At 71.4% G+C, this 57,671-nt stretch carries 49 protein-coding genes (1 of these 49 running past the window's edge); 18 read left to right on the top strand and 31 right to left on the bottom strand.

Features of this window, described 5'->3' with window-relative positions; all coding sequences use genetic code 11:
* From ACIG5F_RS30635 to ACIG5F_RS30605, 7 genes are all read right to left on the bottom strand, one after another.
* Positions 1-1,607, bottom strand: partial view of an ABC transporter permease gene (locus tag ACIG5F_RS30635; protein WP_396523374.1) — the 5' portion only. 922 nt of this gene lie to the left of the window's left edge; 1,607 of the gene's 2,529 nt are visible here — the first part of the coding sequence; the start codon lies at positions 1,605-1,607; its stop codon lies off the left edge, out of view.
* Positions 1,607-2,359, bottom strand: coding sequence for an ABC transporter ATP-binding protein (locus ACIG5F_RS30630; RefSeq protein WP_396523373.1), 753 nt, complete (start codon positions 2,357-2,359; stop codon positions 1,607-1,609). Before ACIG5F_RS30630 ends, ACIG5F_RS30635 begins: the two co-directional genes overlap by 1 nt.
* Positions 2,360-2,513: 154 nt before the next feature.
* Positions 2,514-5,441 (bottom strand): helix-turn-helix transcriptional regulator, encoded by a 2,928-nt coding sequence (locus ACIG5F_RS30625; protein ID WP_396523372.1) that lies wholly within the window; start codon positions 5,439-5,441, stop codon positions 2,514-2,516.
* Positions 5,442-5,452: 11 nt separating this feature from the next.
* Entirely contained in the window at positions 5,453-5,632 is a 180-nt protein-coding gene (locus tag ACIG5F_RS30620; RefSeq protein WP_396523371.1) for a hypothetical protein, read from the bottom strand.
* Positions 5,633-5,810: 178 nt separating this feature from the next.
* Complete coding sequence (locus ACIG5F_RS30615; protein ID WP_396523370.1) at positions 5,811-8,675, bottom strand: BTAD domain-containing putative transcriptional regulator; 2,865 nt, start codon at positions 8,673-8,675, stop codon at positions 5,811-5,813.
* A gap of 311 nt (positions 8,676-8,986) precedes the next feature.
* Entirely contained in the window at positions 8,987-9,193 is a 207-nt protein-coding gene (locus ACIG5F_RS30610; RefSeq protein ID WP_396523369.1) for a DUF397 domain-containing protein, read from the bottom strand.
* 58 nt (positions 9,194-9,251) lie between these two features.
* Positions 9,252-10,100: a helix-turn-helix domain-containing protein gene (locus ACIG5F_RS30605; RefSeq protein WP_396523368.1), complete on the bottom strand. Its 849-nt coding sequence runs from the start codon at positions 10,098-10,100 to the stop codon at positions 9,252-9,254.
* 181 nt (positions 10,101-10,281) lie between these two features.
* On the opposite strand from ACIG5F_RS30605, the gene ACIG5F_RS30600 reads away from it, so the two are divergent.
* From ACIG5F_RS30600 to ACIG5F_RS30585, 4 genes are all read left to right on the top strand, one after another.
* The gene (locus tag ACIG5F_RS30600; protein WP_211766016.1) at positions 10,282-10,500 is read left to right on the top strand and encodes a hypothetical protein; all 219 of its coding nucleotides are present in this window, start codon (positions 10,282-10,284) and stop codon (positions 10,498-10,500) included.
* Positions 10,501-10,509: 9 nt separating this feature from the next.
* Positions 10,510-10,866: a hypothetical protein gene (locus ACIG5F_RS30595; RefSeq protein ID WP_396523367.1), complete on the top strand. Its 357-nt coding sequence runs from the start codon at positions 10,510-10,512 to the stop codon at positions 10,864-10,866.
* 634 nt (positions 10,867-11,500) lie between these two features.
* On the top strand, positions 11,501-11,641 hold the full coding sequence (locus ACIG5F_RS30590) for a hypothetical protein (RefSeq protein WP_396523366.1): 141 nt from the start codon (positions 11,501-11,503) through the stop codon (positions 11,639-11,641).
* A gap of 192 nt (positions 11,642-11,833) precedes the next feature.
* Entirely contained in the window at positions 11,834-14,077 is a 2,244-nt protein-coding gene (locus ACIG5F_RS30585; protein ID WP_396523365.1) for a SulP family inorganic anion transporter, read from the top strand.
* 215 nt (positions 14,078-14,292) lie between these two features.
* Here ACIG5F_RS30585 and ACIG5F_RS30580 read toward each other — a convergent pair whose 3' ends face one another.
* Positions 14,293-14,919 carry a response regulator transcription factor gene (locus ACIG5F_RS30580; protein ID WP_211772193.1) on the bottom strand — a complete coding sequence of 209 codons (627 nt, stop codon included), beginning with the start codon at positions 14,917-14,919 and terminating at the stop codon, positions 14,293-14,295.
* 222 nt (positions 14,920-15,141) lie between these two features.
* Here ACIG5F_RS30580 and ACIG5F_RS30575 point away from each other — a divergent pair, with 222 nt between their 5' ends.
* Positions 15,142-15,801, top strand: a complete 660-nt coding sequence (locus ACIG5F_RS30575) for a FadR/GntR family transcriptional regulator (RefSeq protein ID WP_396523364.1) — start codon at positions 15,142-15,144, stop codon at positions 15,799-15,801.
* 1 nt (position 15,802) lies between these two features.
* On the opposite strand, the gene dacB is transcribed toward ACIG5F_RS30575, so the two are convergent.
* The 3 genes from dacB to ACIG5F_RS30560 all read right to left on the bottom strand — a co-directional run bounded on the left by dacB (position 15,803) and on the right by ACIG5F_RS30560 (position 19,495).
* Complete coding sequence (dacB, locus tag ACIG5F_RS30570; RefSeq protein ID WP_396523363.1) at positions 15,803-17,371, bottom strand: D-alanyl-D-alanine carboxypeptidase/D-alanyl-D-alanine-endopeptidase; 1,569 nt, start codon at positions 17,369-17,371, stop codon at positions 15,803-15,805.
* A 189-nt stretch (positions 17,372-17,560) separates the two neighbouring features.
* Positions 17,561-19,006, bottom strand: a complete 1,446-nt coding sequence (gene gndA, locus ACIG5F_RS30565) for an NADP-dependent phosphogluconate dehydrogenase (protein WP_396523362.1) — start codon at positions 19,004-19,006, stop codon at positions 17,561-17,563.
* Positions 19,007-19,051: 45 nt separating this feature from the next.
* On the bottom strand, positions 19,052-19,495 hold the full coding sequence (locus ACIG5F_RS30560) for a MarR family winged helix-turn-helix transcriptional regulator (RefSeq protein ID WP_396523361.1): 444 nt from the start codon (positions 19,493-19,495) through the stop codon (positions 19,052-19,054).
* A 47-nt stretch (positions 19,496-19,542) separates the two neighbouring features.
* On the opposite strand from ACIG5F_RS30560, the gene ACIG5F_RS30555 reads away from it, so the two are divergent.
* The 3 genes from ACIG5F_RS30555 to ACIG5F_RS30545 all read left to right on the top strand — a co-directional run bounded on the left by ACIG5F_RS30555 (position 19,543) and on the right by ACIG5F_RS30545 (position 21,780).
* Positions 19,543-19,851: a DUF2218 domain-containing protein gene (locus ACIG5F_RS30555; RefSeq protein ID WP_396523360.1), complete on the top strand. Its 309-nt coding sequence runs from the start codon at positions 19,543-19,545 to the stop codon at positions 19,849-19,851.
* Between the two features lie 17 nt (positions 19,852-19,868).
* Entirely contained in the window at positions 19,869-20,678 is an 810-nt protein-coding gene (locus ACIG5F_RS30550) for an SAM-dependent methyltransferase (protein WP_396523359.1), read from the top strand.
* A 112-nt stretch (positions 20,679-20,790) separates the two neighbouring features.
* Positions 20,791-21,780 carry an undecaprenyl-diphosphate phosphatase gene (locus ACIG5F_RS30545; RefSeq protein ID WP_396523358.1) on the top strand — a complete coding sequence of 330 codons (990 nt, stop codon included), beginning with the start codon at positions 20,791-20,793 and terminating at the stop codon, positions 21,778-21,780.
* A 77-nt stretch (positions 21,781-21,857) separates the two neighbouring features.
* On the opposite strand, the gene tesB is transcribed toward ACIG5F_RS30545, so the two are convergent.
* The 3 genes from tesB to ACIG5F_RS30530 all read right to left on the bottom strand — a co-directional run bounded on the left by tesB (position 21,858) and on the right by ACIG5F_RS30530 (position 24,958).
* Positions 21,858-22,805, bottom strand: coding sequence for an acyl-CoA thioesterase II (gene tesB, locus ACIG5F_RS30540; protein ID WP_396523357.1), 948 nt, complete (start codon positions 22,803-22,805; stop codon positions 21,858-21,860).
* 9 nt (positions 22,806-22,814) lie between these two features.
* A complete protein-coding gene (gene pyk / locus ACIG5F_RS30535; protein WP_396523356.1) occupies positions 22,815-24,239 on the bottom strand; it encodes a pyruvate kinase in 1,425 nt (474 codons plus the stop codon).
* A gap of 119 nt (positions 24,240-24,358) precedes the next feature.
* Positions 24,359-24,958 carry a hypothetical protein gene (locus ACIG5F_RS30530; RefSeq protein WP_396523355.1) on the bottom strand — a complete coding sequence of 200 codons (600 nt, stop codon included), beginning with the start codon at positions 24,956-24,958 and terminating at the stop codon, positions 24,359-24,361.
* Between the two features lie 155 nt (positions 24,959-25,113).
* Between ACIG5F_RS30530 and ACIG5F_RS30525 the strand changes: the two genes are divergently transcribed.
* Positions 25,114-25,890 carry an alpha/beta fold hydrolase gene (locus tag ACIG5F_RS30525; protein ID WP_396523354.1) on the top strand — a complete coding sequence of 259 codons (777 nt, stop codon included), beginning with the start codon at positions 25,114-25,116 and terminating at the stop codon, positions 25,888-25,890.
* Between the two features lie 9 nt (positions 25,891-25,899).
* Here ACIG5F_RS30525 and ACIG5F_RS30520 read toward each other — a convergent pair whose 3' ends face one another.
* Together ACIG5F_RS30520 and ACIG5F_RS30515 are read right to left on the bottom strand one after the other, a co-directional pair.
* Complete coding sequence (locus ACIG5F_RS30520; RefSeq protein ID WP_396523353.1) at positions 25,900-26,562, bottom strand: DUF2461 domain-containing protein; 663 nt, start codon at positions 26,560-26,562, stop codon at positions 25,900-25,902.
* A gap of 70 nt (positions 26,563-26,632) precedes the next feature.
* Positions 26,633-27,829 (bottom strand): Fic family protein, encoded by a 1,197-nt coding sequence (locus ACIG5F_RS30515; protein ID WP_396523352.1) that lies wholly within the window; start codon positions 27,827-27,829, stop codon positions 26,633-26,635.
* 177 nt (positions 27,830-28,006) lie between these two features.
* On the opposite strand from ACIG5F_RS30515, the gene ACIG5F_RS30510 reads away from it, so the two are divergent.
* Positions 28,007-28,900 (top strand): TIGR03619 family F420-dependent LLM class oxidoreductase, encoded by an 894-nt coding sequence (locus ACIG5F_RS30510; protein WP_396523351.1) that lies wholly within the window; start codon positions 28,007-28,009, stop codon positions 28,898-28,900.
* Here the strand turns inward: ACIG5F_RS30510 and ACIG5F_RS30505 are convergent.
* Positions 28,893-29,657, bottom strand: coding sequence for a hypothetical protein (locus tag ACIG5F_RS30505; protein ID WP_396523350.1), 765 nt, complete (start codon positions 29,655-29,657; stop codon positions 28,893-28,895). The two genes, ACIG5F_RS30510 and ACIG5F_RS30505, sit on opposite strands and share 8 nt — an antisense overlap.
* 182 nt (positions 29,658-29,839) lie before the next feature.
* Here ACIG5F_RS30505 and ACIG5F_RS30500 point away from each other — a divergent pair, with 182 nt between their 5' ends.
* Positions 29,840-30,871 carry a DUF6923 family protein gene (locus ACIG5F_RS30500; protein WP_396523349.1) on the top strand — a complete coding sequence of 344 codons (1,032 nt, stop codon included), beginning with the start codon at positions 29,840-29,842 and terminating at the stop codon, positions 30,869-30,871.
* A 113-nt stretch (positions 30,872-30,984) separates the two neighbouring features.
* On the opposite strand, the gene ACIG5F_RS30495 is transcribed toward ACIG5F_RS30500, so the two are convergent.
* From ACIG5F_RS30495 to gltB, 4 genes are all read right to left on the bottom strand, one after another.
* Entirely contained in the window at positions 30,985-31,428 is a 444-nt protein-coding gene (locus ACIG5F_RS30495) for a hypothetical protein (protein WP_396523348.1), read from the bottom strand.
* 2 nt (positions 31,429-31,430) lie between these two features.
* On the bottom strand, positions 31,431-31,925 hold the full coding sequence (locus tag ACIG5F_RS30490; RefSeq protein ID WP_396523347.1) for a MarR family winged helix-turn-helix transcriptional regulator: 495 nt from the start codon (positions 31,923-31,925) through the stop codon (positions 31,431-31,433).
* Positions 31,926-31,989: 64 nt separating this feature from the next.
* The gene (locus tag ACIG5F_RS30485; protein WP_396523346.1) at positions 31,990-33,495 is read right to left on the bottom strand and encodes a glutamate synthase subunit beta; all 1,506 of its coding nucleotides are present in this window, start codon (positions 33,493-33,495) and stop codon (positions 31,990-31,992) included.
* Entirely contained in the window at positions 33,488-38,047 is a 4,560-nt protein-coding gene (gene gltB / locus ACIG5F_RS30480; protein ID WP_396523345.1) for a glutamate synthase large subunit, read from the bottom strand. Before gltB ends, ACIG5F_RS30485 begins: the two co-directional genes overlap by 8 nt.
* Positions 38,048-38,335: 288 nt before the next feature.
* On the opposite strand from gltB, the gene ACIG5F_RS30475 reads away from it, so the two are divergent.
* From ACIG5F_RS30475 to ACIG5F_RS30465, 3 genes are read left to right on the top strand one after another with little or no spacing between them, the layout of a single operon-like run.
* On the top strand, positions 38,336-39,250 hold the full coding sequence (locus ACIG5F_RS30475; protein ID WP_396523344.1) for an ABC transporter substrate-binding protein: 915 nt from the start codon (positions 38,336-38,338) through the stop codon (positions 39,248-39,250).
* 5 nt (positions 39,251-39,255) lie between these two features.
* Complete coding sequence (locus tag ACIG5F_RS30470) at positions 39,256-40,263, top strand: FecCD family ABC transporter permease (RefSeq protein ID WP_396523343.1); 1,008 nt, start codon at positions 39,256-39,258, stop codon at positions 40,261-40,263.
* The gene (locus tag ACIG5F_RS30465; RefSeq protein ID WP_396523341.1) at positions 40,260-41,033 is read left to right on the top strand and encodes an ABC transporter ATP-binding protein; all 774 of its coding nucleotides are present in this window, start codon (positions 40,260-40,262) and stop codon (positions 41,031-41,033) included. The genes ACIG5F_RS30470 and ACIG5F_RS30465 overlap by 4 nt, the downstream gene beginning before the upstream one ends.
* Here the strand turns inward: ACIG5F_RS30465 and ACIG5F_RS30460 are convergent.
* On the bottom strand, positions 40,964-42,265 hold the full coding sequence (locus tag ACIG5F_RS30460) for a cation:dicarboxylate symporter family transporter (RefSeq protein ID WP_396523339.1): 1,302 nt from the start codon (positions 42,263-42,265) through the stop codon (positions 40,964-40,966). The genes ACIG5F_RS30465 and ACIG5F_RS30460 overlap by 70 nt on opposite strands.
* Before the next feature lie 465 nt (positions 42,266-42,730).
* A complete protein-coding gene (dctA, locus tag ACIG5F_RS30455) occupies positions 42,731-44,050 on the bottom strand; it encodes a C4-dicarboxylate transporter DctA (protein WP_396523337.1) in 1,320 nt (439 codons plus the stop codon).
* Between the two features lie 123 nt (positions 44,051-44,173).
* Here dctA and ACIG5F_RS30450 point away from each other — a divergent pair, with 123 nt between their 5' ends.
* Genes ACIG5F_RS30450 through ACIG5F_RS30440 form a run of 3 tightly spaced genes read left to right on the top strand, consistent with a single transcriptional unit; the run spans position 44,174 to position 48,761 of the window.
* Complete coding sequence (locus ACIG5F_RS30450) at positions 44,174-45,103, top strand: TAXI family TRAP transporter solute-binding subunit (RefSeq protein WP_396523335.1); 930 nt, start codon at positions 44,174-44,176, stop codon at positions 45,101-45,103.
* Position 45,104: 1 nt separating this feature from the next.
* Positions 45,105-45,611 carry an AAA family ATPase gene (locus ACIG5F_RS30445; RefSeq protein WP_396523333.1) on the top strand — a complete coding sequence of 169 codons (507 nt, stop codon included), beginning with the start codon at positions 45,105-45,107 and terminating at the stop codon, positions 45,609-45,611.
* Positions 45,612-45,653: 42 nt separating this feature from the next.
* Positions 45,654-48,761 (top strand): NACHT domain-containing protein, encoded by a 3,108-nt coding sequence (locus tag ACIG5F_RS30440; protein ID WP_396523331.1) that lies wholly within the window; start codon positions 45,654-45,656, stop codon positions 48,759-48,761.
* An 18-nt stretch (positions 48,762-48,779) separates the two neighbouring features.
* Here ACIG5F_RS30440 and ACIG5F_RS30435 read toward each other — a convergent pair whose 3' ends face one another.
* The 8 genes from ACIG5F_RS30435 to ACIG5F_RS30400 form a co-directional block, all read right to left on the bottom strand.
* A complete protein-coding gene (locus ACIG5F_RS30435; RefSeq protein WP_396523329.1) occupies positions 48,780-50,117 on the bottom strand; it encodes an ATP-binding protein in 1,338 nt (445 codons plus the stop codon).
* Positions 50,117-50,776, bottom strand: a complete 660-nt coding sequence (locus ACIG5F_RS30430) for a response regulator transcription factor (RefSeq protein WP_396523327.1) — start codon at positions 50,774-50,776, stop codon at positions 50,117-50,119. Before ACIG5F_RS30430 ends, ACIG5F_RS30435 begins: the two co-directional genes overlap by 1 nt.
* A gap of 21 nt (positions 50,777-50,797) precedes the next feature.
* Positions 50,798-51,844: a prolipoprotein diacylglyceryl transferase gene (gene lgt / locus ACIG5F_RS30425; protein WP_396523325.1), complete on the bottom strand. Its 1,047-nt coding sequence runs from the start codon at positions 51,842-51,844 to the stop codon at positions 50,798-50,800.
* A gap of 57 nt (positions 51,845-51,901) precedes the next feature.
* Positions 51,902-52,672: a tryptophan synthase subunit alpha gene (gene trpA / locus ACIG5F_RS30420; RefSeq protein WP_396523323.1), complete on the bottom strand. Its 771-nt coding sequence runs from the start codon at positions 52,670-52,672 to the stop codon at positions 51,902-51,904.
* On the bottom strand, positions 52,672-53,883 hold the full coding sequence (gene trpB / locus ACIG5F_RS30415) for a tryptophan synthase subunit beta (protein ID WP_396523321.1): 1,212 nt from the start codon (positions 53,881-53,883) through the stop codon (positions 52,672-52,674). The genes trpA and trpB overlap by 1 nt, the downstream gene beginning before the upstream one ends.
* Positions 53,884-53,901: 18 nt before the next feature.
* Complete coding sequence (gene trpC, locus ACIG5F_RS30410) at positions 53,902-54,711, bottom strand: indole-3-glycerol phosphate synthase TrpC (RefSeq protein ID WP_396523319.1); 810 nt, start codon at positions 54,709-54,711, stop codon at positions 53,902-53,904.
* Positions 54,712-54,838: 127 nt separating this feature from the next.
* The gene (locus ACIG5F_RS30405; protein WP_396523317.1) at positions 54,839-55,381 is read right to left on the bottom strand and encodes a Trp biosynthesis-associated membrane protein; all 543 of its coding nucleotides are present in this window, start codon (positions 55,379-55,381) and stop codon (positions 54,839-54,841) included.
* Positions 55,374-56,903, bottom strand: coding sequence for an anthranilate synthase component I (locus tag ACIG5F_RS30400; RefSeq protein WP_396523315.1), 1,530 nt, complete (start codon positions 56,901-56,903; stop codon positions 55,374-55,376). Before ACIG5F_RS30400 ends, ACIG5F_RS30405 begins: the two co-directional genes overlap by 8 nt.
* 81 nt (positions 56,904-56,984) lie before the next feature.
* Between ACIG5F_RS30400 and ACIG5F_RS30395 the strand changes: the two genes are divergently transcribed.
* A complete protein-coding gene (locus tag ACIG5F_RS30395) occupies positions 56,985-57,581 on the top strand; it encodes a TetR/AcrR family transcriptional regulator (protein WP_396523313.1) in 597 nt (198 codons plus the stop codon).
* The last annotated feature ends 90 nt before the right edge of the window (positions 57,582-57,671 follow it).

Here is a 57,671-nt window from a genome sequence, read left to right as displayed (position 1 = left end):
TACACCGAGGACGTCACGACGAAGTCGGCCGGGAAGCGCTGGTCGACCTCGGCGCTGGCTGCCTGCTTGCCGCTGGTGGCGACCACGGTCACCATCGTCACGATGGTCACGCCGATGACCAGCGCGGCCGTGGTGGCGGCGGTGCGCCGCGGGTTGCGGCCGGCGTTGACCGTGGCCAGCTTGGCCGGCACGCCGAACAGCAGCGCCGGGATGGCGCCGAGCACCTTGTTGACGGGGCCCACGATCAGCGGGCCCAGCACGATCACGCCCAGCAGCGTCACCATCGTGCCGCCGCCGACGACCAGCATCGCCGACATCTGGCTCAGGCCCATGCCCAGCACGATAAGGCCGATTCCACCGAGGACCAGCACCGCGGCGCTGACGGTGCGCAGCACGCCGGTGCGGCGGACCTCGTCGTGGCTGTCCGGCTGGCTGCGCAGGGCGGCCAGCGGGGCCACCTTGGTCGCCCGCAGCGCCGGCAGGGCCGCCGACGCCACCGTGACCACGATGCCGATGGCGAACGCGGCGATCACCACCGTGGCCGACAGCGGGAGGCTGACCGGAGCGGTCAGACCGCCGCTGGCCAGGCTGACCCCCTTCTCCAGCAGGGCGGCCAGGCCGATGCCGGCGCCGAGGCCGACCACCGAGGCCACGAGGCCCATCACCAGGGCCTCCAGCAGCACGCTGCCGAACACCTGCTTGCGGTCCGCGCCGAGGCAGCGCAGCAGCGCCAGCTCCCGGGTGCGCTGGGCGATCAGGATGGTGAACGTGTTGTAGATGACCATCGCCGCGACCACCAGCGAGATCAGGGCGAAGATCAGCATGATCTGGGTCAGGCCGCCCGAGCCCCGGGCCGCGTGGGTGAGCGTCTCCTGGGTGAAGTCGTCGCCGGTGCGCGCCGAGTAGGACTTGCCCAGCTGGGCCGTGATCCGGTCGACCAGCTGCTGCTGGCTCACGCCCGGGGCCGCGGCCACCACGATCTGGTAGATGCCGGAATCCTTGCTCAGCGCCTGCATACCGGTCGTCGTGAGCAGCACCTGGTAGTCGGTCAGCGAGAGCGTGTTTGCGCCCTGGCTGTAGGTGCCGACCACGGTCAGCGGCACCGCCTTGTCGCCGTCGGCCAGCACCGACACCTTCTGGCCGACGCCGATGCCGGTGGTCTTGGCCGTGCGCACGTCCAGCGCGATCTCGTTGTCCGCCTTGGGAAACTGCCCCGACTCCAGGTCGAACTCGCGCAGCTGCGGCGTGCTCTCGATGGTGGAGACGAAGGCCGACACCGCCTTGCCGTTCGCCTTGAGCAGCGGCAGGCTCGTGCCCCCGCGGCCGTCCGCGCCGGCGACACCCGGGATCTTGCGGATCGCCTCGACGTTGTCCTGGGTCAGCTTCGTCTCGGCGCCGCCGGCGGGGTTCCCGTTGTCACTGTTGACCGCGACCACCGCGTCGACGCCCTTGGTCTGGCGGGCCAGCTCGTCGTGCACCTGGTCGTTGAGGGCGTTGCCCAGGATCAGCGTGCCGCTGACGAAGGCGACGCCGAGGATGATCGCTATCGAGGACAGCACCATCCTGGCCGTGCGGGCGCGCAGTCCCGCGAGCGTGGCCCGGAACATCACGCTCCCAGGTGCTTGAGGGCCGACAGCACGGAGTCGGCGGTGGGCTGGTTGATCTCGCCGGCGAGCCGGCCGTCGGCGAGCAGCACCACGCGGTCGGCGTAGGAGGCGGCCACCGGGTCGTGCGTCACCATGATCACCGTCTGGCCCAGCTTGCGCACCGACATGCGCAGGAAGTCCAGCACCTCCGCGCCCGAGCGGGAGTCCAGGTTGCCCGTCGGCTCGTCCGCGAAGACCACCTCCGGCCGGGCCACCAGGGCCCGGGCGCAGGCCACCCGCTGCTGCTGGCCGCCCGAGAGCTCACTGGGCTTGTGGGTCAGGCGCTGGCGCAGGCCCACCGTGTCGACGATCGTGTCGTACCACGCCTTGTCCGGCTTGCGGCCGGCCAGTTCCAGGCCCAGCAGGATGTTCTGCTCCGCCGTCAACGTCGGCAGCAGGTTGAACGACTGGAACACGAAGCCCACCCGGTCCCGCCGCAACCGCGTCAGATCCCGGTCCGACAGCTTCGTGATGTCCGTCTGTCCGATGTAGACCTGCCCGTGGTCCACCGAGTCCAGGCCGGCCAGGCAGTGCATCAGCGTCGACTTGCCCGAGCCCGACGGCCCCATGATCGCCGTGAACCGCCCCGCCGCGAACGCCACGCTCACCCCGTCCAGGGCCCGCACCGCCGTGTCGCCCCGGCCGTAGACCTTCACCAGCTCCCGGGCCTGGACCGCGGTACGCAGCCCGACGTCCGACGCCACAGCAGACATTGTCGCTCCTCACCTGGAATTCGATGAGGCAGAACCTATGGTCGCCCGGGGTCGGTCAACATCGGCTCGCAGGCGGGAAACCACATCGTCCCCAGGGCTGACCCCCGTCATCCCCCAGGCGTACAACCCCCGGACCACCCGCACGTCGGGGGCGTCAGGACTCCAGGAGGCCGCGGTCGTAGGCGGCGGCGACGGCTTCGGCGCGGCGGCTGGCGCCCAGTTTGGCCATGATGCGGGAAAGGTGGACGCTGACGGTCTTCTCGCTGATGTAGAGCTCCTCGCCGACCTCGCGGTTGGTGCGGCCCATGGCGACGAGGGCGAGCACGGTGCGTTCGCGAGGGGTGAGGAGGTCGACGGTGTCGCGGGGGACGGCGTCGCCGAGTTGGATGCGGCCACGGCGGGCGAGGTCGGTGACGGCGGTGCTGAGGGGGACGGCGCCGAGGCGGTCGGCGGACTCGGCGGCGAGGCGGAGTTGTTGGGCGGCGCCGTCTTTGTCGTCGTCGGCGAGGAGGGCGGCGGCGAGCCGCCAACGGGCGAGGGCGCGTTCGTAGCCATGGCCATAGCCGAAGGCGTCGACGACGTGCCGCCAGGCGGCGGGATCGCCGGTGCCGTCGTCGAGGCGGGTGACCTCGGCGGCCAGCCGGGCCTGCCAGGCCACACCTTCGGGACCGAGCTTTCCGCTGCGGGGCGTGCCGTTGGCGGCGGCCCGGCCCAGTTCGGCCAAGCGCCGGGCGGTGTCGAGGGCAGCGGCCTCGGCGTCGGTGTCGCGACGGCGACGAGCGCCCCGGGCGACGTCGGCAGCAGCGGAGACGCCCAGGGCGCCGATACGGATCTCGCCGGTGAACCCGGCCTCGATGGACTCCAAGGTGTCGATGCCGTCCTCGGCGGCGGCCAGGGCGAGGTCGGGACGGCCCCGCCACGCGTGGAGTTCGACGGTAGCGGCCGTGCAGTGCACAGGCAGCTGGTAATCACGCCGCCATTCGGGACGAAGCCGTTGCAGCAGCTGCTCTGCATGGTCGAGGCGGCCGGCGGCGACCTCGGTGGCCAGACCGGAGGCAGCGACGATGGCGGCGCCGATGCTGGCCACGGGATCGCCGGGCAGCCGCGCGGCCTCGGCGCTGCCGGCCCAGTCGCCGGCCACGAAGCGGGTGGTCGCCAGCAGCGCCCGGAGCTGGAAACCCGAAGGGCCCCAGGACAGTCCGTTCTGCTCGGAGCGGCGAACGCCCTCGGAGAAGACCTTCACGGCCTCGCCGATCAGACCCTGCTCGTAGCGGTTGACGCCGAGGTTGTACCAGGCCCGCAGCTCCACATTCAGGGCGCCGGCCTCGATGGCGCGGTCCCGGGCGATGAGCAGCCGGGAGCAGGCGTCGTCGACGAGGCCGTCCTTCTCGTCCATCACGGCGATGGTGATCAGCGCGTCGGCCTCGGCGCTGCGCGAACCGGTGTGCATGGCGGTCCGCACGGCCTCTTCGGCCGCCTCGCGGGCCTCGGGCACGCAGGTGGTCCGCATCATTCGGGCCCGAACGGCCAGCACCCAGGCCTTGACCACCGAGTCGGGCCGGTCCTTGACCAGCTGCCAGGCCTGGTCGGCGACCTCGCCGGCCTCGTGCTCGCGACCGTCCAAATTGGCCAGTGCCATGGCCAGCCGGCGCAGGGCCTCGATCTTCTCCTCGCCCACGGCCACCCGCACGGTCTGACGGGCGAAGGCGATGCCCCGCTCCAGCTCGCCGGCGCTGATGGCGAACATGCTGGCCAGCTTGGTCAGCTTCTCCTCGGTCACGCCGGCGTGGGCCTCGGGGTCGGGCACGGCGGGCCAGATCTTCATGGCCTGCTCGGCGTAGTGCAGGGCCTCGCTCGGCGCGCCGGCCTCGTCGGCCTCCCGCGCGGCCTGCACGGAGGCCTCCAGAGCCTGGGGCAGGGCATGGCTTTCCATGCTGTGGTACGCCAGTTTCGCCGCGTTGCCACGGATTCCCGGCTCGGAGGCGATCAGCTTGGCGTACGCCGCGTGCAGCCGGACCCGTTCCCCCGGCAGCAGGTCGGTGTAGATCGCCTCGCGCAGCAGGGCGTGCCGGAACGCGTAGTGCTCGTCGGCATCGATGGCCTGCAACACGTTGTGCTGCACGGCTTCCCGCAGCGCGTCCTCCAGCTCCGGCGGGGCCATTGCGGCGACCTCGTGCAGCCGCGCGTAGCGGACGCGACGGCCGCCGGCCGAGGCGGCGCGCAGCACCTGTTGCGCCTGCGGGCTGAGGCGTTCGATCCGGGCCAGCAGCACATCCGCCAGCGCCGTCGGCACGCCGGGATCGCAGTCGGCGGCGCTGGCCACCAGCTCCTCGGCGTAGAAGGCGTTGCCCTCGGAGCGTTGCGCGATGCGCAGGACCTGCGCGTCGGTGAGGTCGTCGTCGGCCAGCGAGCGCACGAACAGGGTGGCGTCCTCGGGGCTGAACGGCGCGAGATCCAGCCGTTCCACTGCGGACAGGCGCACCAGCTCGGCCAGCACCGGCCGCAGCGGGTGCCTCCGGTGCAGCTCGTCGGCGCGATACGTGACGGCGACGAGCAGCCGCTGGGTGCTCAGCCGGGACAGCAGGAAGGTCAACAGGTTCCGCGAGGACGAGTCGGCCCAGTGCACGTCCTCGATCGTCAGCAGCACCGTCCGGTCGGCGGCCAGCTCGGCCAGCAGGCTGTGCACGGCGTCGAACAGCTGGAGCTGCCCCAGCTCCGCGTCGTCCTCACGGCTCGGCGGCCGGACGGCCAGGTCGGGCAGCAGCCTGGCCAGCGCCGGCCGGCTGTGCAGGGCGTCGGGGTGGTCGCCGCGCAGCTGCGCCAGCACGTCGGCGAAGGGCAGGTAAGGCAGGCCCGCCCCGGAGCCCACGCACCGCCCGGTCAGGACCAGCGCGCCGGCCCGCTCGGCGGTCGCGGCCAGGTCGGTCACCAGCCGCGTCTTGCCCACGCCGGCGTCCCCCGACACCAGCACGGCCGCGGCCCCGCCCTGGTCGGCGCGCGCCAGGGCGGCACGCAGCCGGCCGATCTCGGCGCTGCGTGCCACCAGCGGAATCCCCGATCCCAGACGCGGCACGGTGGGCATATTCGCACACCTCAGGCGGCTCGGTGGTGGGCTTTCCCGTCGTACTGGTCACGGTCGTCGTCGCGGTGGAACAGCCGCGACAGCCAGGTCGGCGACTCCTTGGCCGACAGGGGCTGGGCCAGCTCGCGGGCCCGCGCCTGCCGGTACTCGACCTCGGCCCGGATCGACTCCGGGGTGCTGTACTCCAACATCGCTTCCTCCTCATCGGTTTCCGACAAGGAGCAAGGTCGTCCTGAGGCCCGCCGCCCGGCATCGGACGAACACCCACACGATCCCTTACCCGAGCCTTCCCCCACGCCTAAGGCCCCAGGTAAGGCCCTCAGCCCCCGCGAGTCCCGCCCACAGTCACACCGAACTGCTGAAGCCGTTTCAGCAGTTCGGTGTGACGCCAAGCGGCACTCGCGGGGGTTCAGGGGTGCGGATGGTGACGCGGGCGCGGGCCAGGCGGGCGCGGACGCCGTCGGCTTCGGGGGCGCCGAGATCGGTCAGCACGGAGAGGGAGCGCTGCCAGTGGGGCAGCGCGGACTGGTCGCCGAGGAAGTCCAGGGCCTGGGCGATGCGGTCGTGGGCGATGCCCTGGTGGTAGACGCTGCTGGCCTCGACGGCGACCTCCAGCGACCGCTTGGCCGCCGCGAGGGCCTCCTCCCCCTGGTCGAGGGCGAGCAGGGAGGACACCAGGTCGCTGAGCCCGGCGGTCTCGCCGACGGCGTCGCCGAGCTCGCGGTAGATCTCCAGCGCGGCGGTGACCTGCTGCACGGCGTCGGTGTGCCGGCGCTCCCCGGCGTACAGCACGGCCAGGTTGTGCAGGTTGTTGGCCTCGGCGAACTGGGCCCCGGTGCGCTTGCTGATCTCGGCCGCGCGCAGGTACTGGGCCTCGGCCTCGTGCGCACGGCCGGTGGACTGGAGGATGTTGGCGATGGAGGTGTACGCCCGGGCCTGCCACTCGCCGTGCCCCTGCCGACGGCTCACGGAAAGCGCTTCCCGCTCCGCGTCGAGGGCCTCGTCGTAGCGCTCGTGCAGGGTCAGCACGACGCCGAGGTTGTGCAGGGTGACGAACTGCGCCAACGGATCCTTCAGCCGCCGCACCACGGGCGTGGCGGCCTCGTGCGTGGCCAGCCACGAGTCCTTGTCGGCCAGCAGCCAGCACAGCCGGCTGAGCGTGTACGGCAGCTGCCACGCGTGCACGGGCCAGTCGTGCGTGACGGCGTAGGCGGCCACGGCCAGCAGGTTGACCCGCTCGGCCTCCAGCCACGCCATGGCGTTGGCGGCGGAGTCGATGACCGGGATCTCGGCCGGCACGAACGACGGCGAGATCTCCACGGTGCCACGGGTGATCGGCAGCAGCCCGTCGGCCAGGTCGGCGCAGTACAGGTAGTAGTCGAGCATCCGTCCGGCCACGGCCCGCTGCTCGTCCTCCCTGAGCTCCTCGCCGGCCAGTGTCACGCAGTACGCGCGTACGAGGTCGTGCGGCAGGTACCGCCCGAGCTCAACCACCGTGAGCAGGTGCGCGGCCTCTAACGAGTCCAGCGCGCGCATGGCGTCACACAGCCGCACCTCGGCCAGCGCGGCGACCATGTGCGGGGTGATGTCGTGCCCAGGGTGCATGCCGAGGAGCGCCAGCAGCCGCGCGGGCAGCGGCGGCAGCGCACGGCGCGAGGCGTCGAACGCCGACCGCACGGCACTCGCGCCGCCCTCCAACCCGAGTGCGGCCAACCGCCCCTGCTCGTCGTCGAGCTCGGAGACCAGCGCCGCCACGGGTTGCCGCGGCGCGACGGCCAGCCGCGCGGCGGCGATGCGCAGCGCCAGCGGCAGGCGGTCGCACAGCGAGGCCAGCCGCGCCACCTGCGCCGGTTCGTCGCGCAGCCGCGCGCTGCCGGCGATGCGGCCGAGCAGGTTCACGGCCTCGTCGTCGTTGAGCATGTCGACGTCGAGCAGCTTGGCGTCGGCGTGCGCGACCAGCCCGTCCAGCCGCCGCCGGCTGGTCACCAGCACGCAGCAGCCGGACCCGGCCAGCAGCGGCATCAGCTCGTCGGAGCCGCGGGCGTTGTCCAACATGATGATCATTCGACGGTCCGAGACCATGGTCCGGAACAGCGCCGCGCGCTCCTCCACGGTCGAGGGCACCTCGGCCGCGGCCACGCCCAGCGCCCGCAGGAAGCGCCGCAGCACCTCGTTGGCGTCCAACGGGTCCCGCTGCGGGTCGTAGCCGTGCAGGTCGACGTGCAGCTGCCCGTCGGGGAAGTCGGCCCGCACCCGGTGCGCCCAGTGCACGGCCAGCGCGGTCTTGCCCACGCCGGCCGGCCCGGTGATCGCCACGACCAGACCTGAGGGGGTCTCCGCCCGCAGCGCGTCCAGCCGGGCCAGCAGGTCCTGCCGGCCGACGAAGGTGGCGGTGTCGGGCGGCAGCTGCCCGGGCGCGGCCGCCGTGACCACGACCTGGGGCCGCTGCTGCTCGGGACCCGACAGGTCCTCACCGGCCAGCACGGACTGGTGCAGGCGCTGCAACTCCGGCCCCGGCTCCACGCCCAGCTCGTCGATCAGCACCTGCCGGGCGGTGCGGTAGGCGGCCAGCGCCTCGGCCTGCCGGCCGGTCTGGCACAGGGCCCGCATGGTCATGCCGTACAGGCGTTCCCGCAGCGGGTACTCGGCGACCAGCCGGCTCAGCTCGGCCACCACGTCGGCGCCGCGGCCCAGCTCCAGGCGGATGTCGGCGCGCTCCTCGATCACGGTCAGCCGCCGCTCCACCAGCCGGCTGCGCTCCACCTCGGCGAACAGGCCGGGCAGCCCGCCCAGCGGGTCACCGCCGCAGAGCCGCAGGGCGGCGTCCAACTCCTCGGCGGCGCCGGCCAGGTCGCCGGCGGCGCGCAGGCGGGCGGCAGCCGTGGTCCGGGAGTCGAACACGTCCAGGTCCACCCACGACGGGTCCAGCCTGAGCCGGTAGCCGTCGCCGGAGGAGCGCAGCAGGTCGCCCTGCGCCCGGCTGGCCCGGCTGGGCTCCAGGGCCCGGCGCAGGCCGGCCACGTAGGTGTGCACGACGTTGACCGCGCTGCTCGGGGCCTGCTCGCCCCACAGCGCGTCGATGATCTGGTCCCGGCCCACGACTGTGTTGCGCCCCAGCACCAGGACCGTGAACACGACCCGCTGCTTGGGCGCCCCCAGCGCCACCTCCTGGCCGTCCCGGCTGGCGCGCAGCGCGCCCAGCAGCTCGAACCACCAGGTCGATCCGTCCGACAAGCGATCAGCCCTCCATGCCGCCACGGCGCGGCGGTCGAAGCCTAATCGGGCCTCCAGACGTACTCCAGAGGTTGTGTGGACGGATCAGTAATCATTGTTACCAGTTCCACCCGATGGAACCAGCCGGAGCCCGCAAGCTCCCCACCGACGACGCGGGCCGATCGATGTGCAGAGGGCAACAGCCCGCGGCGGCGGAACATCGATCGGTTCGCGTCCCCCAGTGACCGGCCTCGGACGCGCGCCTTCGTCCGAGGCCGCTCTCATGCGCCGTGGGGTCGGGCGCCCCACGGCGCCGACGGCTCGCGCGGGCCTCAGGCCCGCCGGAACCCGTCCCGGCTGGCGGTGGCCAGAAAACGGCGCCAGCTCGACTCGCCGACCAGCAGCGCGCCGCCGGCCGGGTTCTTGGAGTCGCGCACGGCGGTGTCCGCCCCGGCGAAGGCGATTTCCACGCAGCAGACGTCGCGGGGACCGCTGAAGCTGCTCTTGCGCCAGGTCAGGTCGGCCTGGGTTTCGATCACGACAGCACACTCCTTGGTTGCAGCCCCTCGCCCGCCTGCCGCACGGACCGGCCGGGGCCTAGTCGAATTGACTGGCCGCGTCCGCGATGAAGGCGATCGAGTCCTTGGGGCTGAGCCCCGCGGCGACCAGATGCCCCCACAGCATCGAGTAGTAGTCGACCTCATCGGCGTTCTCCTGGAACGTCCCGTCGACCGTTCCTTCGACGTAGACCACGTCTCGGTCGGCGGGATCGGGGAATTCCATGATCACGAATGACGCGCCCATACCGGGGTACGAGCGGTGTGCGAAAGGGATCACCTGGAAGGTGACGTTCGGCCGGGTGGACAGGTCCACCAGGTGTTCCAGCTGGGTCCGCATCACGTCGGGGCCGCCGACCGGACGCCGCAGCACGCTCTCGTCGAGCACGAAGGACACCCGCGGCGGGTCCTCGCGCTCCAGGATCCGCTTGCGCGTCAAGCGCATCGTGATCCGGCGTTCCGCCTCGTCCGGCGACATGTCCGGCGCACCCTCGGCGATCAGCGCCCGGATGTAGGCCTCGCTCTGCGCGAGTCCGGGCACCAGCATCGCGTTGTAGGTGCGCAGGATGGCCGCCTCGGCCTCGAAGCCGAGGAAGGCTCCGCGCCCGACATCGCCGAAGGACTCCCACCAACCCTTGATCCGGGCCTCGCGGGCGATCTGCACGAGGTACTCGCGCTGTTCCTCCGGCACCCCGTAGAGCAGCAGCATGTCGCGCACGTCCCGGGGCGTGACCCCGACCCGCAGCGTCTCGATGCGACTGATCTTGGACGGCGAGCACTCCAATTTCTCGCCGACGTCCTCGATGGTCAGCCCGGCCGCCTCTCGCAGCCGGCGCAGCTCACTGGCGAGACGACGCTTGCGAACCGTGGGGCTCGGTTGCATGGTCACCTGTCAACCGCCTTTCGCACGAAACTCAGTGTGGAACGGGACTTGAGGGCCGGCAAAGGCCTGTCATCCAATCGTGTAGTGCAACTTGCAGAAACCCGTCGTGCGGTCGCAGGCTGCTAGCCAACACGCCGCTCCGGGGATGTCAAGCGGGTGCCACCCACCAACCGTGGAAGGACCAAGGATGACCGAGTTCACCGGACGTCGTTGGGACATCGCCTGCCTGGACGCGCTGGACCGGAAGCGGCAGGTGCAGGTGTGGTCCGGACCCGGCCGGATCGTCATGATCTCACCGCCCGCCGAGACCTCCACCCTGTCCATCGCCGAGGCGAACCAGTTGCGCAAGAGCCTGGAGCGCGCCATCGAAGAGGCCACCGCCCTGCTCGTGAACAGGGCCGGGTGACCCGACCCCATGCCCACCAGCGTGTTCAGTCAACTCGACAAGTCCCTGCATGAGCATTTGTCCGACCTGATGCGACTGGCCGCCAAGGCAGACGACCGTACCGCGATCGGCCTGGCCCGGGCCGAGCTACCCCGCATGGTGACCGCCCTCAAGGCCCTGCTCGACGAACACCAGCCCGACGAGAACGGCCGCTGCCCCACCTGCCGCACCCGCCGCTTCAGCCGGCGGCTGCCCTCCCCGTGCCGCGCCTACCTGGCCGCGCACCTGTGCCTGACGATCACCCGCGGCGAGGAGCAGCGGGCGACCAGGGACGAGGCGACCCCGGCGGCGCCGGCCGGCCGCCGCCATCTCCGCAGCGCCGGTTGAGGGTCCGACCAGGCGTTTTCTCCCCACAGACGACGCGGACCCCGAGTCCGTGGTCGATCCGGGTGGCGCTTCACCCCCGTACGCCCCCTCCCCGCGCCACCCGGGACACACACGCGATCCCCGCCCAACTCCCAGACCATCGCCGGGCGGGGATCGTGTGTGCCTACCGCACCCGATCGAGTGACCCGTTTTTCCCCATGTGGACCACATTCGACTCCCGGCGCCACACGTGGAGATAGCAGGGGGGCGAGGGGCGGGCGGGACAGGTGGGGCGCGACGACACAGGGGATGCCTGGCACCACCCGAGAAGCGCATGTGGCGAAGCAGATTACGACTGCCGGGCCAGCGGTCGGCCGTACATGAAAGTTCCTCAACTCCGGCCAGTTGCATGACATCGCCAATATTCTTGGCCACGTAGGTCGCGCCGCCCCAGGTCTCGAGTCGGTGACACCGACCAGACGCGCGCCCTCGACCCAGCTCGCCATGGTTGCAGAAGCCGGCGTCGCTGAACCCGCCCCCCGACGGGCAGCCCGCCAATACCCGGCCCGAACAGTGTGCGCAGCGCGGAGCCGCTTTGGACGGCCAGGACTTCGCCCGGTATATCCAAGGCCAGGGGCGATATGCGGAAACGGTCATGAGCAGCGGTTTTTACCCGAGGCTCACTCGATACTGGACGGAGGCGACGGTTCCGCACGCGCCGAACCGGGAGAGCCTGCTGTCCGAACAAGGGCTGAGCAGCGTCATCGACGGATTCGCCGCCCTTCTGTCGCAGTAGCGATCACGTTGGGTAGTAGGAAAACGGGCAAACTTGGCGGAACTCTCACCCAAAAGAGCGTGACCGGGACCACTTCTCCGGTCCAGGCTGAGGGTAAAGTAATATTTACAGTCCGTTGACCCTCCCAGGGGGTGACTCTCGGCATCATGGAGGTCACGGACCATCAGCCAACGAACTCTGGGGAGTCCAGCCTTGTCTGTTTCCGAGTCCCGCTCGAAGAAGGCGCATCCGGGTAACGAGGCCGACACCGGCCCGCCCACCGGTGTCCGGGCCGTGCTGCGGTACGACCTACCCGCGTCCTTCGTGGTCTTCCTGGTCGCCGTCCCGCTGTCGCTGGGCATCGCCGCCGCCTCCGGCGCGCCACTGATCGCCGGCCTCATCGCCGCCGTCGTCGGCGGTGTGCTGGGCGGCCTGCTCAGCGGCGCCCCGCTCCAGGTCGCCGGCCCGGCCGCCGGCCTCACGGTGATCGTCGCCGGGCTGGTCGCCCAGTTCGGCTGGGCCGCCACCGCCGCCATCACGGTCGGCGCGGGCCTGCTCCAGATCCTGCTCGGCCTGACCCGGGTCGGCCGCCTCGCGCTGTCGCTGTCGCCCGCCGTGGTGCACGGCATGCTGGCCGGCATCGGCGTCACCATCGCCATCGGCCAGCTGCACGTCATGCTGGGCGGGACCAACCAGGGCACCGTGCTCGACAACATCCTGGAGCTGCCGGCCCAGATCATCGGCCTGCACCCCGGCGCGCTGCTGGTCGGCGCGCTCACCATCGCGGTGATGATGCTGTGGCCCAAGCTGCCCAGGGTCAACGTGGTGCCGGCCCCGCTGGTCGCGGTGGGCCTGGGCACAGCGGTGGCCGCCGGCTTCCAGCTCGACCTGGTCCGCGTGTCGCTGCCCTCGGACATCATCAACGAGGTCGTGCTGCCGCAGCTGCCCAGCGGTCCGGTGCTGGCCATCATCGGCGGCGTGCTGACCGTGGCCCTGGTGGCCAGCGTGGAGTCGCTGCTGTCGGCGGTAGCCGTGGACAAGCTGCACGACGGCCCGCGGGCCAACCTGGACAAGGAGCTCATCGCCCAGGGCACGGCCAACATGGTGTCCGGCGCGCTCGGCGGCCTGCCGGTGACCGGCGTGATCGTGCGCAGCTCCACCAACGTCGCCGCCGGCGCCAGGACCCGGTGGTCCACCGTCATGCACGGCCTCTGGATGCTGCTGGCCGTGCTGCTGCTGGCCACCGTGCTGCGGCAGATCCCGATGGCCGCGCTGGCCGCGGTGCTGGTGGTGATCGGCGTCAAGCTGGTCAGCGTCGCCCACATGAAGCAGCTGTGGCGGCACCGGGAAATGGTGGTGTACGCCGCGACGCTGCTGGGCGTGATCGCGTTCGGTCTGGTCGAGGGTGTGCTGGTCGGTCTCGCGGTCGCGCTGGTGCGGGCGTTCTACCGGCTCACACACTCCACTGTGGAGGTCCGCCAGGCCGACGGCCGCTGGCTGGTCACCGTGCACGGCTCCCTGGTGTTCCTGGGCGCCGGCCGGCTGGTCCGCGAGCTGCGGGCGATTCCGTTGCGCCAGAACGTGGTGCTGGAGCTGCACGTCGACTTCATGGACCACGGCGTGTTCGAGGTGATCAACGACTGGCGCGTCGGCTACGAGCGCACCGGCGGCAAGGTCCGCGTGGACGAGGTGCTGGACAGCTGGTACCACCGGGCCATCGGCGGCCGGCCGGCCCGGCGCAAGTCCATCCGCTCCACGGTACCGCCGCGCTGGTTCGCCCCGTGGTCGCACTGGCAGCTGTCCACCCCGGCCGACGTGGAGCTGCCGGCCCAGGCCGAGGACGACGACCACCTGATCGCCGGCGTGCGGGCGTTCGACAAGCACGCCGCCGACCTGGTGCGGCCGTTCCTGAGCGAGCTGGTCGAGCGCGGGCAGAAGCCCAAGCAGCTGTTCATCACCTGCTCGGATTCCCGGCTGCTGCCCAACATGTTCACCAGCAGCGGCCCGGGCGACCAGTTCAGCCTGCGCAACGTCGGCAACCTGGTGCCCTCGCACGGCTCGGACGCCTCGGTCGGCGCGGCCGTCGAGTACGCCGTGGATGTGTTGGGCGTGCAGGAGATCGTGGTCTGCGGGCACTCCGACTGCGGGGCCATGAAGGCCGTGCTGGCCCAGTCGGTCGGCGAGGGTTCCGCGCTCTACGACTGGCTGCGCCACGCCGAGCCCAGCCTGCTGCGGCTGGCCGCCACCGCCGGCGAGGACGCCGAGCTGCCGGCCAACGAACGGCTGTGCCTGGCCAACGTCGCCCAGCAGCTGGACAACCTGCGGGGCTACCCCAACGTCGCCGCGGCCGTGGCGGCGGGCCGGGTCAAGCTGGTCGGCATGTACTTCGACATCGCCGCCGCCAAGGCCTTCCTGGTCGACCCCGACCGCCGGGCCCTGCGCGACATCACCGTGTGATCCCCGGGGTGCTGGGACGGCAGCCGCCCGCCCACACCACCCCCTCAACGCCAGGAAAGGCCCTTTCACTGCGCAGTGAAAGGGCCTTTCCTGGCGTTGAACGCCGGATCACAAGCGGTGGAGGTGGTGCGGTCCCCGCTGCTGCGCCACCTCCGGGCCTGACGGGAGCGGTGCGGTCCCTGACGCCGCGCCGTTCCCCTCCGCCTGACTCCCGGTCAGATCAGGCCCTCACGCACCGCGAAGGCCACGGCGTGCGAGCGGTTGCGCAGTTCGAACCGCACCGTCACGTCGTGCAGCAGGCTCTTGACGGTCCGTTCGGAGTAGCACAGCTTCTTGGCGATCTCCCGGGTGCTCAGGCCCTGCGCGATCAGGCGCAGCACGTCGGTCTCCCGGGCGGAGATGCCCGACAGCCGCAGCCCCCGCGGCTCGAGCACCTTCGTCTGGAGCCGACCGACCCGGTCCAGCAGGCGGCCCAGCAGGTCCGGCGGCATGGAGCCCTCCCCGGCCCGGGCCGCGTTGACCAGGCGGACCAGCGCGTCGGCGTCGATCTCGCCGCGCCGGGCCACTGCGCAGACCCCCGACTGCACGGCCGCCAGCACCTCGTTGTCGTCGATGTCCCCGGCCACCAGCACGATGCGCCGGTAGCCGCGGCCGCGCATGCGACGCAGCAGCGCGGTCACCCGCTCGTCGAAGCGGTCCCCCACCGCGAGCACGACGGTCCGGGCCGGATCGGCCTGGGCGTCGTCGACGAGCTGGATCTCCGGTCGCCCGCGCAGCGCCATCACGATGCCACCACGCAGGATCGGGTCGGTCGCGCACACGAATACCGCAGTGCGAGTCATGGTGTTTAGCACGAGATTCCCCTGCCTCCCCATCAGGCACGTCCAGGTTCGGCGCGCCGTGGGTCAACGATGCCCTTTGGGGCTTCCCGAACGCATGGGTGCACAGTCCCGAGATCCCGGGAGGATGTACCCAAATTTGGCCCACTACCGGGTCCTTTGGGTCACGGAGCGGTCACGGCGCACCGGTCGGGGCGGCTGGACGGGGCTGTCACCATGGCCAGCATGCCATCGTTCGACGCCATTTGCTCCCTCCGCGTGCACGAGCACGTGGCGGAGAGGATCCGCCGGCACATCGCGCTCGGGCGGATCGAGCCCGGCGCGGCCCTGCCGCCGGAACGGGAGCTGGCGCGGCTGTTCGGGGTCGGCCGGGCCACCGTGCAGCAGGCGGTCGGGCTGCTGGAGGCGGACCGTCTCATTGAGACTCGACGGGGCCGGGCCGGCGGTTCCTTCGTGTGCGCCCCGGACCTGGCGGCCACCGTCGGCGAGGTGCGGACCCGGGCCGCGGACATCGTGGCGGCGCTGGACTTTCGGCTCGTGGTCGAGCCGGCGGCCGCCGCGCTGGCGGCTCGACATCGGCGCAAGGCCGAGCTGGACGAGCTGAGGCGGCTGGCCGAACCCGGCTCCCCGCACCGGGACACGGCGTTCCATCTGGCGCTGGCCGCCGCCTCGCACAACCGTTTCCTGGTCGAAGCGGTGGAAGGCACCCGGCTGCGGATGCTCGCGGCGCTGCGGATGCTGCCGGTGAGCAAGGCTCAGGAAGACGACCACGCCGAGATCGTGGCCGCGCTGGCCGAGCGTGACGCCGCAGCCGCCGAGCAGCGGATGCGGCGTCACGCCGAGCGCACGGCCAGGCTCGTGCGCGCAATGCTCAGAACCGTCTAGGTCAGCAGGTGCCGACCCAGGCGCACTCCAGGCCGGAGCGGTGGTCGGTCGCCTTGCCCTGAGCCGGGGTCTGGGCCCGCGGCGCCAGTCGCGGCGCGTGCGAGGTGTCGTTGGCCCCGTTGTACTGGGCCAGCCGGACCGCCACGGCGTCCTCGACGTCCTTCACCGAACCGGGGATGAAGTTGTTGGACAGCAACGAGAACACCAGCTTCTCGCCGTCGGCGGCGGTGACGTAGCCGGACAGCGCGCTGACACCGGTCAGCGAGCCGGTCTTGGCGTGCACGTTGTTGGCGGCGGCGGTGCCGACCATGCGGTTGGCCAGCGTGCCGCCGATCGCCGGATCGCTGTTGCCGGCCACCGGAAGCGCGTTGTACCAGGTCTGGAACCACGGCCGGGACCGGGCGTTGATCAGCAGCTGGGCGAACTCGGCCGGGGTGATGATGTCCATCCGGGACAGTCCGGAGCCGTCGAACTGGTTGTACTTGTTGTAGTCGATGCCGAACACGGCCAGCTTCGAGGTCAGCGCGTTGACGCCGTCGTAGAAGCTGCCGCGGCCGAACTTGGCCTCGCCGGCGGCCTTGGTGATCGTCTCGGCGACCAGGTTGTCGCTGCGCTTGAACAGCGGCGTCAGCAGCTGGGTGATGGGGGCCGAGCTGTGGCTGGCCACCGTCGTGCTGGCCGCGGGCGCCTTCTGGAACGTCGTCGTGCCGGTCACCGACACGCCCTGGTCGGCCAGGGCCTTGCGGAACAGGTTGGCGACGAAGCCGGTCGGGTTGTCCACCGACATCTGCCGGGTGACCGGGGCCGCGCCGGCGGCGATCGTGCCGCTGACGGTGATGGTGTTGGCGCCGTGGACGCGGTCCACCGAGACGCCGGTGGACGTGCCGGTGGTCGCGGTGTTCACGATGGTGATGTAGTCGTTGGGCGGGTACATGCTCACCACCGCCGGCTGGCCCTGCGCGCCGGGGGCGACGATCACGTTCACCGCGCCCGAGGTGGAGTTGGCGTCCGGCGAGACGGTCAGCGCCGACACCTGGGCGCTGTACGAGTACGGCTCGTCGTCCCAGGCCCAGGCCGGGCCGAGGCGCTCGCTGTCGTAGTACGTGTCGTCGGCGACCAGGTGGCCGCCGACGCTGGTGATGCCGGCCTGCTTCACCTTGGCCGCCAGCGCCTGGTAGTCGGTCAGCATGGTGCTCGGGTCGCCGTAGCCCTTGAGGTACAGGTCGCCGTTGAGCGTGCCGTCGGACACCGAGCCGGTGGACCGGACCTCGGTGTCGAACGTGTAGTCGGCCCCCAGCAGCTCCAGCGCCGTCGCCGAGGTCACCAGCTTCAGGTTCGACGCCGGCAGCATCAGGTTGTCGCCCAGGCGGGAGTAGAGCGTCGCTCCGGTGTCGGCGTTGCGGACCACCAGGCCGGCCTGGGCCCCGGCCAGCTCGGGGTTGGCCAGCAGGGAGTCGAGGTCCGTGCCCAGCGCCGTCCCGTTGGCCGATCCGGCGCTGGCCGCCGCCGGCAGCGCCAGCAGCACGGCCGCGACACAGCCGATCGCGATGTTGCGCGAAGAGATTCTCACGGAGGTATCACGTCACACCCCGCGCTCCGGTTGCAAACCGGATTCGGAAAGTGACCCTTTTTCTGTCCGGGCAGCCCGACCGGCGTTGCGCCGGCCGCCCCCCGAGCCAATGCCCGAGTGTCATGAAGGGCCCCTTCCTCACGTTCAACGCGAGTAAGGGGCCCTTCATGACATCAGGTCAGGACTTCGTCACGCGTCCTGCTCGGTGCGGTCGCCGCTCCACAGGGTGTGGAAGCTGGCCTCGCCGCGGTCGACCCGGCGGTAGGTGTGCGCGCCGAAGAAGTCCCGCAGGCCCTGGATCAGGGCCGCCGGCAGCCGCTCGGCCCGCAGCGCGTCGTAGTAGGACAGGGCCGAGGAGAAGCCCGGGGCCGGCACGCCGGCGCCGGCCGCGGCCACCACGACCCGCCGCCACGACTCCTGCGCCTTGATCACCGCGTCGGCGAAGTACTCGTCGACCAGCAGCGAGGGCAGGTTGCCGTCCTTGTCGTAGGCCTCCTTGATCCGGTTGAGGAACCGGGCCCGGATGATGCAGCCGCCGCGCCAGATGGTGGCCATCGAGCCGAGGTCGATCTGCCAGCCGTAGGTGTCGGCGGCGGTGCGGATCTCGTCGAAGCCCTGGGCGTAGGCCACGACCTTGGACGCGTACAGCGCCTGCCGGACGTCCTCGACGAACGCGTCGCGGTCGGCGATCGCCGGCTTGGCCGACGGGCCGGGCAGCGTCTTCTGGGCGGCGGCGCGCTGGCCGACGTGGCCGGACAGGGACCGGGCGAAGACCGCCTCGGCGATGCCGGTGACCGGCACGCCCAGCTCCAGGGCCTCCTGCACGGTCCAGCGGCCGGTGCCCTTCTGCTCGGCCTGGTCGGCGATGATCTCCACGAACGGCTTGCCGGTGGCCGCGTCCACGTGGCCGAGCACCTCGGCGGTGATCTCCACCAGGTACGACTCGAGGTCGCCGGTGTTCCAGCTGCGGAACACGTCGGCGATCTCGGCCGGGGTCAGCCCGGCGACGTTGGTGAGCAGGTCGAACGCCTCGGCGATGAGCTGCATGTCGGCGTACTCGATGCCGTTGTGCACCATCTTCACGAAGTGGCCGGCGCCGTCCTCGCCGACGTGCGTGCAGCACGGCACGCCGTCGACCTGCGCGGCGATGGCCTCCAGCACCGGACCGAGGTGCTGGTAGGACTCCGCCGAGCCGCCGGGCATGATGCTCGGCCCGTTGAGCGCGCCCTCCTCGCCGCCGGAGATGCCGGTGCCCACGAAGTGCAGGCCGCGCTCGCGCAGCGCCTTCTCCCGGCGGCGGGTGTCGGCGAAGTGCGCGTTGCCGCCGTCGACGATCATGTCGCCCGGCTCCATCAGGTCGGCCAGCTCGTCGATCACCGCGTCGGTGGGGCCGCCCGCCTTGACCATGATGATCACCTGGCGGGGCTTCTGGAGGGACGCTACGAAGTCGGCGGTCGTCTCGGCCGGCACGAACTCGCCCTCGGAGCCGTACTGCTCGACCAGGGCCTTGGTGCGGGCGGCGGAGCGGTTGTGCACGGCGACCCGGAAACCGTGACGAGCGAGGTTGCGAGCCAGGTTGCTGCCCATCACGGCCAGGCCCGTGACGCCGATCCGAGCCTTCTGTTCAGTTGCCATGGGCCCAGCCTGCCCGCCCCGGCGCTCAGTTTCCAGCCGGGGCGGCTAAATCGATCTGGCACGCTTCCCTGACGTGTCCAGCCGCAGCAGCACGGCCAGCAGCTGCTCGCGTTCGGCCGGGTCCAGCGTGCCGAACATCTCCTCGGCCGCGCCCCGCTTGGCCTCGTCGATCCGGCTGACCAGCAGCCGGCCGGCCTCGGTCAGGCTGACCAGCATGGAGCGCCGGTCGCCGGGGTCGGGCCGGCGCAGCACCAGGCCCTGCTCCTCCAGCCCGTCCACGACCGAGGTGGCCGAGCGGGGCACGATGTCCAGCCGGCCGGCCAGGTCGGCCATCCGGATGCCGTCGCCGGCCCGCGCGACCACGCCCAGGGCCCGGCCCTGGCCGGGGGTCAGGCCGAGCGGGGCCAGCTGCTGCATCCAGCAGCCGCGGATGCGCTTTGCCACGTGCATCAAGGCATCCGCCAGTCGACCGGTGGTGGCATCGGTCACGTGAGCCTCCCGTTGCCGCGCCCCTGATACTGACCTAGCCTCATTATATGACAGGCTCATCATTCACGACGCAGGCGCTGGTCGCGACCGATCGGCCCTCCCGCTACCTGGTGCAGCTGTGCAAGCACTTCGGCCACAAGATCCAGACCGTGTGGACCGAGCACGAGGGCGAGCTGCACTTCGACCTCGGCACCGCCCTGCTGCACGCCCAGCCCGACGGCCTGCGCATCACCGTCACCGCCGGCGACGCCGAGTCCCTGACCCGGCTGGCCGACGTGGTCGAGCGCCACCTGGTCCGCTTCGGGACCAAGGACGAGCTGGTGGTCGCCTGGACCTCGACGGGTCAGGCCGCCTGACACTAGGGTTCGCCGGCATGGAGCTGCCTGACTGGGTGCCGGCGACCATGGACGTCACCAAGCCGAGTCCCGCCCGGATGTACGACTACTACCTGGGCGGCACGCACAACTTCGAGGTCGACCGGGACGCCGCCGAGCGGGCCATCGCCGCGATGCCGTACACGATCCAGGGCGCCCGGGGGAACCGCGACTTCCTGCGGCGCGCGGTGCGGCTGCTGGTCGACTCCGGCATCCGGCAGCTGCTCGACCTCGGCTCGGGCATCCCGACCGTGGGCAACGTGCACGAGGTCGCGCAGCGCCGGGATCCGACGACCCGTGTGGTGTACGTGGACATCGACCCGGTCGCCGTCGCGCACAGCAAAGCCATCCTGCGCAGCAATCCGCTGGCCACCGTGGTGCAGGCCGACATGCGCGACGTGGACGCCGTGCTGGGCCGCCGCGAGGTGCGCGACCTGATCGACTTCTCCGAGCCGGTCGGCCTGATCATGGCCTCCGTGCTGCACTTCGTGCCGGACAGCAGCCGGCCGGCCGAGATCGTCGCCGGCTACCGGGAGGCCGTGCCGGCCGGCAGCCACCTGATCCTGTCCCACATCGGGGCCGAGGACCCGGCCGACCGGACCGGCATGCTGGCCGACTTCACGGCCGTCTACCAGAACACCACCAATCCGGTCGTGCTGCGGACCAGGCCCCAGGTCGAGGCCCTCTTCGACGGATTCGACCTGCTGGAGCCGGGCGTGGCCCTGGTGCACCAGTGGCGGCCGGACGCCGACCAGGAGGTGCCGGCCGAGCTGCCGCCGGGCTACGGGGGCGTGGGAATCAAGGGGTAATGCGCAACCCCATAGGTCCGAAACACCTGGTGTTCAACTAGGGTTCACCGAACTCAGCACGGCACCCCCTACCGTGCCGCAGGACCCCGCTGTCACCCCCGGAAGGCATTTGATGTCGGACCTGAGCTACGTCGAGGCCATCGCCGTCGGGCTGCTCCAGGGGGTGAGCGAGCTCTTCCCGGTCTCCAGCCTGGGACACAGCGTGCTGCTACCGGCGCTGGCCGGCGGGCAGTGGGCCAAGGACCTGAGCCTGAGCGGCGACGAGACGCCGTACCTGGCGGTGCTGGTGGCCATGCACGTGGCCACCGCCATCGCGCTGCTGATCTTCTACTGGCGGGATTGGGTGCGCATCGTCCGCGGCCTGTGGACGTCCATCGTCACACGGAAGATCGAGAACTCCGAGCAGCGGCTGGGCTGGCTGCTGGTGGTCGGCACCATCCCCGTCGGCATCGCCGGCATCGCGCTGGACCACCTGGTCCGCAGCGTGCTCGGCAAACCCGTGCCGACCGCGATCTTCCTGGCGTTGAACGGCCTCGTGCTGCTGGCCGTCGAGCGGTTGCAGCACCGTCGCCGCGTGGCCGAGGACATCCCGGGTTCGCCGGACCAGACAATGGTCATTCCCAACGCCGCGTTCTCCTCCGGCGACACCGCGCCGCTGCACGCCATCACCGCCGAGCCGCTGTCCGCCGACGAGGCGTCCGAGCGACGGCTGTCCAAGCTCAGCTGGAAGGAAGCCGTGCTGGTCGGCGGCGCCCAGGCGCTGGCCCTGCTGCCCGGCATCAGCCGCTCCGGCATCACCATCGTGGCCGGCCTGACCCGCGGCCTCAAGCACACCGACGCCGCCCGGTTCGCCTTCCTGCTGGCCACCCCGGTCATCCTCGGCGCAGGCGTGTACAAGATGCCCGAGCTGTTCAAGCCGGCCGTCGCCGGCTCGCTCGGCCCGGCCCTGGTCGGCAGCCTCGTCGCCGGCGTCGCCGCCTATGTCGCGGCCCGCTTCCTGGCCTCCTACTTCGAGACCAAGACCCTCAAGCCGTTCGCCCTGTACTGCATGATCGCCGGCCTCGGCTCCCTCGCCTACTTCCTCCTCGCCGGCATCAACTGACCCCCGCTCAGCGACATACCGAACTGATGAAACGGTTTCATCAGTTCGGTATGGCTGTGGGCGGGACTCGCCGGGTTTCAGGGCAGGACTCGGAGGAGGCCTTCCTGGACGACGGTGGCGACCAGGAGGCCGTCGCGGGTGAAGAAGCGGCCGGTGGCCAGGCCACGGGCGTTGGATGCGCTGGGCGACTCGCAGTCGTACAGGAACCACTCGTCGGCCCGGAACGGGCGGTGGAACCACATCGCGTGGTCCAGGCTGGCGCCGAGCACCTTGTCGGTGCCCCAGTAGACGCCGTGCCGGGACAGGACGGAGTCCAGCAGCGTCATGTCCGAGGCGTAGGCCAGCACGCACACGTGCAGCAGGTCGTCGTCCGGCAGCTTGCCGTCGGCCCGCATCCACACCTGGTTGCGGGCCTCGTGCGGGCCGCTCTCACGGGTGATCCACGGCGGCTCGGAGACGTAGCGCAGGTCGATCGGCCGCTGCCGGTCCCGGCCCAGCTTCTCCCGGTCCGGGCCGAGCTGGGCCAGCCGCTCGCCGAAGGTGGGCAGCGTCTCCGGGTCCGGCACCACCGGCATCGGCTCCGCGTGCTCCATGCCCGGCTCGACCAGCTGGAACGAGGCCGACAGCGAGAAGATCGCCTTGCCGTGCTGCACCCCGACCACCCGGCGGGTGGTGAACGAGCGACCGTCGCGGATGCGGTCCACCTCGTAGACGATCGGGATGCGCGGGTCGCCGGGCCGGATGAAGTAGGCGTGCAGCGAGTGCACCTTGCGGTCGCTCGGCACCGTGCGACCGGCCGCCACCAGCGCCTGGCCGGCGACCTGGCCGCCGAACACGCGGACCGGGGAGTCGGCCGGGCTGACGCCGCGGAAGATGTTCTCCTCGATGCGCTCCAGGTCCAGCAGCGCGACCAGGCGGTCGAGCACCGGCTGCCCGTGCGGCACCCCGTCGAGCGTCAACGGCACCGACCCCGGAGCTTGGGTCGCTCCGGGGTCGGCCGCCGCGGCGCGAGCCGCTTCAGTCAATGGTCACTCCTAGGCGTGATCGTCCTCCCCCAGCCGGTGCACCCGGATGAGGTTGGTCGACCCTACGGTGCCGGGCGGCGAGCCGGCCACGATGACCACGAGGTCACCCGGCTGGTAGCGGCCGATCGACAGCATCGAGATGTCGACCTGGCGAACCATCTGGTCGGTGGAGTCCACCTTAGGCACCAGGAAGGTCTCCGTGCCCCAGGTGAGAGCAAGCTGACTGAGCACGTCCGGCTCGGGCGTGAAGGCCAGCAGCGGGAGGTGGGTGTGCAGCCGGGCCAGGCGGCGCACCGTGTCACCGGACTGGGTGAAGGCGACCAAGGCCTTGGCGTTGAGGCGCTCGCCGATGTCGCGGGCCGCGTAGGAGATGACGCCCCGCTTGGTGCGCGGCACGTGGGTCAGCGGCGGCACCACGGTGGACTCGCTCTCCACCGCCACGATGATCTTCGCCATCGTCTCCACGGACTCGATGGCGTAGCGGCCCACGCTGGTCTCGCCGGACAGCATCAGCGCGTCCGCGCCGTCCAGCACCGCGTTGGCCACGTCGGAGGCCTCGGCCCGGGTCGGCCGGGAGTTGGTGATCATCGAGTCCAGCATCTGGGTGGCCACGATGACCGGCTTGGCGTTCTCCCGGGAGATCTGGATGGCGCGCTTCTGGACCAGCGGCACCTGCTCCAGCGGCAGCTCCACGCCCAGGTCGCCGCGGGCCACCATGACGCCGTCGAAGGCCAGCACGATGGCCTCGAGGTTGTCGACGGCCTCCGGCTTCTCGATCTTGGCGATCACCGGCAGCCGGCCCTTGCCCACCCGGTCCATCACCTGGTGCACCAGGTCGATGTCGGCCGGGGAGCGGACGAAGGACAGGGCGATGAAGTCCACGCCCAGGCTGAGGGCGAACTCCAGGTCCTCGATGTCCTTCTCGGACATGGCCGGCACGGACACGTCCATGCCGGGCAGCGACAGGCCCTTGTTGTTGCTGACCGGGCCGCCCTCGGTGACCTCGCAGACCACGTCCTGGCCCTCGACGGCGGTGACCACCAGGCCCACCTTGCCGTCGTCGACCAGGAGGCGGTCTCCGACCTTGGCGTCCTTGGCCAGGTTCTTGTACGTGGTGGACACCCGGTCATGGGTGCCGGCGACGTCGTCGACGGTGACCCGCACGACGTCGCCCGTCCGCCACTCCACAGGGCCGCCCGCGAACGTGCCCAGGCGGATCTTGGGGCCCTGCAGGTCAGCCAGGATGCCGACCGCGCGGCCCGACTCGGCGGCGGTGGTCCGCACCAGGTCGTACACCTGCTTGTGGTCGGCGTGGCTGCCGTGGCTGAAGTTCATCCGGGCCACGTCCATGCCCGCCGCGACCAGGTCGCGCATCTTCTCCGGGGTGGACGTCGCTGGCCCGAGGGTACAGACGATCTTCGCTCGTCGGCTCACGTTCCAGCAGCTTAGACCGTCCTACTGGACCGATCCCGAACTACCCGGCGGTAATGTTGGGCAACTCCCTAGAAACGGCCCCGCAACCCACATTTCTTCAGCGCACGGTCACGCCTTCATCACTCCTCGTTCACCAAAGCCGCCGTCTCGTCCTGCGCGGCGACAGTCGCCGGGGCCGGCTGGGCGGCGCCGGCGCGCTCGGCGGCGAGCTCCTCCAGGCCGTAGCGGGCGACGATCTCGGGGTCGGACAGGTCGATCAGGCGCAGGTCCTCGGCGGCCAGGCGCGCGTTCACCTGGTCGAGATGGTCCCGGATGATCTGCTTCTCGGTGTCGTTGACCTTGCCGCGGTGCGGCTTGCCGGCGTGCTCCAGGCTGCCGTAGTTGATCTTGGGCTCGCCGGTGGCCTTGGCCCGGGCCGGCTTGGCGTAGGACTTCTTGGCCGCCTTGAGCACCACGTCCATCGGGTCGTCGGTGGCCAGCTTGTCGAACTCGGCCAGCGGCAGCACCACGGTGCGGGGCGGCTCGCCCGGGGTGTGCACCTCGAAGCTGACGACCTCGATGCCCTTGTCGTCGATGGCCGACAGCTCGGACGGCGCCGCCTCGATCTCCACCGGGCCGTCCAGCAGCGCCGGATGCTGGGTGACGACGATCTTCACCAGCTCGCCGTCCTCGACGATCTTGCCGCTCAGGTCGGAGAACAGCACAACCTTCTGGCCCATGGCCGGTATTTCCTCTCGTCGGGGCGGGCGTGGACTAGGGGCGGAGTCTGCCACAGACAGCCCGCCGACCCGGTCCCACGACACGCCGGCTTAGAACGGGTGTTCGAGTCTAGCGTGGATCCACGTTGTCGCATTCCGGGCCGGAGGTTCGACGTATGGGCATGCAGACACTCACCTCCAAGGACGGCGCCTCGATCGCGTACGAGCGGAGCGGGCGGGGCCCGGCGCTCGTGCTCGTCGGCGGCGCCTTCATGACCCGACGGTCCTTCACGCCCCTGGCCGAGGCCCTCGCCCCCGAGTTCGAGGTCGTCGCCTACGACCGGCGCGGCCGGGGCGACAGCACCATCACCCCGCCCTACGCGGTGGAGCGGGAGCTGGAGGACCTCGCCGCCGTGCTCGACGCCGTCGGCGGCTCCTTCGTCTACGGCATGTCCTCCGGCGCCGCCCTGGCCCTGCTCGCCGCCGGCTCCGGCCTGCCCGTCGAGCGGGTCGCCGGCACCGAGCCCCCGTACCGGCTCCCCGAGCATCCGCAGATCCACGGCTCGTACGGGCCGACCCTCGCCCGCCTCACCGAGGCCGGCCGCTTCGACGAGGCCGTCGCCCACTTCATGGTCAACGGCGTCGGCCAGCCCCGGGAGGTCGTGGACCGGATGAAGGCGGACCCGTTCTGGCCGAACCTGGTCGCCCTGGCCCACACCCTCGGGCACGACAACGCGATCATGGCCGGCTACCGCCTGCCCGACCACCTCGCCCGCGTCACCGTCCCCGCGCTCGTCCTCAGCAGCACCGGCTCCGCCCCGTGGCTCCAGGAGTCCGCCGCCGCCACCGCGTCCGCGCTGCCCGACGGCCGGCACGTCCAGCGCGAGGGCGGCTTCCACGACCTTCCGCCCGAGACCCTCGCCGCCGAACTCACCGCGTTCTTCAAGGGCTGAGGTCCGCCGTCAGCGGGCCGGGCGTTCGCTGACGCCGACGTGGTCGGCGGCCCACTCGTTGAAGGGGCGGAGCTGGCGCCAGGCCTTGCGGACGCGGTCGAAGGAGCCGCGTTCGTGCAGGACGTCGTCGGGCTCCCAGGTGAAGGAGGCGTAGAGGGACTTGTGGCGCAGCAGGTCGATGCGGGGGTGGTCGAGCTCGTAGCCGCGGGGCTTGGTCTTGAGCTGCTCACCCCTGATCACGAAGCCGGCCTTGGCCAGCTTGGCGACGATCTTCACCAGCGCCTCGCCGCGGCGGGAGTCGTCGATGGCGGCCCGGAACCGGGCCAGTTGGTCGGCCTCCAGGTGGAAGCAGCCGCCGCCGACCATCAGGCCATCGGGACCGACCTGCACGTAGTAGGCCCCGCCGCCCCGCCCCTGCTCGATCACGCCCCCGCAGTGCGTCTTGTACGGCGTCTTCTCCTTGGAGAACCGCACATCCCGGTACGGCCGGAACACCTTGGGCTCCCCCAGCCCTCCGAACTCCGGCTCCAGCTCCGCCAGCAGCGCCTCCATCGGCGCCCGCACATCCCCCTGGTACAGGTGCTTGTTGCCGTCCCAGTACACCTTGGAGTTGTCGGCCTCCAGGCCGTCGAAGAAGTCGATGGCGTGCTCGCCGAAGCCCGTGAACGTCACGGGCAGACGATACGACCCACCCCCGACAAGCCGGAGTCGAGCGGGCGAGTCCACACCGGACAGCGGACGCCTAGCCCCGATCGTCGGGCGGGGTGGTGGCGCGGCCGGGGATGAAGGCGGCCATGAGGTGGATGGCCGGTGCGATGGTGCGGCGGTCGACGACGGCGAGGCCGAGGGACTGGAGGCGGTTGATGTCGCGGGTGACGGTCTTGTCGCTGCGGCCGGCGAACTGCTCGGCGAGTTCGGGGGTGAGGCGGCGGACGGCGTTGAGGGGGGTGGGGCCGTCGGGCAGGGAGAGCAGGAGGGTGCGCTGGCGGGCGGTGGCTTCGGTGTTGGGCAGGCAACGGAAGCGCTCGTGCACGAAGTTGATCCACGAGACCCGGAGCTGGTGGCGCTGCACGAGTTCGATCTGTTCCCGCAGCTGGTCGACGAAGCCCTGGGCGGCGTAGCCGAGGAAGCCGGTGACGTCGCCGTGGCGGGAGGCGTTGGACAGGCGGCGGTAGTACTCGGACCGGGTCCGGTTGTAGTGGTCGGACAACAGGTTCGCGGAAACCCACGGCACGAGGCCGCTGTTGGTCAGGATGGCGCACTCCAGCAGCCGGGCGGTCCGGCCGTTGCCGTCGCCGAAGGGATGGATCCACGCCAGGTACAGGTGGCTGAGCGTGGCGGCCAGGAACGCCCCGAAGAAGCGCACGGTCGCCGGCTGCTGGTCGTTGCCGTCGGTGAGGCGGGCGATCCAGTCCACGAGACGGTCCATCAGGTACGGCACGTCCCGCGGCGGAGCGCCCCGGTAGGTGCCGACGACGAGGCCGGTGGTGGTGAACTCGCCCGGCTGGACGTGGTCGTCGGTCTCCAGGTCGGCCAGCATCTGGCGGTTCTGCCGCTTGATCCAGTCGACGGTGATGGCGGTGCCGCCGTGCCGGCTGTTGTCGTCGACGGCCCGCAGCGCGGCGACGACGTTCTCCACCTCCTGCTGGAGGTAGCGCCGCGACGGCGGCAGGGTGCGGCCGCCGGAGATGATCTCGGCGACCTCCTGTTCGGACAGGGTGTTGCCCTCGATGGCGGTGGTGGCCATCGCTCCCTTGGCCAGGTAGACGGCCCCGAGCTCCTCGGCCACGGCGGGCGTGAGCGGGGTGCCGGTGAGGTGTTGGCACTGCGCGAAAGCCTCGCCCAAACGGGCCCAGAGCTGGTCTTTCACGTCGAAGTCGATGCGGTAGTCGAAGGTCAGCCATGGATGGCTGCCGAGGTACTCACGCTCCGCCGTCACCGGGCCACGGTAGATTTCACCCCCCTGGTTTGTCCACCGAGTTGTCCATAAGGGTGACCCGGGTTGTGGGCGAGAGGATCCGCCATGCCCGAAAGGGTGTGGGGCGCGGACAGATCGTGGACAGGGCGAAGACAGGCCGCAGACTGAGCATCACCAGGACGGACAAGGAGAAATCACATGCGGATCGGCTTCACCCTGCCCCAGTACGGCCCGGTGACGAACCGGCCGGCGGACATCACGAGGTTCGCGGCGCAGGCGGAGGAACTGGGCGCGGACGCGCTGTGGGTGGGCGACCGGCTGATGCGGCCGCTGGAGCCGACGGTCGGCTACGGCATGACCGGGCCGGGCCCGTTCCCGCCGGAGTTCGGCGCGGTGTTCGACCCGTTCACGGCGCTGACGCTGGCCGCGAGCGTGACCAACCGGGTCCGGCTGGGCACGAACGTGCTGAACGCGCCGTTCTACTCGCCGCTGCCGCTGGCCCGCACCCTCACCTCGATCGACCGGGCCTCGGGCGGCCGGTTGGTGGCGGGCTTCGGCATCGGCTGGTCGCCGGACGAGTTCGAGGCGGTGGGCGTGCCGTTCGCCGAGCGCGGCCGGCGGCTGGACGAGATCCTGGACGTGCTGGACAAGGCCTGGACGCACGAGGTGGTCGAGCACGACGGTCCACAGTGGAAGATCCCGCCGAGCGAGATCGGCCACCGGCCGGCCGAGCGTCCGCCGGTGCAGCTGGGCGGCTTCGCGCCGGCGGCGCTGGCCCGGATCGGCCGCCGCGCGGACGGCTGGCTGGCGGCGGGCATGCTGCCGGGCATGCTGAAGGCGGAGTACCTCAAGCCCCCGCTGGCGGCGATCCGCCAGGCCGCCGAGGACGCCGGCCGCGACCCGTCGTCGATCGAGGTGGTGCTGCGGGTCAACCCGGCGAAGGGCGTGGAGGCCAAGGAGATCGCCGAGGCGACGCTGGCGGTGCACGAGGAGATCGGTCTCGCGGAGGCGTTCGTGGAGCTGTGCTACATCGCCCCGGAGACCGATCACGCGCTCGAGGTGGCGGAGGAGCTGCTGGGCCTGCTCAGGTGAGCCTGGCCAGCGCCGAGTCGAAGGCGTCGGGGCCGACGTTGGCCCCGCCGTTGAACGGGTCCTGGAGCTGGTAGATGGCGAACAGCAGCAGCGTCATGGTCGCGGCCAGCACGCCGACGATGATGACGTGGGCGATCAGCTTGGGTCCGCCGAACAGGTAGGTGAAGATCATGGACAGGACGCTGCCGGCGATCATGGCGAACCAGGTCACCGCGTTGACCCCGCTGCCGTCGGCGGCGTCCAGCCGGTCCTGCCGGAACTGGTAGACCTGCCAGAGCTGGTTGGCCGCCTCGGTCTTGCGGTCCTTGAGCCAGTCGTCGCCGTTGTCGGCGGCCTGGTCGATGGCGTCGTGGATCTGCGACAGGTACTGCGCGCCGGGGCCGGTGACGGCGTCGCCGGCCTGCATCTGCGGCCACTCCTGGTCGCGCACGGTGGTGGCGTACTTGCGGGCCAGGTCGTGCACCTGCGCCCGGGTGGCCTCGGGGAACGAGTCGGCGGCCCAGGTGACCGCGACCAGGCTGTTGGCCTCCTGCTGGGCGTTGTCCTGGGCCGAGTTGACCGCGTCGAACAGCGAGATCAGCACGAACGCGACCAACACCGCCTGCAGGCCGCCGACAATCACGAAGACGTTGCCGGCCGACTCGTTGTTCGAAGACCTCCCATCACCGGAGGTAAGTCGGTGTATCAGCACGGTGAGCGCGCCGGCGACAATGGCCACGCCGAGCACCCAGACCAGCCCTTGCAGGTAGATGTCCATTCACTCTCCTATGTGCTGACAAGAGATTCAAGCACCGTTACCGTGGGGACCGTATCCGCCAACTCGCTGAAACAGGAAATCGGTGCCGCGTGATCAGGATTCTCCGCATGACGGGGGCTCTATTACCCGTTCTAGCGATAACGGCGCTCTTTTCTCCCCGATCGGACGCGGTAACACCCACCGTGTGTGAGGCGATCCTGGTCCGTACGGGTGAGCACGGCGGCGGAACCACTCTTTCGAGGGTCGACCTGCCGGGTGGGGCGGAGACGGTGCTCGCCGGCTCGGTCGGCGAGATGAACGCGCTCGGTTACGACCCGTCACAGGATCTGGTGTACGGCATCGGCCACCACGGTCATCTCCTGCGCATCACCCGATCGGGCGGAGTGACCGATCTCGGCTACCCGCACGGCGTGCCGCGTGACGACCTCATGCTGGCCACCGCCGGCGCGGTGGTGGGCGGCGCGCTGGTGGTCCGGCTGGACGACCGGCTGTTCACCATCGACATCACCCCGTCGAGCAAGACGTACCTCAGCGTGACACGGGTGGTGCGGATGCGGCCCGAGGCCGACGGCCTGGACGACTTCGCCGTCGACCCGGTCGACGGGCTGCTCTACGGGGTGAGCTCCATGCACGGCCCGCCGGTCGTGGTGAGCGTCGATCCGGGCAGCGGCGCCGTGCGCACCGTGGCCACGCCGGCCGGCCTGCCGCACGGCACCGGCTACGGGTCGGCGGTGATCGACTCGTCCCGCACGCTGTACGTCCTCGACAACAACGACGGTCACCGCAGCCGGCTGTTCGCCATCCCCCGGGGTGGCTCGGCGCGGGAACTGGCGTCCGCGGCGCCGGTCGGCACCTCGGACGCCGCGGGCTGCCTCGGCATGCCGAAACCGCCCCCGCCTCCCCCGCCACCACCACCGCCGCCCCCGACGACGACCACCACCACACCGCCGCCACCACCCCCGCCCGCGAGCCCGGCGCCGCCACCGCCGTCACCCTCGCCGGCTCCCGTTGTGGCGCCTCCGCCGCCGCCCCCGCAACGGCCGGTAGTCGTGCCGACGACCACCAAGCCCTGGTCGGCGCCGGCGGTCAAGCCGGTGGCCGCGTCGGATCACGAGGAACGCACGAAACAGCGCCGTTGGGCGCTGGCCACGGTGATCCTTCTGGTCGGCGGCGGGGCCGCGACCCACGCCGCCAGCCGGGCCAGAGGCCGCTAGCCCGTCCCGTCTTTTCCGGTGCGCCGCCCGGCGTACCGGAAAAGACGGACAACATTCGAGCTGAATTCACCCGATCGCCACGCGCCCGAAGTGAAGAATGCGCATCGATATGGTCACGGCCGCTTGGCGAAGAACGCTCGGGCCGATTGCGGGGCCAGCAGCAGGATGACCAGCAGGATCTGCGCGACGCCGATGACTGGGATGACCGCGTGAAACATCGGCGATGACGACCAAGACACCGCGCTGAACACCACCGACAGCAATTGCGAGATTATGGCAAGACGGCGGGTCCACGGCCGTCCGGTGGGCAATCTCCACAACAGCAGGGCGCACAGCGCCAGCAGCAGGATGTGGAACACCGCAGCGGAGACGACCGCGACATCGGCGGAGCGGGCGATCTCGGCGGGGCCGAACTCGGGATGCTGCGCGGCGATCTGGGACCGTAGGTCGCCCTGGTCGGCCCAGATCACCACCGGCACCACCAGGTGGCTGACGGCGACCAGACCCAGCAACGCCAGCGCCCAGCGCACGGGTCTCGGCGTGGTGATCGTCTCCATGGTCAGGTTCCCCCTTCGTCGGTCCGGCGGGCCCGGGTCCAGCGCGGGCCGGCGCCGGTGCGGGGCGCGGCAACGGCGTCGCCGCGCTGCGCCCAGGCCTGGTTGAGGCGGGTGATCAGGGCGACCGCGGTGGCCACGTCCTCGTCCGACCAGTCGGCAATGACCTCGGCGAACACGGTCGCCCCGGCCTGCACGGTGGTGTCGATCTCCGCCCGGCCTTGCTCGGTCTGGCGCACCAGGAACGTCCGCGAGTCGTGCGGATCGGGCTCCACCTCGATCTGCCCGGCCCGCTGCAACGCGGTCAGGTGCCGGCTCGTCGCCGACGCCGTCAGCCCCAGCTCGGCCGCGATCTCGCTCGGCCGCACCGGCTGCCGCGCCGCGATCGTGCCCAGCACCCGCATCCGGGTCAGGTCCAGCCGCTGCGAGATCCGCCGGTGCCCCTGGTCGATGAGGTCCATGACCGCCCGCGCCAGCTCCCGATCGTTTCGTTGCGCCACGAAACGAGTCTAGCGGACGCTGAAGCCCCCGCCCAGGTGTCGGCGGGGGCTTCAGAACAGAGAACTACACCACGGCCAGGGGCAGCAGGTTGGGCTGCACCGGCGAGGGAAGCTCCGAGGAGCCGGTGAGGAAGCGGTCGACGGCGTTGGCGACCGAGCGGCCCTCGGCGATGGCCCACACGACCAGGGACGCGCCGCGGTGGGCGTCGCCGCAGGCGAAGACGCCGGGGGCGGAGGTCTGCCAGGCGGAGTCGACGGAGAGGGTGCCGCGGCCGGACAGCGAGAGGCCGAGGCCGTCCAGCAGGGGCATCTGCTCGACGCCCTCGAAGCCGATGGCCAGCAGGACCAGGTCGGCGGGGATGATCTCGATCTCGTCGGAGACGGGCTCGACGACGCGGCGGCCGGAGGCGTCGCGGGTGACGCGGACCTGGCGCAGCTCGATGGAGCGGACGTTGCCGTCCCCGTCGCCGACAAAGCGTTGCACGGCAACGGAGAACTTCCGCGAACCGCCCTCGTCGTGGGCGGGGTAGTTGCGGATGAGCAGCGGCCAGGTCGGCCACGGGGACACCGAGAAGTCCTGAGTGGACGGAGGCTCCGGGTACTGATCCAGCTGCACGACCGAGGCGGCGCCCTGGCGGTGCGCGGTGCCGAGGCAGTCGGCGGCGGTGTCGCCGCCGCCGATGATCACGACGTGCTTGCCGGCGGCGTCCACGGTGGTCGGCCCGTCGCCCTCGACGGCCCGGTTGGCCGGCACCAGGTGCTCCATGGCCAGGTGCACGCCGGAAAGCGAGCGGCCCGGGATGTCGACGGCGTCCCGGCCCCGAAGGGCCCCGACGGCCAGCACCACGGCGTCGTAGCCGGCCCGCAGCTGCTCGATGGTCAGGTCGACGCCGACCTCGCAGCTGGTGACGAACCGGGTGCCCTCGGCCCGCAGCTGCGCGAGCCGCCGGTCCAGCACCTTCTTCTCCATCTTGAACTCGGGAATGCCGTAGCGCAGCAGCCCGCCGAGCCGGTCGTCCCGCTCGTACACGGTGACGTCGTGCCCGGCCCGGGTCAGCTGCTGGGCGGCGGCCAGCCCGGCCGGCCCGGAGCCGACCACGGCGACGCGCTTGCCCGAGGCCACGGCGGCCTGGCGCGGCGGCACGAGGCCGCTCTCCCACGACACGTCGGCGATGGTCTGCTCGACCCGCTTGATGGCGACGGCGCCGCCGGCCTCGGGCGTGCCGGACAGCACGCACGCGGCCTCGCACGGGGCCGGGCAGAGCCGCCCGGTGAACTCGGGGAAGTTGTTGGTGGCGTGCAGGCGGTCCCCGGCCTGCGTCCAGTCCCCGCGCCGCACCAGGTCGTTCCACTCGGGGATCAGGTTGCCCAGCGGGCAACCGGCGGTGCCAGAGTGGCAGAACGGGATGCCGCAGTCCATGCACCGGCTGGCCTGGGTGCGCACCTGCTGCTCCCGCTCGGCGGCGGGCTGGCCGGCGTAGACCTCGTGCCAGTCGTGCACCCGCTCGGCGGCCGGCCGCTTGGGCGCCTCGGCCCGGGTGAACTTGAGAAAGCCGGTCGGGTCAGCCACGGGACGCCTCCATGATCGCCTCGTCGACGTCGCGGCCCTGGGCGCGGGCCAGTCGCATCGCCTCCAACACACGCTGGTAGTCGCTCGGCATCACCTTGGTGAAGCCGGCGGAGCGGCGCGGCCAGTCGCCCAGCAGCGACGCGGCCACCGCGGAGCCGGTGAGCTTGTGGTGGCGCTCCACGGTTTCCCGCAGCCACCGCAGGTCGTCGGCGTCGGGTCGCATCAGCTCGACCATGTCGGTGTTGACCAGCATCGGGTCCAGTTCGAGCACGTAGGCGATGCCGCCGGACATGCCGGCCGCCAGGTTGCGCCCGGTCGGCCCGAGCACCACGGCCCGCCCGCCGGTCATGTACTCGAAGGCGTGGTCGCCGACGCCCTCGGACACCGCGACCATGCCGGAGTTGCGCACGCAGAACCGCTCGCCGACCCGGCCGCGCAGGAAGATCTCGCCGCCGGTCGCGCCGTAGCCGATCACGTTGCCGGCGATGACCTGCTGCTCGGCGGCGAACGGGGCGTCCTCGTGCGGGCGCACCACGATCCGCCCGCCGGACAAGCCCTTGCCGACGTAGTCGTTGGCGTCGCCGACCAGTTCCAGCGTCACGCCCTTGGGCACGAACGCGCCCAGGGACTGCCCGGCCGAACCGGACAGCGTGACGTGGATGGTGTCCTCGGGCAGGCCGTCGCCGCCGTAGCGGCGGGTCACCTCGGAGCCGAGCAGGGTGCCAACGGTGCGGTTGACGTTGCGCACCGGCAGTTCCAGCCGCACCGGGTGGGCGTCCTCCAGCGCGGCCTCGGCCAGCTGGATCAGCGTCCGGTCCAGGGCGTGCTCCAGGCCGTGGTCCTGGCCGCGCAGCCGCCGCCGGGCCGAGCCGTAGTTGGTCGCGGTCGGCACCTCGAACACCGGCGACAGGTCGAGGCCCTTGGCCTTCCAGTGCTCGACGGCCTCGTCGGTGTCCAGCAGCTCGGCGCGGCCGATGGCCTCGTCGAGGGTGTGGAAACCAAGCTCCGCAAGCAGTTCCCGGACTTCCTCGGCCACGAACTGGAAGTACTGCTCGACGAACTCCGGCTTGCCGGTGTAACGCTTGCGCAGCACGGGATTCTGGGTCGCGACGCCGACCGGGCAGGTGTCCAGGTGGCAGACGCGCATCATCACGCAGCCGGCGACGACCAGCGGCGCGGTGGCGAAGCCGTACTCCTCCGCGCCCAGCAGCGCGGCGATCACGACGTCCCGGCCGGTCTTCATGGCCCCGTCCACCTGCACGGTGATCCGGTCCCGCAACCCGTTGAGCATCAACGTCTGCTGGGTCTCGGCCAGGCCGATCTCCCACGGCGTTCCGGCGTGCTTCAACGAGTTCAGCGGCGAGGCGCCGGTGCCGCCGTCGTGCCCGGAGATCAGCACCACGTCGGCGTGGGCCTTGGCCACGCCGGTCGCGACCGTGCCGACGCCGAGCTCGGAGACCAGCTTCACGTGGATGCGGGCCTGCTCGTTGGCGTTCTTGAGGTCGTGGATCAGCTGGGCCAGGTCCTCGATGGAGTAGATGTCGTGGTGCGGCGGCGGGGAGATCAGGCCCACGCCCGGCGTGGAGTGCCGGGTGCGCGCGATCCACGGGTACACCTTGTGCGCGGGCAGCTGGCCGCCCTCGCCGGGCTTCGCGCCCTGGGCCATCTTGATCTGGATGTCGTCGGCGTGCACGAGGTACTCGCTGGTCACGCCGAACCGTCCACTCGCGACCTGCTTGATGGCCGACCGGCGCTCGGGGTCGTAGAGGCGCTCGGGGTCCTCGCCGCCCTCGCCGGTGTTGGACCGGCCGCCGAGCCGGTTCATGGCGATGGCCAGGGTTTCGTGGGCCTCGGACGAGATCGAGCCGTACGACATGGCGCCGGTGTTGAAGCGCTTGAGGATCGACTCGACCGGCTCGACCTCCGCCAGCGGCACCGGGGTGCGGTCGGAGCTGAACTTGAACAGGCCGCGCAGCCCGCCGCCCTCCCGGACCAGCCGCTCGACCTCGTCGGCGTACTGCTTGTACACCTCGGTGCGACGGGTTTTTGTGGCGTGCTGCAACAGGAACACGGTCTCGGGGGTGAACAGGTGCAGCTCGCCCTCGCGGCGGTAGGCGTACTCGCCGCCGACCTCCAGCCGCCGGTGCGAGCGGTCGGTCGGGTTGTCCGGGTAGGCGCGGTGGTGCCGGACGGCGACCTCGGCCGCCAGCTCGTCCAGCCCGACGCCGCCGAGCTTGGAGTGGGTGCCGGTGAAGTACTCGTCCAGCAGCGGGTCGGCGATGCCGACGGCCTCGAAGACCTGGGCCGCGGTGTACGCGCCGACGGTGGAGATGCCCATCTTGGACATGATCTTCAGCACGCCCTTGACCAGCGCCGAGACGTAGCGGCGCACGGCCACCCGCGGCTCGATGTTGCCGCCAAGCGCGTTCTGGCTGATCAGGTCCTCGATGGTCTCGAAGGCCAGGTACGGGTTGACCGCCGCCGCGCCGTAGCCCAGCAGCAGCGCCACGTGGTGCACCTCGCGGCAGTCGCCGGTCTCCACCACCAGGGCGACGCGCAGCCGCTCCTTGGTGCGGACGAGGTGGTGGTGCACGGCCGACACCAGCAGCAGCGACGGGATCGGGGCCATCCGGTGGTCGGAGTCCCGGTCCGACAGCACCAGCGTGCGGGCGCCGGCGGCGATCGCCTCGGAGGCCTGGCGGCGCACCCGCTCGATGGCGTCGGCCAGCGCCCGGCCGCCACCGTCCACTTCGTACAGTCCGGAAAGGACGGTGCAGGCGAAGCCGGGCAGGTTGCCGTCGTCGTTGACGTGGATCAGCTTGGCCAGCTCGTCGTTGTCGATGACCGGGTAGGACAGGCCGATGTGCCGACAGGAGGCCGGCCCCGGGTCGAGCAGGTTCTGCTCCGGGCCCATCACCCGGGACACCGAGGTGACGATCTCCTCGCGGATGGCGTCCAGCGGCGGGTTGGTCACCTGGGCGAAGTTCTGCACGAAGTAGTCGTAGAGCAGCCGGGACCGCTTGGACAGCGCGGCGATCGGGGTGTCCGAGCCCATCGAGCCGATCGGCTCGGCCCCGTTCTCGGCCATCGGCGCGAGCAGGATGCGCAGCTCCTCCTCGGTGTAGCCGAAGGTGAGCTGGCGGCGCACCACGGACTCGTGGCTCTGCACCACGTGCTCGCGGTCGGGCAGGTCGGCCAGCTCCAGCAGGCCGGCGTGCAGCCACTCGTCGTAGGGCTGCTTCTCCGACAGCCGGGCCTTCACCTCGTCGTCGTCGACGATGCGGCCGGCCTCGGTGTCCACCAGGAACATGCGGCCGGGCTGGAGGCGGCCCTTGGCCACCACGCGGTGCGGCGGCAGGTCGAGCACGCCGGCCTCGCTGGCCAGCACCACCCGGTCGTCGTCGGTGACCCAGTACCGGGCCGGGCGCAGGCCGTTGCGGTCCAGCACCGCGCCGACCAGCGTGCCGTCGGTGAAGGTGACGCAGGCCGGGCCGTCCCACGGCTCCATCAGGCTGGCGTGGAACTGGTAGAAGGCGCGGCGCTTGGGGTCCATGGTGGCGTGGTTCTCCCACGCCTCCGGGATCATCATCAGCACCGCGTGCGGCAGCGAGCGGCCGCCCAGGTGCAGCAGCTCCAGGACCTCGTCCAGGGAGGCCGAGTCCGAGCCCTCGCCGTCGATGATCGGGAACAGCCGGGCCAGGTCGCCCGGGATGAGGTCGCTGGCCAGCAGGGATTCCCGGGCCCGCATGCGGTTGCGGTTGCCGCGGATGGTGTTGATCTCCCCGTTGTGCGCGACGTAGCGGAACGGGTGGGCCAGCGGCCATGACGGGAAGGTGTTGGTGGAGAACCGGCTGTGCACCAGGGCGATGGCACTGGTGAGCCGCTCGTCGACCAGGTCGGGGAAGAACGCCGGCAGCTGGCCGGTGGTCAGCATGCCCTTGTACACCAGGGTGCGCGCGGACAGCGACGGGAAGTACGAGCCCACGCCCGCGGCAACGGTCTCCCGCTCGGAGCGCTTGCGCAGGCAGAAGGTCAGCCGGTCCAGGTCCACATCGGACGGACGCGCGCCGTCGGCCCCGGCCAGTCCGGCCACCGCCAGCATGGCGAAGTGCGGCATCACCGAGCGCGCGGTCGGGCCCACGTCGGCGGCGTCCGGGTCGACCGGCACGTCCCGCCAGCCCAGCACCTCCAGGCTCTCCTGGCCGGCGATGCGCTCGATGAGCTCGACGGCCTTGGCCCGCTCCTCGGGATCAGCCGGCAGGAACGCGATGCCGGCGGCGTACTCGCCGGCCTTGGGCAGCGCGATCCCGAACACCTCGCGCAGCAGCGCGTCCGGCACCTGAAGCAGGATGCCGGCGCCGTCGCCACTGGTCGGCTCGGCCCCCGCGGCCCCGCGGTGCTCGAGATTGGCCAGCGCGGTCAGGGCATCCACCACGATGCCGTGCGACCGCCGCCCCTTGATGTCGGCCACCATGGCCACACCGCAGGCGTCCCGTTCCGCGCTCGGGTCGTACAGGCCCTGCGGGCCGGGAAGGGCGGAGAAGATCGTCACGACTCGAGACCTCCCTCGTCGTCCTTTTGCTTGCGCATCTCGGGACGACGGTGGCCCGTGGTTGACAAAACCTTAACAGTCACGAAACGTCGAGGCACCATCAAACGGGTGATCTCGAAGCGCTCTCCGTAACGATCTGGGCTACCCGGACGACATTGCCGCGGACATCAACCAGAAACTTCGGTTCGCGAAGCATAGCCGACACACGGCCGACATGCGCGCCTCGTGACCATGCCGTATCGGCGGTGATTCCAATCACAGCCGGTGCCCGCTTGATAGCGTCCGGTCGTGAACCGCACAATGCCCGCCCTCGTGGTGGCGGCCGCGCTCGCCCTGACCGGCTGCGCGACCCACAGCGAGCCTCCGACCAGCGCCAACGCCGCGAACTCGGCCTTCCCGGTGACGGTGACCCCGGCCGGCGGCCAGGCCGTGACGATCCCCGCCAAGCCGACCCGGGTCGTCTCGCTCAGCCCCACGACCACCGAGGACCTGTTCGCCATCGGCGCCGGACCGCAGGTCACGGCGGTGGACACCTACTCCGACTACCCGGCCTCCGCGCCGCGCAGCGACCTCGACTCGACCAAGCCCAACGTCGAGGCCATCGCCGCGCACAAGCCCGACCTGGTGGCGGTCTCGGCCGACAGCAACGGCGTGGTCGCGGGCCTGACCAAGCTCAAGATCCCGGTGCTCGTGCTGCCGGCGGCCACCGCCGTTGACGGCGTCTACGACCAGATCTCCTTGCTGGGCAAGGCGACCGGGCACACCGCCGAGGCGGACAAGCTGGTCGGCGACATGAAGTCGCAGATCACCGACGTCGTGTCTAAGGCGCCGAAGAAGTCGCTGAGCTACTTCCACGAGCTGTCCTCCGACGGCTACACCGTGACGTCCAAGACCTTCATCGGCCAGGTCTACGGCCTGTTCGGGCTGCGCGACGTGGCCGACTCGGCCGGCGGGGCGGGCGACTACCCGCAGCTGTCGGCGGAGAAGGTGATCGCCGCCGACCCGGACCTGATCTTCCTGGCCGACACCACCTGCTGCCAGCAGAGCCCCGCCACCGTCGCCGCGCGCCCGGGCTGGTCGACGCTGAAGGCCGTGCGCGACGGCAACGTCGTCGCGCTGGACGACAGCGTCGCCTCCCGGTGGGGGCCGCGCGTGGTCGACCTGGTCAAGGCCGTCGCCGCGGCCGTGCAGAAGGCTTCCTGAGCCCGATGGCCAAGCCGACCCGGCTGGCCTGGTGGCATCTGCTCGTGGTGCTTGCGGCGCTGGTGGTCGCGGTCGTCGGCGCGGTGCTGCTGGGCGCGATCGACCTGGGCTGGTCCCGGGTGCTGGGCGAGGTGTGGGCCCAGCTGACCGGCGGCCGGTCGCCGCTGAGCGAGCAGGAATCGGCAATCCTGTGGCAGTTGCGCATGCCCAGGGTGGTGCTCGCCGGGCTGGTCGGGGCGGCGCTGGCCTGCTCGGGGGCCACGTTCCAGGGGGTGTTCCGCAACCCGCTGGCCGATCCCTACCTGCTGGGCGCGGCCGCCGGGGCGGGCATGGTGGTGACGATCCTGGTCGTGCTCATCCCCGCTGCCACGGCGTTCCTGCCGGCGGCGGCGTTTGTCGGCGCGCTCGGCGGCGTGGCCCTGACCTGGGGACTCGGGCGCTCGGCCGGGGCCGGCACGGCCACGCTGCTGCTGGCCGGCGTTGCCGTGGCGTCGTTCCTGACCGCGGTGCAGACGTTCGTGCAGCAGCTGAACACCCTTACGCTGCAACAGGTCTACGGCTGGATCCTGGGTGGACTGTCCACCAGCGGCTGGGGCCAGGTGCTGACCGTGCTGCCCTATCTGGCCGTCGCGCTAGTGGTTTTGTGCTCTTGTTCGGGCCTGTTGGACGTGCTGGCGCTGGGCGACGAGGAGGCGGCCTCGCTGGGCGTGCGGCCGGGGCTGGTGCGGCTGGCGGTGCTGGGCGCGGCGTCGCTGGCCACCGCCGCCGCGGTATCGGCCAGCGGCTTGATCGGATTCGTGGGAATCGTTGTGCCGCACGTGATTCGGTTGCTGTTCGGGGCCAGCTACCGCGTTGTCGTCCCATTGTCGTTGGCCGGCGGGGCCATTTTCTTGATCCTCGCCGACATCGTCGCGCGGACCGCGCTGGCCCCGGCGGAATTGCCGATCGGCGTCGTGACCGCGTTTACCGGCGCGCCGTTCTTCGTTCTCGTGCTCCGGAGGAGATCGACGTGACCGCGCTGCGACTGACCGCCGTGACCGCCGGCTACCGGGGCCGCCCGGTGGTCCGGGACGTGAGCGTGCACGTGCCGGCCGGCAGCTGGCTGGCCATCATCGGCCCGAACGGGGCCGGCAAGTCCACGCTGCTCAAGGCGGCCGCCGGCCTGGTGCCGTCGGCCGGCGAGGTGCTGGTGGACGGCAAATCCGTTGCGGCGCTTGGACATCGTGAACGGGCCCGGGCCATCGGCTACGCCCCGCAGACGCCGTCGCTGCCCGAGGGGCTGACCGTCACCGACTACGCGCTGCTGGGCCGGACCCCGCATCTCGGGCCGCTGGGCCGGGAAAGCCACTCGGATCTGGAGGTCGTGGCCGGGGCCTTGGCGCGACTGGACCTGTCCACGCTGGCCGACCGTCCACTGAGGACGCTGTCCGGCGGTGAACGGCAGCGCGCGGTGCTGGCCCGGGTTCTGGCTCAACAGACCGGAGTTCTGCTGCTCGACGAGCCGACGACCGGGCTGGACATCGGCCACGCCCAGGCGCTGCTGGAGCTCGTCGACCGGCTGCGCAAGGCCGACGGCGCCACGGTGGTCAGCACCCTGCACGACCTCACGCTGGCCGCCCAGTACCCGGATCGGGTGCTGCTGCTGGACAACGGCGAGGTGGCGGCGGTCGGCACCCCGGCCGAGGTGCTGACCGCCGACCGCCTGTCCCGGCACTACGCGGCGTCGGTGACCGTGCTGACCGCCGAGGACGGCAGCCCGGTGGTCGCGCCCCGGCGGCGCTGAGCCAGCACCTCCCGCAGCCGGTCCCGGTCCAGGTCGCCCTGCCAGCGGGCGATCACCAGCGTGGCGACGCCGTTACTGACCACGTTGGTCAGGGACCGGGCCTCGGACATGAACCGGTCCACGCCGACCAGCAGCGCGATGCCCACCACCGGCACGGCCGGATCGCCGAAGGCCTGCAACGAGGCCGTGAGGGTGATCAGGCCCGCGCCAGTCACGCCGGCCGCGCCCTTGCTGGAGATCAGCATGAACGCCGCCAGGGCCAGCTGGGTCCCCATGGGCACGTCGTGGCCGGTGGCCTGGGCGACGAACAGCGCGCCGAGCGTGAGGTAGATGCAGATGCCGTCCAGGTTGAACGAGTAGCCGGCCGGCACGGTCAGGCCGGCCACCGACCGGCTCACGCCGGCGTTCTCCAGCTTGGCCATCAGCCGTGGCAACACCGTTTCGCTCGACGAGGTGCCCAGCACGATCAGCAGCTCGTCGGAGAGGTAGCGCAGGAACCGGAAGACGCTGAAACCGGCCAGCCGCGCCACCAGCCCGAGGATCACCACCACGAACACCACGCTCGTCACCCAGAACGCCACCACCAGCAGGGCGAGGTTGCCCAGCACCTTGCCGCCAAACGCGCCGACCGTGTAGGCGATGCCGCCGAACGCGCCGATCGGGGCGGCCCACATCACCACCTTGATCAGCTGGAACATCAGCTGCGCCAACGATTCCAGGGCTCGGATGATCGGTCGGGACCGGGGGCCGAGCCCGCTCAGCGCGATCGCCACCAGCACGGCCAGCACCAGCACCTGGATCGGCTGGCCGCCGGTGAACGCCCCGACGAAGGACGTCGGCGCCAGGCCCAGGACGAAGTCGGTGACGCTGGTGCTGGTGGCCGATGCCGACTTGATCGTGCTCGCGGCCAGGGCCGGATCGGCGGCCAGGTTGAGGCCCTCGCCGGGGCGCAGCACGTTGGCCACGGCCAGGCCCAGCAGCAGCGCGACGGAGGTCATGGCCATGAAGTAGCCCAGGGCCCGCGCGGCCAGCCCGCCGGCGGCGGCCAGGCTGCCCAGGCCGACGATGCCGACCACGACCGTCAGGAAGATGGTGGGGGCCGTGACCACCTTGACCAGGTTGAGGAAGAGGTCGGCCAGCCACTTCGAGCCGGCGGCCCGCGCCGGGAACGCCAAGCCGAACCCGGCGCCCAGCGCGATGGCCGCCAGCACCCAGAGGTAGAGCCTTCGCATGCCGCGAGGATGGCCCCGGACGAGGGCAGGGGACCCGTCCGGAGACCACCCGGCCGCGTGGCGTTACCCGTACGAACCGGATGCCGCCAGATCGGGAAGGGTCGGCGCGCCGGGAAGGTCACCGGCCCGCCGACCCCTGCTGGAGGGCGTGGACCGCGGCATCGGGGGTGCCGCGGCCCACGCCGCCGCCGGGCCGTGGCAGCGGCCTCGGGCGGCATCACACCGCGGCGACTCGGCATCGGGGCCCCAGCCGCCGCGCTCTTCACGCCTCTTTTTGTGTCATGAAGGGCCCCTTACTGACGTTGAACGTGAGGAAGGGCCCCTTCACAGCGTTGAACGTCATGATGGGGCCCTTCATGACGTTCAACGTGAGGAAACGAGCGTTGATCTTGGGGGAGCGCCGCGGTGGGCGGGTCGGGGGCCGGCCGCCGCGGCGCACCGCCACCGCTCAGGCAGTGACGATTTTCAGGCGGTCACGACCTGAGCGGCGGCGTCCCGCTCCGCGTCGACCGTGGAGGGGTGGTTGAGGACCTCCTTGAGGCGGTCCCGGTCCAGCTCGCCCTGCCAGCGGGCGATCACCAGGCTGCCGACGCCGGTGCCGATCACGTTGGTCAGGGCGCGGGCCTCGGACATGAAGCGGTCGATGCCGACGATCAGCGCGATGCCCACCACCGGGATCACCGTGCCGAACGCGCTGAGCGAGGCGGCCAGCGTGACCAGGCCGGCGCCGGTGACGCCGGCCGCGCCCTTGCTGGAGATCAGCATGAACAGCAGCAGCCCGATCTGGGTGCCGATGCCGATGTCGTGGCCGGTGGCCTGGGCGATGAACAGCGCGCCCATGGTCAGGTAGATGCAGGTGCCGTCCAGGTTGAACGAGTAGCCGGTGGGCACGGTCAGGCCGACCACCGAGCGGCTCGCGCCGGCCGCCTCCAGCTTGGTCATCAGCCGCGGCAGCACCGTCTCGCTGGACGAGGTGCCCAGCACGATGAGCAGCTCGTCCTTGATGTAGCGCAGGAACTTGAAGATGTTGAAGCCGACCCACCTGGCGATCAGGCCCAGCACCACCACGATGAACACGACGCAGGTGAGGTAGAAGGACACCATCAGGAAGGCCAGGCTGCCCAGGATCTTGCTGCCGAACGCGCCGACCGTGTAGGCGATGCCGCCGAAGGCGCCGATCGGGGCGACCCACATGACCGCCTTGATCACGCCGAACATCAGGGCCTGCAGCGATTCGAAGGCCCGCAGGATCGGCTTGCCGCGCTCGCCGAGGCCGGACAGGCCGATCGCCACGAAGATCGCGACCACCAGCACCTGGATCAGCTGGGTGCCGGTGAACGCGCCGACCAGGGAGCTCGGCACCAGGCTGAGGATGAACTCGGTGACGCCCTCGGCGGCCGCGCCGGCCTGCTGGAGCGTGCTGTTGGCCGCCTTCGGGTCGACCGTCAGGTTCAGCCCGACACCCGGGTGCAGCACGTTCACCACGACCAGGCCGATGACCAGCGCCAGCAGGGTCATCACGATGAAGTAGGCGATGGCCCGCAACGCCAGGCCGCCGGCCTTGGCCAGGTTGCCGAGGCTGGAGATGCCCACCACGACGGTCAGGAAGATGATCGGCGCGGTGACCATCCGGATCAGGTTCACGAACAGGTCGGCCAGCCACTTGGAGCCGGCGGCCGCGTGCGGGAACGCCAGGCCGAACACGATGCCCAGCACGATGGCCGCGATCACCCAGAAGTACAGCTGTCGGTACCAGGGTCTGCGGGCGGTGGTCGCCGTCGACATGCCCTCACTCCTTTATCGCCCGTACGTGGGAATTGCAGTGATCCTGGGCACAGGATCTTCGCGCGGCAAGGTTGCATGCGGAAACTTTGGGCTGACCTGACGTTGACAGCTACCCTTCCTGCCATGCTGGACCGGCGGGCGATGCTGCGCGGGCTGGCCGCCGTGGGCGTGGGATCCGTGGTGGCGGGCTGCTCCGGGCCCCAGGCCCCGGACCTGGCCCGGCTGGTGCTGCTGACCGGGCCGCCGGGGGCGGTGTTCCGGGAGGTGGGGTCGTCGTTGGTGGCGGCGTTGCAGCCGCACCTGCCGCGCACGGTCCTGACCGCCCAGGAGACCGGGTCCTCGGTCGACAACCTGCGGCTGCTGGCCGACGGCACGGGGCAGCTGGGGCTCGCCTCGCTGGACGCGATCGAGAAGGACACCAAGGCGCCGCCCGGGCTGAGCGCGGTGGGCCGGCTCTACGACAGTTTCATGCACCTGGTGGTGCTGAAGGACTCGCCGATCCAGTCCTTCAAGGACATCGACGGCAAGCGGGTGTCGGTGGGCGCGCAGGGGTCCAGCACCGGGTTCACCGCCGACCGCATGCTGGCCATGACCGGCGTCCGGCCGGACACCCGGCAGATGACCCAGACCGACGCCGCCAACGCGGTGGCGGCCGGGACCATCGACGCGATGCTGACGCTGACCGGCATTCCCACGCCGGCGATCACCGACCTGGCCCGCCGGCGCTCCATCCGGCTGGTCGACCTGAACCCCGAGGCCGACGCCCTGGCCGCCGCCTACCGCGGCCCCTACGTGCCGGCCACCATTCCCACCACCACCTACACCGGCGTCGACGCGTGCCCGACCGTGTCGGTGCCCAATCTGCTGCTGACTCGGGACGACCTCGGCGACGACGTCGTGCGGATCGTCACCGAGACCACCTTCACCGAGGTCGCGGCGTTCACCAAGGGGCATCCCGAGGCCAGCCACATCAACGTGCGCACCGGCATCGCCACCGGTGTCGTGCCGCTGCACCCGGGGGCCGCCGGCTGGTTCCGGGACGTGAAGCGCTGACATGCTGCTCCTGCTCAACGGGCCGCCCGGAGTCGGCAAGTCGACAATGGCCGCGCGCTACGTGCACGACCACCCCTTGGCCCTGAACCTGGACATCGACCTGCTGCGCGGCCAGCTCGGCCGCTGGCAGGACGATCCCCGGGCCGCCGGCCTCGCCGCCCGGGCCCTGGCCGTGGCCGCTGCCCGCACGCATCTGACGGCCGGCCACGACGTCGTCGTGCCGCAGTTCCTGGGTCGGGTGGAGTTCATCGAGGAGTTGGAGGCGTTGGCGGCCGCGGTCGGCGTCCGGTTCGTCGAAGTGATTCTGTTGGACAGCAAGGAAAGCGTGTTACGGCGCTTCGCCGATCGCAATGACGTCGCGAAGGCCGTGGACCCTTCGGAACTGTCCACAATGCACGACCGGTTGACGGCGCTGGCCGCCACCCGGCCGCGGGCGCGCACGATGTGGGTGGCCGACGGCCGGATCGACGACACGTACGCGGCGCTGACCGGCGTCCTTTCCGGCTAAGGATGTTGTGGTGGCGACCGGTGATCGCCGATGCTGGGCGGCATGAGGCGTCGGCTTCTCCCGGTTTCGGCGGTTCTGGTCGGCGCGGCCCTCGCGCTGGTGGGCAACCTGGCCACCAACACGGTGCAGGTGACGGCGGGCTGGGCGCCGCTGGTCTGGATCGCCACCGGCGTGCTGATCGTGGTGGCGGCGCTGCTCCAGCTCGCGAGCGAGCCGGCGGGCACGGGGACGCCGGAGGAGACGACGCGGGCGCTACGCGAGGCGGTCGAGGTCCAGTGGCGGTCGGAGGTGCGCATCCTGCGGCTGGCCGACCCGCAGCCGATGCCGGTGCGCTGGAGCCTGACCCCGGAGGTGGCGCTCGGCGGCAGCATCGGGCAGGTGGAGCTGGGCGGCGAGGTGAGCTGGGAAGGCACCGGGGAGGACATCGCCGCCCTGGTCGACCGGTTTCGCGGCCTGGAGCCCAGACGGCTGGTGATCGTCGGCAACGCCGGCGCGGGCAAGACGACGTTGGCGATCCAGCTGGTGCGGCGGCTGGCGGCGGACCGGCGGGACGGCGAGCCGGTGCCGGTGTTCCTGTCGGTGTCGGGCTGGGATCTGGTCGCCCACCCGACCTTCGAGGGCTGGCTGCTCGCGCGGCTGGTGGAGACGTACCCGGCGCTGCGGGACCAGGCCCGGCGGCTGTTCGCGCTCGGGTTGGTGCTGCCGGTGCTGGACGGCTTCGACGAGCTGTCCGCGACGGCTCGGCCCCGGTGCCTGCGGCTGGTGAACGAGGCGTTGGACGAGCGGACGCCGCTGGTGCTGACCAGCCGGACCCGGGAGTACGCGGAGGCGGCCGGCGCCGGCCAGCTGATCACCGGGGCGGCGGTGCTCGCGGCGGAGCCGCTGTCCGCGGACGCGGCGGCCGACTACCTCGACGCGATGCTGCGCCGCTCGCTCCCCCACCAGGGGTGGCGGCGGCTGCTGGACGAGCTGCGGGCCGGCCGGGCCGCGGCGCTGGCCGACGTGGTGTCGAGCCCGTTGGGACTGTGGCTGGTGCTGACGGCGTACGACGCGGCGACGGATCCGTCGGGATTGCTGGACGGCCGAGATGCGAAGCAGCTGCGGGCGCACCTGTTCGACCGGCTCATCCCCGAGCTCGTACGGACCCGAACGCCCGCCGCCGGCGATGACGACCAGCAGTTGCGGCCCCGGCAGGCCCACGAGGCCAAGGACGTCGAACACTGGCTGGGGCAGCTGGCCGAGGTGATGCGGGAAAGCCCGGGCGAACGCAAGCCGGGCCGGCTCAGCACCGGCAGCCGGGACTTCGCGTGGTGGCGGCTGTCCGAACTGGTGCTGCCCTTTCCGGTGCCGACACCGGTTTTCCCGCTCGCGGTGACGCTGGTCGGCATCGGCTGGTTCATGCTGCTCGGTCACGCGGCGATCGGGCTCGACGTGGTGAACTCGGCCGTGCTGGCGGCGATGGTGCTGGTCCTGCTCCATGAGGGCAAGTACGTCGGCCCGTGGTCGGACCACGATCCCGCGCCGGCGATTCGCGGACTTTCCCGGCGGCTGGGGGCATTGCCGGGTCTGCTCGTCCGCTCGCTCCCGTTCGGACTGTTCAGCGGCGCCCTGATCGTGTTGCTGGACACGGGATTCGAGTTGTTCTTCACCGACATCGCCACCGCGATCCTGGACGGACTGCGCATGGGCGCGTTGGTCGCGGCGGTGATGATCGTCGGGCGGCTGCACGACCGCCTGACCGAGTGGCTGACATCCGGGACCGACACCGTGGAAGCCGGCACGCCGTATGCCAACTGGCGCTCGGATCGGGCCACGCAGATCGTGCGCCTGGCGCTCGGCGCCGTGCTGGCCGCGGCCGCCGGTGCGGCCCTGACCGCGGGCAGTGACGGCTACCTGACCGCTGCCGCCGCCGGGCTCGGGCTGATCGCCGGGGCCTGCTATGCCCTCGCGACGGGAACGCACAACGCGTGGCCGGCCTACTTGACCGCCACCGCACGGCTGGCCCGCGGCAATCGCTTGCCCCGCAAGCTGATGCCGTTCCTGGACGACGCCCACCGGCTCGGCCTGTTGCGCGCGGTCGGCCCGATCTACCAGTTCCGCCACGCGGATTTCCAGGACCACCTGACCGCCCGGCATGCCCCGCCGCCACCCGCCCCGGTGGCGCCGACGCCGATCCCCAAGCACTCGCACCGGCATTCACACCGCCAGTTCTCCCCCACCTTCGAACGTGAATTCCGTGTGCCCAAACGACTGTTGGACGTCGCGTTCAGCCCCGACGGGCAGACCGTTGCGCTTTTCCGGGACGGCGCAACGGATATCGTCGACCTGACCGGCCACCTGGTGCGTCGGATCCGGCACGGGCTGGCGCCGCTGCGGGTGCTCATCCCGTCCGGGGCGATCGCGTTCAGCCCCGACGGCGATCGCTGCGCCGCCACCGGCTACACGGTCCGCCCCTGGCCGCCGGGCCGGATCGCCGGCCACGTCACGATCTTCGACGTCGCGACCGGCCGCGAGGTCCGACGGCTGCGGCACTCCTCGATGTGGATCCAGGCCATGGCCTTCAGCCCCGACGGCGCCCGCATCGTCACCGGCAGCGGCGACCACAACTTCGTGCGGATCTGGGACGTCCACACCGGACAGCAGGTCATGACCATCCACCACCCCGGCGACGTCGGCGCGGTCGCCTTCAGCCCGGACGGCCGCCGGCTGGCCACCGGCACCTACCTCGGGGGCATCGCCGACCACCGCAACACCGAGGTCTGGGACGCCTCCACCGGCGAAGCCCTGCTCCGGCTGCGAATCCACCCCACCCGCCACCACAACATCGCCGGCGTGGCCTTCAGCCCGGGCGGCGCCTACCTCGCCGCCGTCAACGGCTGGGCCACCACCGTCTGGGACGCGGTCACCGGAACCCAGGTGCTCACCGTGCCGACCGGCGGCGAGCACGTCGCCTTCAGCCCCGACGGCCTGCACCTGCTCATCTCCGGTTCGGGCCCGAGCACCGAACTGCGCAAGGTCTCCGACGGCGCGTCGGTGCTCACGATCGCCCACAGCGCCTGGGTCACCCGGGCCGTGTTCAGCCCCGACGGCCGCTTCCTGCTCAGCGTCGGCGAGGACCGCAAAGCCCAACTATGGCGCCTCTGGACATAACACCCCCGCGAGTCGCGCTCAGGACGCGCCGAGGGTTATGACGACGTCGAGGCCGGGGGCGGCGTCCTCCAGACGGAGTTCGCCGCCGGCGGCGGCCACCAGGTCGGCGCAGATGGCCAGGCCCAGGCCGGTGCCGGTGACGTTCTGGTGCCGAGGGGAACGCCAGAAGCGGTTGAGGGCCTGCTTGCGGTCCTCCTCGCCGAGCCCGACGCCGTTGTCGGCGACGTGCAGCTCACCATCCACAAAGGACACTCGCACCTTGGTGCCGCCGGACAGGCGGGCGGCGTTGGCCACCAGCTCGTCGAGCACGCTGCCGTAGGAGACGGGAACCCGTTGCCCCGCCGGCACATCCGTCTCGACGGCGACACGAAGCGCCTGCCACTTGGGCAGATGGGTGGAGATCAGCAGGGCGAGGTCGACGGTCTCGGCGGCGGCGTCGAGACGGGTGGCGGCGAGCAGGGCGTCGAGCACGTTGCCCATCTCCTGGGCCTCCTCGACGGCGATCTGGTGCGCCTCCCGGGCCGGCTCGGCCGGAGGCAGGTGCGGCTCCAGGTTGTCGACGGCCAACCGCAGACTGGCCAAGGGATTGCGCAGCTGGTGCGAGGCGTCGGCGACGAAGTCGCGCTGCCGGCGCAGGGCCGTGTTGACCACGTCGACCATGGTGTTGAAGGAAGTGCTGAGCCGGCGCAGCTCGGGCGGCCCGCCGACGTCGACGTGCGTGTCGACCAGCCCGCCGGCGATGGCCGCGGCGGCCTCGTCGAGCCGGCGCACCGGACGCAGGATCCAGATGGAGATGGGCCAGGCGGCGGCGATCACCGCCAGCAGCGGCAACGACCCCAGCACGGCCAGCCACCCCCACTGGGACAGGATGTCCGCCCGCAGCCGGTCGGTCGGCGACACGGCGACGACGGCCGCCACCACCTCGCTGTCCCGCCCCACCGGCTCCACCACCACCAGCGGCGCGGTCTCCCACGGCAGCACCGCGGACGGCGGACTCGGCCGGTAGCCGGCGAAAGCCGCGCTCAACCCGGCCTCCACCGCCGGATCCTTGAGGTTCGGCCGCTGCGGCGACGCCAGCACGACGTCACCGCCGGCGGCCACCACCGCGACCGGAATGCCGTACAGCTGCCCGTATCGGTTCAACTCGTCCCGCAACGCCTCCCGGCCGCCGGGCGCCGCCGCGCTCTCCACCAGCGCGCTCTGCGCCAGCGACGCGAAGCGGCTCACGTCGGCCAGCCGGTCCAGGTAGGTCGTCTGCGTCTCCCGCTCGGCCACGGCGTTGGCCAACGGCACACCCAGCGCCCCGGCCAGCAGCAACAGCAGCGGGATCAACACCAACAGCAGGCGGCGCAGCATCAGCCCACCAGGCGGTAGCCGACGCCCCGCACGGTCTCGATCCGCACCAGCCCGCCGAGTTTTCCGCGCAGCGCCGCCACATGCGTGTCCAACGTCCGGGTCGGCGCCTCGTACGAGGCCTGCCACACCTGGTCCATGATCAGATCCCGGCTCACCACCTGCCCCGACCGCGCGGCCAGCAGCGCCAGCAGGTCGAACTCCTTACGGGTCAACGCCAGCTCGCGCCCCTGCACCGACACCGCCCGGGTCGCGCTGTCCAGCTTCAGCGGGCCGACCTCGACGACCTCGGCGTCGGCCACCTCGGCCCGGGCCTTGCGGGTGCGCCGCAGCACGGCCTCGATCCGGGCCAGCAACTCGGCCGTGCCGAACGGCTTGACCACGTAGTCGTCGGCCCCGGCCCGCAGGCCCAGCACCCGGTCCCGTTCCTCGCCGCGAGCGGTCACGGCGATCACCGCGGTCCCGGAGTCGCGCAGCCGGCGCAGCACCTCGGTGCCGTCTCCGTCGGGCAGACCCATGTCGAGCAGCACCACATCGACCGGCGGCGCGCTCACCGCGTCGGCCACCGTGCCCACCCGGTGCACGTCGTAGCCGGCGTGGCGCAGCGCCGTGACAAGGCCCCGCGCCACCCGGTCATCGTCCTCGACGACGAGGATCCGCATGGACAGCGATGGTAGGGGCCGTCAGCTCTTGCGGTCGGCCGCCTCTTCGACCCGGGACTCTTCCGAGACCGACTCGTCGCCGGCGGCCTCGGCCTTGTCCGCGGTCTCGGACTCCCCGTCGGTCTTCTCGACGTCGACCTCGGTCTCGGTGTCGGTGTCGACCGCGTCGCCGGCGGCCTCGGACAACCCCGCCTCGCGCGCCTCGCGAAGGGCCACCAGGTCCTCACGCGGGCCCCGGTTGCGGGCGACGATCAGGTAGACCACCGCGCCGACGAACACGATCGCGGCCACGAAGACGTTGATCCGCACGCCGAACACCAGCGTGGCGGTGTCGTCGCGCATGAGCTCGATCCAGAACCGGCCGGCGGTGTAGGCGGCGACGTAGAGCGCGAACGCCCGCCCGTGGCCCAGCCGGAACTTCTTGTCGGCCCAGACCACCAGGATCGCCACGCCGATGTTCCACAGCAGCTCGTAGAGGAACGTCGGGTGCACCAGCTTCTCGGGCGCGCCCTGGGCGATGCCGTTGATCGGGTCGGACAGGCCGGTGGCCGGGTCGACCCGGTTGAAGATCTCCAGCGCCCACGGCACGTCGGTGACCCGGCCGTAGAGCTCCTGATTGAAGTAGTTGCCGATACGGCCGATGGCCTGGGCCAGCACGATGCCCGGCGCGATGGCGTCGGCCACCGCCGGCAGCGGCACGCCCCGGCGACGCGCGCCGATCCACGCCCCGACGCCGCCCAGCGCGACGGCGCCCCAGATGCCGAGGCCGCCGTTCCACACCTCCAGCGCCCCGATCGGGTTGCCGCCCGGGCCGAAGTAGGTCTGCCAGTCGGTGGCCAGGTGGTAGAGCCGGCCGCCGACCAGGCCGAACGGCACCGCCCAGACCGCGAGGTCGGTGACGAAGCCCTTCTCGCCGCCGCGGGCCTGCCAGCGGCGCTCACCCCACACGATCGCCACGATGATGCCGGCGATGATGCACAGCGCGTAGGCACGGATCGGGATCGGGCCGAGGTGCCACACGCCCTGGGGCGGGCTGGGGAAGCTGGCCAGGATCAGGTTGTTCGGCACGCGCCCACCGTACTTGAGGCTGTGTGACGGCTGTGTCCGACCCGGGTCCGTATCAGGTCACAAAGCGGTGGCCACCGGATTGCGCACGCCCTCGGCCAGTTCCTTGGCCAGTTCGGCCACCCCGGACTCGCCCTCGGCCGAGCGGGTCACGAAGGCCGAGCCGACGATGACCGCGTCGGCGAACGCCGCCAGCTCGGCCGCCTGCGCCCCGGACTTCACGCCCAGGCCGACGCCGATCGGCAGGTCGGTGTGGGCCCGGACCCGCCGCACCAGCTCCGGGGCCGCCGAGCCGACCGCGTCCCGCGCGCCGGTCACGCCCATCACGGACGTGGCGTACAGGAAACCGCTGCTGGCGGCCGCGGTCATGGCGATGCGCTCCTCGGTGGAGGACGGCGCGACCAGGAAGATGCGGTTGAGGCCGTGCGCCTGCGAGGCGGCCATCCACTCCGCCGCCTCGTCCGGCACCAGGTCGGGCGTGATGATGCCCAGGCCGCCGGCCGCGGCCAGGTCCCGGGCGAACGTGTCCACGCCGTAGTGGTAGATCGGGTTCCAGTAGCTCATCACCACGGCCTTGCCGCCGGCCGCCGACACGGCCTCGACGACCTCGAACACGTGCCGGAGTCGGAAACCGTTGGCCAGCGCCTGGTCGGCGGCGGCCTGGATGGTCGGGCCGTCCATCACCGGGTCCGAGTAGGGCACGCCCACCTCGACCAGGTCGCAGCCGCCGTCGATCATGGCCTTGAGCAGCGCGGTCGAGCCCTCGACGGTGGGGAAGCCGGCCGGCAGGTAGCCGATCAGCGCGGAGCGGCCCTCGGGGAGCAGCGGCATCAGGAGTCACTCTCCGGCACGAGGTTGAAGAACTTGTTGGCGGTGCCCATGTCCTTGTCGCCACGGCCGGACAGGTTCACCAGGATCACGGCGTCCTGGCCGAGCTCGCGGCCCAGCACCAGGGCGCCGGCCAGGGCGTGCGCGGACTCGATGGCCGGGATGATGCCCTCGGTGCGGGACAGCAGCATCATCGCGTCCATCGCCTCGGCGTCGGTCACCGGGCGGTACTCGGCGCGGCCGATGTCCTTGAGGTACGAGTGCTCCGGGCCCACGCCCGGGTAGTCCAGGCCGGCCGAGATCGAGTAGGCCTCGACGGTCTGGCCGTCCTCGTCCTGCAACAGGTACGAGCGCGCGCCGTGCAGCATGCCCGGCGTGCCCTCGGTCAGGGTCGCGCCGTGCTCGCCGGACTCGATGCCGTGGCCGCCGGGCTCCAGGCCGACCAGCCGGACCTCGGGGTCGTCGAGGAAGCCGTGGAAGATGCCGATGGCGTTGGAGCCGCCGCCAACGCAGGCCGCGACCACGTCGGGCAGCCGGCCGATCAGGTCGAGGCACTGCTGCCGGGCCTCGATGCCGATGATCCGGTGGAAGTTGCGGACCATCACCGGGAACGGGTGGCCGCCGGCGGCGGTGCCGAGCAGGTAGTGCGTGTCCTCGACGTTGGCCACCCAGTCCCGCAGGGCCTCGTTGATGGCGTCCTTGAGGGTGCGCGAGCCGGTCTTGACCGGGATCACCTCGGCCCCGAGCAGCCGCATCCGGGCCACGTTCAGGGCCTGCCGCTCGGTGTCGACCTCGCCCATGTAGATCACGCAGTCCAGGCCCATCAGCGCGCAGGCGGTGGCCGTGGCCACGCCGTGCTGGCCGGCGCCGGTCTCGGCGATGACCCGCTTCTTGCCCATGCGCTTGGTCAGCAGGGCCTGCCCGAGCACGTTATTGATCTTGTGTGAGCCGGTGTGGTTGAGGTCCTCGCGCTTGAGCAGGATCCTCGCCCCGCCCGCGTGCTCGGCGAACCGCTTGGCCTCGGTCAGCAGCGAGGGCCGGCCGGCGTAGTCGCGCAGCAGCCGGTCGAACTCTCCCGTGAACTCGGGGTCCAGGCGGGCCTTCTCGTACACCGCGGTCAGCTCGTCCATGGCCGCGATCAACGCCTCCGGCATGAACCGGCCGCCATAGGGGCCGAAGTAGCCGCGGTGATCGGGGTCGTGCTTGTCGGTCATGTCTCCCCAGGAGATTCTTTATCGACTGGGCCGTGGGCACGCGGGATGCGAGCCGGCGGTCACGAGCTGGGTCACGGCCGCCTTCGGGTCGCCGCTGGTGATCAGGCTTTCGCCGACCAGCACCGAGTCCGCGCCGGCGCCGGCGTAGGCCATCAGGTCGCCGGGGCTGCGCACGCCCGACTCGGCCACCTTGTAGGTGTCGAACGGCAGCCCGGGCGCGAGCCGGGTGAACACGTCCCGGTCCACTTCGAGGGTGTGCTGGTTGCGGTTGTTCACGTCGAGGACCTTGGCCCCGGCCTCCAGGGCCCGGTCGCACTCCTCGGCGTTGTGCACCTCCACCAGCGCCACCATGCCCAGCGACTCCACGCGGTCCAGCAACGCCTCCAGGGCGTTCTGCTCCAGCGCGGCCACCATCAGCAGCACCATGTCGGCGCCGTGCGCGCGGGCCTCGTGCACCTGGTACGGGCTGACCACGAAATCCTTGCACAGCAGGGGAACGCTCACCGCGGCCCGGACCGTGGCCAGATCGGCCAGCGAGCCGCCGAAGTGCCGCCGCTCGGTCAGCACGCTGATCACGCGCGCGCCGGCGGCCTGGTATTCCCTTGCCAGCTCGGCCGGATCGAGCAGCGGGGCCAGCTCGCCGCGCGACGGGCTGCGCCGCTTCACCTCGGCGATGACGCCGATGCCGGGCGCGTTGAGCGCGCCCATCACGTCCCGCGGCGCCGGCGCGGCCAGTGAACGTTCCTTGATGACCTCGAATGGGATTTCGGCCTGGCGCACCGCCAGGTCGGCGCGGACGCCGTCGATGATCGAGTCGAGCACGGTCACGCCAACTCCCCTTCCCGCCGCCACGATGCTAACCCCGCGAGGGATGCGACACGTACGGCGGGTCACCGAAAGACCCCCTGGTAGTCAAGGCCCTATCCGGTAACAATCACGCCGCGTGCCGCTTCCGTCACTGATTGGCGGTGGGGTCCGAGCCCGCGTCCAGCGCCTGCCAGAGCTCGCGGTCCGGGTCGGTCACCCGCCTGGCCTGCGACGGGGCCTGGTACTTGGCGCCGAGCCGGGGCATCCGGTGCCCGGATCGGACCAACAGGACACCGGCCAGCGTCACCGCCAGCCCGGCCAGCAGGGCCAGGCCGTGGCCGGCCGCGATCGCCACGTTCGGGTAAGCCGCCGGGTGCGCGGCGAAGACCTCGCCGGCCCCGTCGAAGGCCAGCCAGATCACGCCCACGCCGACGAGGAAGACCACGCCGCCGGCGATGCGCCGCACGAGGCCGCCGGTGGCCACCACCGCGGCGATCAGGGCCAGCGACACCAACGCCAGCGGCACCAGGCCGGTCTCCCGCTCCGCGCCGGAGAGCTTGGTGGTGACCACCCCGGACAGCGGGTCGCTGTGCTGCGTCCACGACCACGTCATCAGCGACGACACCCACAGCAGCAGCGAGGCCAGCGCCAGCAGGCCCACCACTGTCCAGAGTGGACGCCGCTCAGACATCCGCGGTCACCGACTCCCGGGCCGGCCGCAGCGTCTCCGCGGTGGCGATGGCGGCCAGCACCGCGCGGGCCTTGTTCAGGCACTCGGTGTCCTCGGCCCGCGGGTCGGAGTCGGCCACGATGCCGGCCCCGGCCTGCACGTAGGCCACGCCGTCGCGGACCAGCGCGGTGCGGATGGCGATGGCCGTGTCGGCGTCGCCGGCGAAGTCCAGGTAGCCGACGATGCCGCCGTACAGGCCGCGCCGGGTCGGCTCCAGCTCCTCGATCAGCTCCATGGCCCGCGGCTTGGGCGCGCCGGACAGCGTGCCGGCCGGGAAACACGCGGCCATCGCGTCGAAGGCGGTGCGGCCCTCGTCCAGCTCGCCGGTGACCGTGGACACGATGTGCATCACGTGGCTGTACCGCTCCACCTTGAAGAAGTCGACCACGTGCACCGAGCCCGGCTTGCAGACCCGGCCCAGGTCGTTGCGCCCCAGGTCGACCAGCATCAGGTGCTCGGCCCGCTCCTTGGCGTCGGACAGCAGGTCCTTCTCCAGCATCGCGTCCTCGTCGGCGTCCGCGCCGCGCCAGCGCGTGCCGGCGATGGGATGCGAGGTGGCCTTGCCCTCGCGCACCGTGACCAGCGCCTCCGGGCTCGCGCCGACGATGTCGAAGCCGTCCAGCCGCAGCAGGTACATGTACGGGCTGGGATTGGTGGTCCGCAGCACGCGGTAGACGTCCAGGGCGTCGGCCGTGGTCTCCATCTCGAACCGCTGCGAGAGCACCACCTGGAACGCCTCGCCGGCCCGGATGGCCTCCTTGGCCGTCTCCACCGCCGCGCCGAACTCCTCGGTCGTGCGGCGGCGGCGCATCCGCACCTCGGCCGGCCGCAGCACCGACGCGGTCGGCTGGGCCTCCCGGGACAGGTCCTCGGTCATCGCGTCGAGCCGGCGGACCGCGTCGTCGTAGGCGGCGTCCACCCGCTCCGGGGAGTCGTCCCAGTTGACGGCGTTGGCGATCAGGGTGATCGACCCGGAGTGGTGGTCCAGCGCGGCCAGGTCGGTGGCCAGCAGCATCACCATCTCGGGCAGGTTCAGGTCGTTCTCGGTCAGCTCCGGCAGCCGCTCCAGCCGGCGCACCGCGTCGTAGCCGACGAAGCCGACCATGCCCCCGGTCAGCGGCGGGAGGCCCGGCAGCGGGTCGGTGCGCAGCACCTCGATGGTCTCGCGCAGGGCCCGCATCGGGTCCCCGCCCGAGGGCAGGCCCACCGGCGGCGTGCCGGTCCAGGCCGCCTCGCCGTCGACCACGGTCAGCGCCGCCGCGCTGCGCACGCCCACGAACGACCAGCGCGTCCAGGAGCTGCCGTTCTCCGCCGATTCGAACAGGAAGGTGCCCGGCTGGTCGGCGGCGAGCTTGCGGTACACCCCCACCGGCGTCTCGGCGTCCGCGAGCAGGCGGCGGACGACCGGGATGACCCTGCGCTGCGCCGCCAGCGCGCGGAACTCCTCGCGGCTGGGACTGACCTCCCCGAAGGCACTGACCATGGCTGCCATTCTGCTCTACGAGGTTGACGCCGTGGGGACGCGGCCCTAGATTTCAATGGTTGTTGAAATAAGGAGTGCACGGTGACCGATCCGAAACGGCGGGGCCGCCGGCCCGCCGGCGAGGACACCAAGGCCGCCCTGCTGGCGGCCGCCCGGGAGGTCTTCACCGAACAGGGCTTCGACGGGGCCACGGTACGCGCCATCGCCGCGCGGGCCGAGGTCGATCCGGCGATGGTCAACCACTGGTTCGGCGGCAAGCAGGGCCTGTTCGCCGCGGCCGTCGAGCTGCCCATCACCCCCGCGTTCATCAAGCAGGCCGTCTTCGACGCCGGGCCACCCGAGGAACTGGCCGTGCGAGTGGTGCGCACCTTCGTCACCACCTGGGACAACACCGGCGGCGGCGGCTTCGCCGCCCTCGTGCGCAGCGCCGCCACCCAGGAGTCCGCCGCCCAGATGCTGCGGCAGTTCATCGGCATCGTGTTCGGCACCATGCTGCACGAGCTCGGCGTCGACCAGCCCGAGCTGCGCCTGGGCCTGTTCGGCTCCCAGCTGGCCGGCCTCGGCCTGGCCCGCTACGTGATGCGCCTGGAGCCCATCGCCTCGGCCGATGTGGACACCCTGATCGCCACCATCGCCCCCACCCTCCAGCACTACCTCACCGGCAAACTCCCGATCTGACCCACCCCCGGCGCTTGGAAGGGGGCTTTCCTCCACTCGGTGTGGAGGAAAGCCCCCTTCCAAGCGGCCCTGTGTGACGCGGGGGTCAGT

It is taken from the genome of Kutzneria sp. NPDC052558 (assembly GCF_044547355.1).
Lineage (GTDB): Bacteria > Actinomycetota > Actinomycetes > Mycobacteriales > Pseudonocardiaceae > Kutzneria.
This window is presented reverse-complemented; position numbering and strand designations above follow the sequence as displayed.

Bases quoted from the DNA above. Each gene is read 5' to 3' on its own strand.
- ACIG5F_RS30630 (WP_396523373.1), bottom strand. From the start codon at position 2,359: ATGTCTGCTGTGGCGTCGGACGTCGGGCTGCGTACCGCGGTCCAGGCC.
- ACIG5F_RS30625 (WP_396523372.1), bottom strand. From the start codon at position 5,441: ATGCCCACCGTGCCGCGTCTGGGATCGGGGATTCCGCTGGTGGCACGC.
- ACIG5F_RS30620 (WP_396523371.1), bottom strand. From the start codon at position 5,632: ATGTTGGAGTACAGCACCCCGGAGTCGATCCGGGCCGAGGTCGAGTAC.
- ACIG5F_RS30600 (WP_211766016.1), top strand. From the start codon at position 10,282: ATGACCGAGTTCACCGGACGTCGTTGGGACATCGCCTGCCTGGACGCG.
- ACIG5F_RS30595 (WP_396523367.1), top strand. From the start codon at position 10,510: ATGCCCACCAGCGTGTTCAGTCAACTCGACAAGTCCCTGCATGAGCAT.
- ACIG5F_RS30590 (WP_396523366.1), top strand. From the start codon at position 11,501: ATGAGCAGCGGTTTTTACCCGAGGCTCACTCGATACTGGACGGAGGCG.
- ACIG5F_RS30580 (WP_211772193.1), bottom strand. From the start codon at position 14,919: ATGACTCGCACTGCGGTATTCGTGTGCGCGACCGACCCGATCCTGCGT.
- ACIG5F_RS30575 (WP_396523364.1), top strand. From the start codon at position 15,142: ATGCCATCGTTCGACGCCATTTGCTCCCTCCGCGTGCACGAGCACGTG.
- gndA (WP_396523362.1), bottom strand. From the start codon at position 19,006: ATGGCAACTGAACAGAAGGCTCGGATCGGCGTCACGGGCCTGGCCGTG.
- ACIG5F_RS30555 (WP_396523360.1), top strand. From the start codon at position 19,543: ATGACAGGCTCATCATTCACGACGCAGGCGCTGGTCGCGACCGATCGG.
- ACIG5F_RS30550 (WP_396523359.1), top strand. From the start codon at position 19,869: ATGGAGCTGCCTGACTGGGTGCCGGCGACCATGGACGTCACCAAGCCG.
- ACIG5F_RS30545 (WP_396523358.1), top strand. From the start codon at position 20,791: ATGTCGGACCTGAGCTACGTCGAGGCCATCGCCGTCGGGCTGCTCCAG.
- ACIG5F_RS30530 (WP_396523355.1), bottom strand. From the start codon at position 24,958: ATGGGCCAGAAGGTTGTGCTGTTCTCCGACCTGAGCGGCAAGATCGTC.
- ACIG5F_RS30525 (WP_396523354.1), top strand. From the start codon at position 25,114: ATGGGCATGCAGACACTCACCTCCAAGGACGGCGCCTCGATCGCGTAC.
- ACIG5F_RS30510 (WP_396523351.1), top strand. From the start codon at position 28,007: ATGCGGATCGGCTTCACCCTGCCCCAGTACGGCCCGGTGACGAACCGG.
- ACIG5F_RS30505 (WP_396523350.1), bottom strand. From the start codon at position 29,657: ATGGACATCTACCTGCAAGGGCTGGTCTGGGTGCTCGGCGTGGCCATT.
- ACIG5F_RS30495 (WP_396523348.1), bottom strand. From the start codon at position 31,428: ATGGAGACGATCACCACGCCGAGACCCGTGCGCTGGGCGCTGGCGTTG.
- ACIG5F_RS30470 (WP_396523343.1), top strand. From the start codon at position 39,256: ATGGCCAAGCCGACCCGGCTGGCCTGGTGGCATCTGCTCGTGGTGCTT.
- ACIG5F_RS30460 (WP_396523339.1), bottom strand. From the start codon at position 42,265: ATGCGAAGGCTCTACCTCTGGGTGCTGGCGGCCATCGCGCTGGGCGCC.
- dctA (WP_396523337.1), bottom strand. From the start codon at position 44,050: ATGTCGACGGCGACCACCGCCCGCAGACCCTGGTACCGACAGCTGTAC.
- ACIG5F_RS30450 (WP_396523335.1), top strand. From the start codon at position 44,174: ATGCTGGACCGGCGGGCGATGCTGCGCGGGCTGGCCGCCGTGGGCGTG.
- ACIG5F_RS30445 (WP_396523333.1), top strand. From the start codon at position 45,105: ATGCTGCTCCTGCTCAACGGGCCGCCCGGAGTCGGCAAGTCGACAATG.
- ACIG5F_RS30440 (WP_396523331.1), top strand. From the start codon at position 45,654: ATGAGGCGTCGGCTTCTCCCGGTTTCGGCGGTTCTGGTCGGCGCGGCC.
- ACIG5F_RS30435 (WP_396523329.1), bottom strand. From the start codon at position 50,117: ATGCTGCGCCGCCTGCTGTTGGTGTTGATCCCGCTGCTGTTGCTGCTG.
- ACIG5F_RS30430 (WP_396523327.1), bottom strand. From the start codon at position 50,776: ATGCGGATCCTCGTCGTCGAGGACGATGACCGGGTGGCGCGGGGCCTT.
- trpA (WP_396523323.1), bottom strand. From the start codon at position 52,672: ATGCCGCTGCTCCCCGAGGGCCGCTCCGCGCTGATCGGCTACCTGCCG.
- trpB (WP_396523321.1), bottom strand. From the start codon at position 53,883: ATGACCGACAAGCACGACCCCGATCACCGCGGCTACTTCGGCCCCTAT.
- ACIG5F_RS30405 (WP_396523317.1), bottom strand. From the start codon at position 55,381: ATGTCTGAGCGGCGTCCACTCTGGACAGTGGTGGGCCTGCTGGCGCTG.
- ACIG5F_RS30400 (WP_396523315.1), bottom strand. From the start codon at position 56,903: ATGGTCAGTGCCTTCGGGGAGGTCAGTCCCAGCCGCGAGGAGTTCCGC.